Origin of the sequence: Luteimonas sp. YGD11-2, from assembly GCF_004118975.1 — a bacterium.
Classification (GTDB): Bacteria; Pseudomonadota; Gammaproteobacteria; order Xanthomonadales; family Xanthomonadaceae; genus Luteimonas; species Luteimonas muca.
In genome coordinates, this window is sequence record NZ_CP035376.1 from 394,950 (window position 1) to 451,646 (window position 56,697).

Annotated in this window: 51 protein-coding genes and 1 pseudogene (1 of these 52 cut by a window edge); 41 read left to right on the top strand and 11 right to left on the bottom strand. The window is 69.4% G+C overall.

All coding sequences use genetic code 11. From position 1 onward, the window contains the following. Positions 1 to 7: 7 nt before the first annotated feature. Positions 8 to 1,777, bottom strand: a complete 1,770-nt coding sequence (locus tag ERL55_RS01820; protein ID WP_129134906.1) for an SLC13 family permease — start codon at positions 1,775 to 1,777, stop codon at positions 8 to 10. Between the two features lie 115 nt (positions 1,778 to 1,892). Between ERL55_RS01820 and ERL55_RS01825 the strand changes: the two genes are divergently transcribed. Next, a complete protein-coding gene (locus ERL55_RS01825; protein WP_241685810.1) occupies positions 1,893 to 3,314 on the top strand; it encodes an FAD/NAD(P)-binding protein in 1,422 nt (473 codons plus the stop codon). On the opposite strand, the gene ERL55_RS01830 is transcribed toward ERL55_RS01825, so the two are convergent. Beyond that, the gene (locus ERL55_RS01830) at positions 3,285 to 3,890 is read right to left on the bottom strand and encodes a hypothetical protein (protein WP_129134907.1); all 606 of its coding nucleotides are present in this window, start codon (positions 3,888 to 3,890) and stop codon (positions 3,285 to 3,287) included. The genes ERL55_RS01825 and ERL55_RS01830 overlap by 30 nt on opposite strands. A gap of 100 nt (positions 3,891 to 3,990) precedes the next feature. Between ERL55_RS01830 and ERL55_RS01835 the strand changes: the two genes are divergently transcribed. From ERL55_RS01835 to ERL55_RS01905, 15 genes are all read left to right on the top strand, one after another. Then, on the top strand, positions 3,991 to 4,959 hold the full coding sequence (locus ERL55_RS01835) for a YafY family protein (RefSeq protein ID WP_129134908.1): 969 nt from the start codon (positions 3,991 to 3,993) through the stop codon (positions 4,957 to 4,959). A gap of 66 nt (positions 4,960 to 5,025) precedes the next feature. Further along, positions 5,026 to 5,340, top strand: a complete 315-nt coding sequence (locus tag ERL55_RS01840; RefSeq protein WP_129134909.1) for a hypothetical protein — start codon at positions 5,026 to 5,028, stop codon at positions 5,338 to 5,340. Positions 5,341 to 5,430: 90 nt separating this feature from the next. After that, entirely contained in the window at positions 5,431 to 7,530 is a 2,100-nt protein-coding gene (locus tag ERL55_RS01845) for a prolyl oligopeptidase family serine peptidase (RefSeq protein WP_129134910.1), read from the top strand. 69 nt (positions 7,531 to 7,599) lie between these two features. Beyond that, complete coding sequence (locus ERL55_RS01850) at positions 7,600 to 9,756, top strand: S9 family peptidase (RefSeq protein ID WP_164972092.1); 2,157 nt, start codon at positions 7,600 to 7,602, stop codon at positions 9,754 to 9,756. A 66-nt stretch (positions 9,757 to 9,822) separates the two neighbouring features. After that, on the top strand, positions 9,823 to 10,230 hold the full coding sequence (locus tag ERL55_RS01855; protein ID WP_129134911.1) for a YbaN family protein: 408 nt from the start codon (positions 9,823 to 9,825) through the stop codon (positions 10,228 to 10,230). 76 nt (positions 10,231 to 10,306) lie between these two features. After that, positions 10,307 to 10,627: a lipoprotein gene (locus ERL55_RS01860; protein WP_129134912.1), complete on the top strand. Its 321-nt coding sequence runs from the start codon at positions 10,307 to 10,309 to the stop codon at positions 10,625 to 10,627. A 17-nt stretch (positions 10,628 to 10,644) separates the two neighbouring features. Continuing rightward, the gene (gene dapF, locus ERL55_RS01865) at positions 10,645 to 11,481 is read left to right on the top strand and encodes a diaminopimelate epimerase (protein ID WP_241685811.1); all 837 of its coding nucleotides are present in this window, start codon (positions 10,645 to 10,647) and stop codon (positions 11,479 to 11,481) included. Beyond that, entirely contained in the window at positions 11,478 to 12,152 is a 675-nt protein-coding gene (locus tag ERL55_RS01870) for a DUF484 family protein (protein WP_129134913.1), read from the top strand. Before dapF ends, ERL55_RS01870 begins: the two co-directional genes overlap by 4 nt. Before the next feature lie 11 nt (positions 12,153 to 12,163). Beyond that, positions 12,164 to 13,075, top strand: a complete 912-nt coding sequence (xerC, locus tag ERL55_RS01875) for a tyrosine recombinase XerC (protein WP_129134914.1) — start codon at positions 12,164 to 12,166, stop codon at positions 13,073 to 13,075. A gap of 76 nt (positions 13,076 to 13,151) precedes the next feature. Continuing rightward, a complete protein-coding gene (locus tag ERL55_RS01880; protein ID WP_129134915.1) occupies positions 13,152 to 13,412 on the top strand; it encodes a hypothetical protein in 261 nt (86 codons plus the stop codon). An 84-nt stretch (positions 13,413 to 13,496) separates the two neighbouring features. Then, positions 13,497 to 14,048 carry an ATP-dependent protease subunit HslV gene (gene hslV, locus ERL55_RS01885; RefSeq protein ID WP_129134916.1) on the top strand — a complete coding sequence of 184 codons (552 nt, stop codon included), beginning with the start codon at positions 13,497 to 13,499 and terminating at the stop codon, positions 14,046 to 14,048. A 29-nt stretch (positions 14,049 to 14,077) separates the two neighbouring features. Beyond that, complete coding sequence (gene hslU / locus ERL55_RS01890) at positions 14,078 to 15,442, top strand: ATP-dependent protease ATPase subunit HslU (RefSeq protein ID WP_164972226.1); 1,365 nt, start codon at positions 14,078 to 14,080, stop codon at positions 15,440 to 15,442. Between the two features lie 66 nt (positions 15,443 to 15,508). Beyond that, a complete protein-coding gene (locus tag ERL55_RS01895; protein WP_129134918.1) occupies positions 15,509 to 15,856 on the top strand; it encodes a type II toxin-antitoxin system prevent-host-death family antitoxin in 348 nt (115 codons plus the stop codon). Between the two features lie 49 nt (positions 15,857 to 15,905). Next, positions 15,906 to 16,544: an AAA family ATPase gene (locus ERL55_RS01900; RefSeq protein ID WP_129134919.1), complete on the top strand. Its 639-nt coding sequence runs from the start codon at positions 15,906 to 15,908 to the stop codon at positions 16,542 to 16,544. Positions 16,545 to 16,578: 34 nt separating this feature from the next. Further along, positions 16,579 to 17,925 (top strand): acyltransferase family protein, encoded by a 1,347-nt coding sequence (locus tag ERL55_RS01905; protein WP_164972093.1) that lies wholly within the window; start codon positions 16,579 to 16,581, stop codon positions 17,923 to 17,925. A gap of 135 nt (positions 17,926 to 18,060) precedes the next feature. Here the strand turns inward: ERL55_RS01905 and ERL55_RS01910 are convergent, their stop codons facing one another. From ERL55_RS01910 to ERL55_RS01920, 3 genes are all read right to left on the bottom strand, one after another. Further along, positions 18,061 to 18,933 carry a universal stress protein gene (locus ERL55_RS01910; protein ID WP_129134921.1) on the bottom strand — a complete coding sequence of 291 codons (873 nt, stop codon included), beginning with the start codon at positions 18,931 to 18,933 and terminating at the stop codon, positions 18,061 to 18,063. Positions 18,934 to 18,944: 11 nt separating this feature from the next. Continuing rightward, positions 18,945 to 20,426: a SulP family inorganic anion transporter gene (locus tag ERL55_RS01915; RefSeq protein ID WP_129134922.1), complete on the bottom strand. Its 1,482-nt coding sequence runs from the start codon at positions 20,424 to 20,426 to the stop codon at positions 18,945 to 18,947. 167 nt (positions 20,427 to 20,593) lie between these two features. Beyond that, the gene (locus ERL55_RS01920; RefSeq protein ID WP_129134923.1) at positions 20,594 to 21,046 is read right to left on the bottom strand and encodes a nucleoside deaminase; all 453 of its coding nucleotides are present in this window, start codon (positions 21,044 to 21,046) and stop codon (positions 20,594 to 20,596) included. Between the two features lie 74 nt (positions 21,047 to 21,120). Between ERL55_RS01920 and ubiE the strand changes: the two genes are divergently transcribed. From ubiE to ERL55_RS01940, 4 genes are all read left to right on the top strand, one after another. Beyond that, complete coding sequence (gene ubiE, locus ERL55_RS01925; protein WP_129134924.1) at positions 21,121 to 21,879, top strand: bifunctional demethylmenaquinone methyltransferase/2-methoxy-6-polyprenyl-1,4-benzoquinol methylase UbiE; 759 nt, start codon at positions 21,121 to 21,123, stop codon at positions 21,877 to 21,879. Positions 21,880 to 21,945: 66 nt separating this feature from the next. Next, positions 21,946 to 23,940, top strand: coding sequence for a M1 family metallopeptidase (locus ERL55_RS01930; RefSeq protein WP_129134925.1), 1,995 nt, complete (start codon positions 21,946 to 21,948; stop codon positions 23,938 to 23,940). A 239-nt stretch (positions 23,941 to 24,179) separates the two neighbouring features. Continuing rightward, complete coding sequence (locus ERL55_RS01935) at positions 24,180 to 24,908, top strand: hypothetical protein (protein WP_129134926.1); 729 nt, start codon at positions 24,180 to 24,182, stop codon at positions 24,906 to 24,908. A 114-nt stretch (positions 24,909 to 25,022) separates the two neighbouring features. Further along, positions 25,023 to 25,637, top strand: a complete 615-nt coding sequence (locus ERL55_RS01940) for a DUF998 domain-containing protein (RefSeq protein WP_164972094.1) — start codon at positions 25,023 to 25,025, stop codon at positions 25,635 to 25,637. On the opposite strand, the gene ERL55_RS01945 is transcribed toward ERL55_RS01940, so the two are convergent. Further along, positions 25,622 to 26,557, bottom strand: coding sequence for a carbohydrate kinase family protein (locus ERL55_RS01945; RefSeq protein ID WP_129134928.1), 936 nt, complete (start codon positions 26,555 to 26,557; stop codon positions 25,622 to 25,624). The two genes, ERL55_RS01940 and ERL55_RS01945, sit on opposite strands and share 16 nt — an antisense overlap. Before the next feature lie 223 nt (positions 26,558 to 26,780). On the opposite strand from ERL55_RS01945, the gene ERL55_RS01950 reads away from it, so the two are divergent. From ERL55_RS01950 to rarD, 20 genes and pseudogenes are all read left to right on the top strand, one after another. Continuing rightward, a complete protein-coding gene (locus ERL55_RS01950; protein WP_100323310.1) occupies positions 26,781 to 27,824 on the top strand; it encodes a rod shape-determining protein in 1,044 nt (347 codons plus the stop codon). Positions 27,825 to 28,084: 260 nt separating this feature from the next. Next, a complete protein-coding gene (mreC, locus tag ERL55_RS01955; RefSeq protein ID WP_129134929.1) occupies positions 28,085 to 29,053 on the top strand; it encodes a rod shape-determining protein MreC in 969 nt (322 codons plus the stop codon). Then, positions 29,050 to 29,535 (top strand): rod shape-determining protein MreD, encoded by a 486-nt coding sequence (mreD, locus tag ERL55_RS01960; RefSeq protein ID WP_129134930.1) that lies wholly within the window; start codon positions 29,050 to 29,052, stop codon positions 29,533 to 29,535. The genes mreC and mreD overlap by 4 nt, the downstream gene beginning before the upstream one ends. Positions 29,536 to 29,539: 4 nt before the next feature. Continuing rightward, positions 29,540 to 31,369: pseudogene (gene mrdA / locus ERL55_RS01965) on the top strand (penicillin-binding protein 2); the annotation flags it as partial. Between the two features lie 62 nt (positions 31,370 to 31,431). Then, positions 31,432 to 32,544 (top strand): rod shape-determining protein RodA, encoded by a 1,113-nt coding sequence (gene rodA, locus ERL55_RS01970; RefSeq protein WP_129134931.1) that lies wholly within the window; start codon positions 31,432 to 31,434, stop codon positions 32,542 to 32,544. Between the two features lie 83 nt (positions 32,545 to 32,627). Then, positions 32,628 to 33,761: a lytic murein transglycosylase B gene (gene mltB / locus ERL55_RS01975; protein ID WP_129134932.1), complete on the top strand. Its 1,134-nt coding sequence runs from the start codon at positions 32,628 to 32,630 to the stop codon at positions 33,759 to 33,761. Further along, positions 33,758 to 35,026 (top strand): septal ring lytic transglycosylase RlpA family protein, encoded by a 1,269-nt coding sequence (locus tag ERL55_RS01980; protein WP_129134933.1) that lies wholly within the window; start codon positions 33,758 to 33,760, stop codon positions 35,024 to 35,026. The genes mltB and ERL55_RS01980 overlap by 4 nt, the downstream gene beginning before the upstream one ends. A gap of 91 nt (positions 35,027 to 35,117) precedes the next feature. After that, positions 35,118 to 36,338 carry a D-alanyl-D-alanine carboxypeptidase family protein gene (locus ERL55_RS01985; protein ID WP_129134934.1) on the top strand — a complete coding sequence of 407 codons (1,221 nt, stop codon included), beginning with the start codon at positions 35,118 to 35,120 and terminating at the stop codon, positions 36,336 to 36,338. Positions 36,339 to 36,472: 134 nt separating this feature from the next. Beyond that, positions 36,473 to 39,286 carry a type VI secretion system Vgr family protein gene (locus ERL55_RS01990; protein WP_129134935.1) on the top strand — a complete coding sequence of 938 codons (2,814 nt, stop codon included), beginning with the start codon at positions 36,473 to 36,475 and terminating at the stop codon, positions 39,284 to 39,286. Then, positions 39,283 to 40,191: a DUF4123 domain-containing protein gene (locus ERL55_RS01995; RefSeq protein ID WP_129134936.1), complete on the top strand. Its 909-nt coding sequence runs from the start codon at positions 39,283 to 39,285 to the stop codon at positions 40,189 to 40,191. The genes ERL55_RS01990 and ERL55_RS01995 overlap by 4 nt, the downstream gene beginning before the upstream one ends. 8 nt (positions 40,192 to 40,199) lie before the next feature. Continuing rightward, a complete protein-coding gene (locus ERL55_RS02000) occupies positions 40,200 to 40,745 on the top strand; it encodes a hypothetical protein (RefSeq protein ID WP_206733345.1) in 546 nt (181 codons plus the stop codon). Next, positions 40,745 to 41,335 (top strand): DUF3304 domain-containing protein, encoded by a 591-nt coding sequence (locus tag ERL55_RS02005; RefSeq protein ID WP_129134938.1) that lies wholly within the window; start codon positions 40,745 to 40,747, stop codon positions 41,333 to 41,335. Before ERL55_RS02000 ends, ERL55_RS02005 begins: the two co-directional genes overlap by 1 nt. 33 nt (positions 41,336 to 41,368) lie before the next feature. Then, the gene (locus ERL55_RS02010) at positions 41,369 to 43,294 is read left to right on the top strand and encodes a DUF2235 domain-containing protein (protein WP_129134939.1); all 1,926 of its coding nucleotides are present in this window, start codon (positions 41,369 to 41,371) and stop codon (positions 43,292 to 43,294) included. Between the two features lie 214 nt (positions 43,295 to 43,508). After that, positions 43,509 to 43,955: an inner membrane protein YiaA gene (gene yiaA, locus ERL55_RS02015; RefSeq protein ID WP_129134940.1), complete on the top strand. Its 447-nt coding sequence runs from the start codon at positions 43,509 to 43,511 to the stop codon at positions 43,953 to 43,955. Between the two features lie 51 nt (positions 43,956 to 44,006). Next, on the top strand, positions 44,007 to 44,285 hold the full coding sequence (locus ERL55_RS02020; protein WP_129134941.1) for a DUF493 family protein: 279 nt from the start codon (positions 44,007 to 44,009) through the stop codon (positions 44,283 to 44,285). Between the two features lie 237 nt (positions 44,286 to 44,522). Then, positions 44,523 to 45,182, top strand: a complete 660-nt coding sequence (lipB, locus tag ERL55_RS02025; protein WP_206733346.1) for a lipoyl(octanoyl) transferase LipB — start codon at positions 44,523 to 44,525, stop codon at positions 45,180 to 45,182. Positions 45,183 to 45,216: 34 nt separating this feature from the next. Further along, on the top strand, positions 45,217 to 46,224 hold the full coding sequence (lipA, locus tag ERL55_RS02030; protein WP_129134943.1) for a lipoyl synthase: 1,008 nt from the start codon (positions 45,217 to 45,219) through the stop codon (positions 46,222 to 46,224). Positions 46,225 to 46,409: 185 nt separating this feature from the next. Further along, positions 46,410 to 48,596, top strand: coding sequence for a carboxy terminal-processing peptidase (locus ERL55_RS02035; RefSeq protein ID WP_129134944.1), 2,187 nt, complete (start codon positions 46,410 to 46,412; stop codon positions 48,594 to 48,596). A 223-nt stretch (positions 48,597 to 48,819) separates the two neighbouring features. Further along, positions 48,820 to 49,725, top strand: a complete 906-nt coding sequence (gene yedA, locus ERL55_RS02040) for a drug/metabolite exporter YedA (protein ID WP_129134945.1) — start codon at positions 48,820 to 48,822, stop codon at positions 49,723 to 49,725. Then, complete coding sequence (gene rarD, locus ERL55_RS02045; RefSeq protein WP_129134946.1) at positions 49,722 to 50,630, top strand: EamA family transporter RarD; 909 nt, start codon at positions 49,722 to 49,724, stop codon at positions 50,628 to 50,630. Before yedA ends, rarD begins: the two co-directional genes overlap by 4 nt. A gap of 199 nt (positions 50,631 to 50,829) precedes the next feature. Here the strand turns inward: rarD and ERL55_RS02050 are convergent, their stop codons facing one another. The 5 genes from ERL55_RS02050 to ERL55_RS02070 form a co-directional block, all read right to left on the bottom strand. Beyond that, on the bottom strand, positions 50,830 to 51,156 hold the full coding sequence (locus tag ERL55_RS02050; RefSeq protein ID WP_129134947.1) for a hypothetical protein: 327 nt from the start codon (positions 51,154 to 51,156) through the stop codon (positions 50,830 to 50,832). Further along, a complete protein-coding gene (locus ERL55_RS02055) occupies positions 51,153 to 52,475 on the bottom strand; it encodes an ABC transporter permease (protein WP_206733347.1) in 1,323 nt (440 codons plus the stop codon). The genes ERL55_RS02050 and ERL55_RS02055 overlap by 4 nt, the downstream gene beginning before the upstream one ends. A 181-nt stretch (positions 52,476 to 52,656) precedes the next feature. Continuing rightward, positions 52,657 to 53,820 (bottom strand): ABC transporter permease, encoded by a 1,164-nt coding sequence (locus ERL55_RS02060; RefSeq protein WP_129134948.1) that lies wholly within the window; start codon positions 53,818 to 53,820, stop codon positions 52,657 to 52,659. A 13-nt stretch (positions 53,821 to 53,833) separates the two neighbouring features. Then, positions 53,834 to 54,523 carry an ABC transporter ATP-binding protein gene (locus ERL55_RS02065; RefSeq protein WP_129137160.1) on the bottom strand — a complete coding sequence of 230 codons (690 nt, stop codon included), beginning with the start codon at positions 54,521 to 54,523 and terminating at the stop codon, positions 53,834 to 53,836. A gap of 85 nt (positions 54,524 to 54,608) precedes the next feature. Then, positions 54,609 to 55,844, bottom strand: coding sequence for an efflux RND transporter periplasmic adaptor subunit (locus ERL55_RS02070; protein WP_129134949.1), 1,236 nt, complete (start codon positions 55,842 to 55,844; stop codon positions 54,609 to 54,611). Between the two features lie 216 nt (positions 55,845 to 56,060). Between ERL55_RS02070 and ERL55_RS02075 the strand changes: the two genes are divergently transcribed. Next, positions 56,061 to 56,697, top strand: the 5' portion of a protein-coding gene (locus tag ERL55_RS02075; RefSeq protein ID WP_129137161.1) for an ABC transporter ATP-binding protein. Its footprint extends 275 nt past the window's final position; only the first 637 of its 912 coding nucleotides appear in the window; it begins with the start codon at positions 56,061 to 56,063; the stop codon falls past the right edge of the window.

Here is a 56,697-nt window from a genome sequence, read left to right on the forward strand (position 1 = left end):
TGCCGCTTCAGGGGTGGAACGGGAAGAAGCGCGGGATCAGCAGGATCGCGGCGACCCAGAAGATCACGTTGAGCGGCATGCCCACGCGCACGAAATCCCCGAAGCGGTAGCCACCGGCGGTGTAGACCATGGTGTTGGTCTGGTAGCTGATCGGCGTGGCGAAGCTGGTGGATGCGGCGAACGCCACCGCGATCAGCAGCGGCTTGGGATCGATGCCCATCGATGCGGCGGTGGCCAGCGCGATCGGCACCACCAGCACCGCCGAGGCGTTGTTGCTCATGAACTCGGTGAGGATCGAGGTCATCAGGTAGATGGCCGCCAGCGTCGCCAACGGCCCGTAGGGGCCGAGCACGCCGAGGATCGCATCGGCGGCCATCGCCGCACCGCCGGTCTTCTGCAGCGCGATGCCCAGCGGAATGATGCCGGCCAGCAGCAGGATCACCCGCCAGTCGATCGCCGCATACGCCTCGTCGGGGTCGAGCAGGCGGAACACCACCAGCGCCAGGCAACCCAGCAGCGCCGAGGCCACGATCGGCAACCAGCCCAGCGCGGCGATGCCGATCGCCACCGCCATGATCGCCGCCGATGCCACCGCGCGCGGGACGTCCACCTTGGGCTGCTCGCGCTCGTCGAGCACGATCAGGCCGCGGTCCACGCGCAGTGCCTCCACCGCATTGGCAGGCGCGTCGATCAGCAGCACGTCGCCGACCGCGAGCTGCACCCGGTCGAGTGGCTGGCGGATCGTCAGCCGGCGCCGGTGGATGCCGTGCACGCGGGCGCGATAGGTATGGCCGAAGCGCATGCCGGCGAGGGTGTGGCCGACGAGATGGGACCCGGGCGAGACCATCGCCTCCATCAGCATGCGGCCATCGCGGGCGCCGTCGTCGATGTCGCGGGTATTGCGGTCGAAGGCCAGTTTCATCGCCTTGCGCGCGGCCTGGATGTGCTTCCACTCGCCGCGCAGCAGCAGCCGGTCGCCCGCTTCGATGGCGGCCTGCGGGTCGGCCACCGGCGTTCCGCGGCGCAGCACCTCCACCAGGTCGACGCTGTCGAACCCCTCGGGCACGGCGAGGTTGGCGCGCTTGCCCACCACCGTCGCCTCCTCGGGTACCACCAGTTCGGCCACGTAGCGTCCGATGTGGTGGCTTTCATCGCTGTCGGGGGTGCCGCGGTCGGGCAGCAGCCACCAGCCCACCGTCAGCAGGTACACCGCGGCGATCGCCACGAAGATGATCCCCAGCGGCGCGAATTCGAAGATGGTGAAGCCCACGCCCGCACTCTCCCGGGCCATCGAATCGACCAGCAGATTGGTCGAGGTGCCGATCAGCGTGCACACGCCGGCGGTCTGCGCCATGTACGACAGCGGGATCAGGAACTTGGAAGGCGCCCAGCGGTTGGCGGTGGTGGCGGCGATGATCAGCGGCAGGAACACCGCAACCGTCGCGGTGTTGTTGATGAACGCCGCGACCGAGACCGTGAGCCCCATCATCACCAGCAGGAACACCCAGCGGTAGCGGATGCGCGAGATCAGCTCGCCCACCGCCACCAGCGCGCCATTGCGCTGCAGCGCGCCGCTCAGCACGAACATCGCCGCCACCATCACCGTGGCCTGGTTGCTGAAGCCCGACAACGCCTCGGGCAGGGTGAGCACGCCGGCCACCAGCAACGCGGTCATCACCAGCAGCGCGACCACGTCGACGCGCAGTTTCTCGGTGATGAACAGCCAGATGGCGGCGGCCATCACGGCGAGGGTGATCCAGAGTTCCAGGCTGGGCATTGCGTCCGCGGATGGCCGAAGGAGTGCGAAGCATGCCCGATGCCGCGTGCAGGCCGCCGCCGCGGGCGTGGCGGATGGGATACTGCGCGGCCCGCAGCACCGCGCAGGTCACGCCTTGTCCAGTTCTTCCGTACGCCAGGTCGACGTCGCCATCCTCGGCGGTGGTGCCAGTGGTGCGCTGGTGGCCGCGCACCTGCTCGACCGCGTGGACGCAGCACCGTCGGTGGCGCTGGTGGAACCGCGCACGGCGCTGGCACGCGGCGCGGCGTACTCCACCGGCCGCGACGAACACCTGCTCAACGTGCGCGCGGCGGGGATGAGCGCGCTCAACGCCGACCCGGGCCATTTCGTCGCCTGGCTGCAGCGCCAGCCGGCGCACGCCGGCGTGGAACCGGCGGCGCTGGCACCGCGCTTCATGCCGCGCCGCGAGTACGGCGCCTACCTCGCCGCCTTGCTGGAGGCCACGCCGGCGGCGGATCGCCTGCAGCGCGTGGCCGCGATGGCCGACGGGATCACCCCGGCCGCTGCCGGCTACCGCATCAGCCTGGCCGACGGAGGGCGCCTCGATGCGCGATCGGTGGTGCTGGCGATCGGCAACCTCGCCGCGCCGCTGCCGCTGGCCGGTGCCGACGCGCTGGACCCGGAGCAGGTGGTCGAGGCCTGGGATTACGGGGCGGTCGCGGCGATCGATGGCGATGCCGACGTCTGCATCGTCGGTGCCGGCCTGAGCATGGTCGATGCCGTGGTCACCCTGCATGCCAACGGCCACCGCGGTCGGATCGTGGCGCTGTCGCGCAATGGCCTGCTGCCCCTGGCGCACACGGTGGCGGCGCCGGCGGCCGGCGACTGGGCGGCACTGCTGCCGCTCGGCGTACGTGCGCGGTTGCGTTCCCTGCGCGCCTGGGCGGCGCACGAAGCGGAAGCGGGCCGCCCGTGGCAGGGCGTGCTGGATGCGCTGCGTCCGCACGTGCAGGCGTTGTGGACCGCGTGGCCGGAGGTTGAGCAGCGGCGCTTTCTGCGCCACGCGGTGCGGCAGTGGGACATCCACCGCCATCGCATTGCCCCCGAGGTCGCGGCGGTGCTCGGGATGCTGGCCGCCGATGGCCGCTTCGTGCTGCATGCCGGCCGCGCCCGCGCGCTGGAGCCCGGCGCGCGTCCGCGGATCCGCTATCGGCGCCGGGGAGACGGTGCCGAAGCGGTGATCGATGCCGATGTGGTGGTCAACGCCACCGGCATGGAGAAGCGCGTCACCCGCGCGCGCAGCCCGCTGCTGCAGGACCTGCTGGCGCAGGGGCTGGTGCGGCCGGGGCCGCACGGGATCGGGCTCGACACCGCCGCCGATGGCGCGCTGCACGATCGCGATGGCCGCCCGCTGCCGGGCCTGTGGACGCTGGGCGCGCTGCGTGCCGGTAGCCTGTGGGAAAGCATCGCCATGCCGGAGCTGCGCGGCCAGGCCTTGCAGGTCGCCGAGGCGGTGCGCGCGCGGCTGGCAACTCCCGTGCCTGAGTCACAGGCACAGCTTGCGCAGGCGCCGTAATTCCTCGTCGAGCAGCTCGGAACGGCCGCCACTGCCGAGCGCGCCGATGTTCTGGCGCACCCGCGGGCAGGGGTCGGTGGTGTAGCCCGGACCACCCATCAGCTGGCCGATGGCATTGGCCACGTCGGCCACGGTGACCGGGTCGCGCATCGCAAAGGGCCCGTCGGTGGCGACGTCGCGGTGGCGCAGCGGATCGGGCAGGAACTCCGCCTGCAGCGGCTGTTGCCGGGACCAGGCCTGCGCCTCGCGCATGAGGTCATGGCCGCGCCCGGGTACCGGTGTGTCGCCGGCTTCTGCAGGCGCTGCGTCGGGCGTGTCCCTCGACGTGGTGGGGGCAATGCCGCTGCGGTTGCGCGCCTGCACGTGAACCGGAGGTGGCGACCTGCTGGTTTCGGGTGCGCCGTCGGTGGTCGGCGCTGCGACGGGCTCGATCCACGTCACCTGCAAGGCCGGCGCCGACACGGTGCGCGTTGTCACCCGTTGCGCCAGCAGCCACTGCATCACCACGACATGCAGGGCCGCCGCGATCAGCGCCGCCGCCACCCCGGTGCCACGCGTTCCCTGCGTTACGGCCATTCCCGATCCATGTGCATGTCCTCAGTGCGCGGCGAGGCTAGCGGGTGCCCGGTTAAACCTTCGTTGCACGGCGTCGACCCCGGCAACGCATAATCCGGCCATGGACCGATACGAACGCATCCTCGCCCTGCACCGCACGCTCAGGAACTCGCGCTACCCGGTGACGGTGGCGCGGCTGCAGGACGAACTCGGCTGTTCCCGCGCCACCGTCTACCGCGACCTCGCCTTCCTGCGCGACGCGCTGATGGCGCCGATCATCGGCGATGGCGAGGCCGGCTTCCGCTACGACGCCGCCGAGGCCGACCGCTTCGAGTTGCCCGGCCTGTGGCTGAGCTCCGACGAGCTGCACGCGCTGCTCGCCGCGCAGCAGCTGCTGTCGCGCAGCGGCGGCGGGATGCTCTCGAACGCGCTGGCACCGCTGCAGCAGCGCATCGAGAAGCTGCTCGACGAGCACTCCTCGGGCCGTCAGTGGCCGGTCGACCGGGTGAGGGTGATCCCGCACCGCTCGCGGCGCATGGACGAGCAGGCGTTCCGCTTCGTGTGTTCGGCGGTGCTCGAGCGCAAGCAGCTGAGCTTCGAATACCGCGCGCGTTCGACCGACGAGAAGACCCGGCGCACGGTGTCGCCGCAGCGCATCACCCATTACCGCGGCAACTGGTACCTGGATGCCTGGGACCATGGCCGCGAGGCGCTGCGCAGCTTCTCGGTGGACCGCGTCAGCGGCGCCCGGGTGCTCGACGGCGCCGCCAGCGACATCGACGAGGCCGAGCTGGACCGCCACCTCGCCGGCAGCTACGGCATCTTCTCCGGCGAACCCAAGGGCTGGGCGACGATCCGCTTCAACGCCCGCGCCGCGCGCTGGGTGGCCGACGAGCACTGGCACTCCCAGCAGCAGGGCCGCGCGCTGCCCGATGGTGGCTACGAACTGCGGGTGCCCTACAGCTCCCCGCGCGAACTGCTGATGGACGTGCTGCATTACGGCGCCGACGCCGAGATCGTCGAGCCCGCTTCGCTGCGTGAGCAGGCGCGCTCGCTGCTGGCCCTGGCGCTGTCGAACTACGAGAACTGAGCACGTCGCAGCCCGTGCGACCACCCCGGCGGACGATGGCCACGTCATCTTCCTCCGGAGCCCGCCATGCGCCCTGCAAGCCACCGTGACCCCGCATCCTCGCCGCTGCTGTACGCCGCGCTGCTGGGCCTGATGTTCCTGGCCGTGGTGGCCATGCTCTCGCTTCCCGCCGCCCGTGGCGGCTCGGCGATCGGCCTGCTGCCGCTCTGGTTGCTGGTGCTGCCCGCGGCCTCGCTGGTTGCGCTGCTGGTGCGTGACCGCCTGCTCGCGCCATCGCCGATCACAGCGACCGGAGCGGCCCGTCGCCGCCCGCTGCAGCAGGCCCAGCGGCGCCGGGCGACCCGCGCCACCCGTCCGCGCCCGCGCGTGCAGGCCGCCTGAGTACGCGCCACGCCACGGGACTTCCGGCACCCCGGCCGCCGCGACCGCTGTGATAGCGTGCGCGCTTTGACCGTTTCCGGGGTGTTGTACATGCCGAATCTCTCCCGACTCTGCCTGGCTGCCGGCCTGGCATTTGGACTCGCCGCGGGCGCGCACGCACAGGAGGGCGCCGACGTGGCCGATCCGCATCAATGGCTGGAAGAGGTCGAGGGCGACCGCGCCCTGGCCTGGGTGCGCGAGCAGAACGCAAAGGCCGAGGCCGAGCTGGCCGCGACGCCCGAGTTCAAGCGCCTGGAAGCCGACCTCCTGGCGATCTACGACTCCGACGACCGCATCCCCGGCGTCTACAAGCAGGGTGAGTACTACTACAACTTCTGGCGCGACCGGAACCACGAGCGCGGCATCTGGCGTCGCACCACGCTCGATGAGTACCGCAAGCCGCAGCCGCAGTGGGAGGTGCTGCTCGACCTCGACGCCCTCAACAGGGCGGAAGGCGAGAACTGGGTCTGGCATGGCGCCGACTGCCTGCGACCGGACTACAGCCGCTGCCTGATCGCGCTGTCGCGCGGAGGCGCCGATGCCGACGTCACCCGCGAGTTCGATCTGTCGACGAAACAGTGGGTGGACGGCGGCTTCTTCCGGCCGGAGGCCAAGGGCGGGCTGAACTGGATCGACCGCGACACCGTCTACGTCTACACCGATTTCGGCGACGGCTCGATGACCACGTCGGGCTATCCGCGCATCGTCAAGCAGTGGACGCGCGGCACCCCGATCGAGCAGGCCACCGTGGTGTACGAGGGTCGTCCCGACGACATGTACATCGCCGCCATGCGCGACCACACGCCGGGCTTCGAGCGTGATTTCGTCAGCCGCACGCTGGCCTTCTACAACGACGAGCTGTACCTGCGGAACGCGGACGGCACGCTGACGAAGATCGATGCGCCGAACTCCACCAACAAGCGCGTGCACCGCGAGTGGCTGACGCTGGAACTGCGCGAGCCGCTCGAGGCCGGTGCCCGCACCTATCCGGCGGGTTCGCTGCTGGCGGCGAAGTTCGACGACTACATGGCCGGCGGGCGCGCGTTCGAGGTGCTGTTCGAGCCGACCGACACCACCTCGCTGGCGGGTGCCACCTTCACCCGCAACCACGTCGTCCTCAACGTGCTCGACGACGTCAAGAACCGGCTGAGCGTGCTGACCGCCGGCCCCGACGGCTGGACCCGCAGCGAGTTCGAGGGTGCGCCGGAGTTCGGCACCGTGGCGGTCTCGGCGGTCGACAGCGACGAGTCCGACGCGTTGTGGATGACCGTCACCGACTACCTCACCCCGAGCACGCTGGCCCTGGTGGAGCCGGGCAGGGCGCCGGACACGCTCAAGACCATGCCGGCGTTCTTCGATGCCTCCACGCATGAGATCGAGCAGCACTTCGCCACCTCGAAGGACGGCACCCGCGTGCCCTACTTCCTGGTGCGGCCGAAGGACATGGCGCTCGATGGCAGCAACCCGACGCTGCTGTACGGCTACGGCGGTTTCGAGATCTCGCTGACGCCCGGCTATTCCGGCGGCGTCGGCAAGGGCTGGCTTGAGAAGGGCGGCGTGTACGCGGTCGCCAACATCCGCGGCGGTGGCGAGTACGGCCCGCGCTGGCACCAGGCGGCGCTGAAGGCCAACCGCCACAAGGCCTACGAGGACTTCGCCGCGGTCGCGCAGGACATGATCGACCGCAGGATCACCTCGCCGGCGCATCTGGGCATCCGCGGCGGCAGCAACGGCGGTCTGCTGACCGGCAACATGCTCACGCAGTATCCGGAGCTGTTCGGAGCGGTGGTGATCCAGGTGCCGCTGCTGGACATGCAGCGCTATCACCAGCTGCTGGCGGGTGCGTCGTGGATGGCCGAATACGGCAACCCGGACAAGCCGGAGGAGTGGGAATTCATCCGCACCTTCTCGCCGTACCACCTGTTCGACGCCGCGAAGGACTACCCGCCGACGCTGATCCTGACCTCGACCCGCGACGACCGCGTCCACCCGGGCCATGCGCGCAAGATGCATGCGCTGATGTCGGCGGCCGGCAAGGACGTGCGCTACTACGAGAACATCGAAGGCGGACACGGCGGCGCGGCCAACAACCGCCAGGCCGCGCATATGGACGCGCTGTACTACACCTTCCTCTGGCAGCACCTGAAGTAGGCGCTGCCACTCCCTGCGCGGCCGTCCTCCGGGGCGGCCGCGTTGCATTCCGCCGCCGGATCCCCATCCATGAAGCATCTCTCCCTGCTGGCCACCGCACTGCTCATGACCGCCAACCTCAATGCCGCCGACCTGCCCACGCCGCCCGACGCCGAGCGCCAGCCGCACGAAGTGCGTGCTCCCCACGGTGCGGTGCGCGCGGACGAGTACTACTGGCTGCGCGACGACAAGCGCGAGGCGAAGCCGGCCATCGACTACCTCCAGGCCGAGAACGCCTACGCCGATGCGGTGATGGCCCCGCTCAAGGGCCTGCAGGACCGCCTGTATGACGAGATCGTCGGCCGCATCAGGCAGGACGACAGCTCGGTGCCGTACCGCGAGCGCGGGTTCTGGTACTACTCGCGCTTCGAGACCGGCAAGGATTACCCGGTGTATGCGCGGCGGCCGGATGGCGAGGGCCTCGATGCCGCCGGCCTGCTGGCAGCCAACGATGCCGGCCGTTTCGACGGCGAACAGGTGCTGCTGGACGTCAACGTGCTTGCCGAAGGCAAGGACTACTACAACGTCGGCGATTACGTGGTCAGCCAGGACAACCGCCTGCTTGCCTATGCCGAGGACATCAACGGCCGCCGCCAGTACACCGTGCGCTTCCGCAACCTCGAGACCGGCGAGGACTACCCCGACACCATCACCGGGGTCTCGGCGAACCTGGTCTGGGCCGATGACAACCGCACGCTGTTCTATGTCGAGAACGACCCGGAAACGCTGCTCACCGTGCGGGTGAAGAAGCACGTGCTGGGCACGCCGGTGGCCGACGACGTGCTGGTGTACGAGGAGGAGGACGACAGCTTCTACATGGGCATCGACCGTACCCGCGACGACCGCTACATCGTCATCGGCGTGGGCAGCACGGTGTCCGACGAGCTGCGTTATGCACCGGCCGACAACCCGGAAAGCTTCACCGTGCTCGCGCCGCGCGAGCGCGATCTCGAATACAGCGCCGACCACCACGGCGGGCGCTGGGTGATCCGCACCAATGCCGACGGCGCGGCCAACTTCAAGCTGGTCACGGCGCCCAGCGGCGCCACCTCGCGCGGGCAGTGGGCCGACTGGGTCGCGCATCGCGATGACGTCTTCATCGAGGGTTTCGAACTGTTCGACGGCTTCACCGCGATCGGCGAGCGCTCCGACGCACTCGAGCGCGTGCGCGTGCTCAGGGACGATGGCAGCGAGCAGCACGTCGCCGCCGACGAGCCGGCGTACTCGATGGGCCTGGCGGTCAATGCCGAGCCCGATTCGGAATGGCTGCGCTACAGCTACACCTCGCTGACCACCCCGGCGACGACCTACGAGGTCAACGTCGCCACCGGCGAGCGCCGGATGCTCAAGCAGCAGCCGGTGATCGGCTACGACCCGTCGCAGTACGTCACCGAGCGGGTCTGGAGCGAGGCCCGCGACGGCACCCGCATCCCGGTGTCGCTGGTCTACCGCAAGGGCTTCGAGAAGAACGGCGAGGCGGCGATGCTGCAGTACGCCTATGGCAGCTACGGCATGTCGATGGACCCGGGCTTCAACCTGCCGGTGGTGAGCCTGCTCGACCGCGGCATGGTCTATGCCATCGCCCACATCCGTGGCGGCCAGGAGATGGGCCGCCGCTGGTACGACGACGGCAAGCTGTTCAACAAGGTCAACACCTTCACCGACTTCATCGACGTCACCCGCGACTTGGTCGCGCGTGGCTATGCGGCGAAGGATCGCGTGGCCGGCTACGGCGGCAGCGCCGGCGGCCTGCTGATGGGCGCGGTGGCGAACATGGCGCCGCAGGACTACCGGGTGATCCTGTCGCAGGTGCCGTTCGTGGACGTGGTCACCACGATGCTCGACCCGACCATCCCGCTGACCACCAACGAATACGACGAGTGGGGCAACCCGGAGCAGAAGGACTACTACGACTACATGCTGTCGTACTCGCCCTACGACAACCTCAGCGCGCAGGCCTATCCGTCGATGTTCATCGGCACCGGCCTGTGGGACTCGCAGGTGCAGTACTGGGAGCCGGCGAAGTACGTGGCACGGCTGCGCGACCTCGATACCGGCAACGGCCCGATCGTGTTCCGCACCAACATGGACGCCGGCCATGGCGGCAAGTCGGGCCGCTTCCGTCGCTACCGTGAGCTCGCCGAGATGTACGCCTTCCTGCTGGCGCAGCTGCACGTCGAGGACTGACCGCACGCGTCCGGCACGCCCGCGCCCACCACGTGGCCGTGCGCGGGCGCGGCCTATCATGCAGGCATGCAAGCGCGCACCCGATTCCGCTGGGCCTGGTGGCTGCTGGCCTATGTCAGCCTCGGGCTCGGACTGGTCGGCGTGTTCGTGCCGGGGCTGCCGACCACCGTCTTCATCCTGATCGCGGGCTGGGCCGCCGCGCGCGGCTCGGAGCGCCTGCGCCAACGCCTGCTCGCGCATCCGCATTTCGGCCCCGCCATCGTCGACTGGGAACTGCACGGCGCGGTTGCCCGCCGCGGCAAGTGGATGGCCACCGCGATGATGGCGGTGTGCGCGCTGGTGCTGCTGGTGGTGATGCCGCTGTTCGCCGCGCACCGCTGGTGGATGACCGCGCTGCCGATCGCCTGCATGGCCTGCGTGGCCGCCTGGCTGTGGGCGCGGCCGGAGCCGCCGGCGCCGCCTCCGCAGTCCTGACGATCGCCGGTGTCGCGCGTAGCCGCGCACGGTCGCATGCGTTCCTCGGCGTGCCGGGTGCCGCTACACTGCGGCCATGAATCGAAGCCTCCTGCCGCCGTCCGCGGCCTGCCTCGTGGCGCTGTGTCTGGCGCTGTCCGCCTGCGGCAACAAGGGCGACCTGTTCCTGCCACCGCCGGAGCCGGCGGTGGTCGACGATGCCGACACCCTGCCCAGCCCGCCGCCGGCAGACGACGCCGACGACCTGCCGCCCGTGGAAGCTGATGACGGAATGCCACCCGTCGACGGCGATGGCGCCACGCCGCCGGTCGATGGCAGCGGCACGGTGCCGGTGCCCACCGGCGCGGCCGAGGGCGATACCGCACCGCCGACCGGGGATGCCGCGCGCGGCGGGTGACCGCGCCGGCTGCAGCAATGACAGGCCTGCGTTTCAGCAAGATGCACGGGGCCGGCAATGACTTCGTGGTGCTGGACCTGCGCGATGGCGGCCCGCCGCCGGACGCCGCGCTGTGCCGCGCGCTGGCCGACCGCCACACCGGCGTCGGCTGCGACCAGATCCTGACCATCGAGCCACCGCGCACGCCCGACGCGGTCGCTGCCTACGGCATCTGGAACAGCGATGGGTCGCCGTCGCGCCAGTGCGGCAACGGCGCGCGCTGCGTGGCCGCCTGGCTGCGTCGCGATGGTGCGGCGTCGTCCACGCGCTTCCTGCTCGACAGCCCTGCCGGCAGCCACGTCGTCGACGACCTTGGCGAAGGCAGGTTCCGCGTCGCGCTCGGCGTGCCCGGCTTCGAGCCGGCGGAGGTTCCGCTGGCCGGCTTCGACACATGCGCGGACCGCTACCAGCTGGACGTCGATGGCACGCGCATCGAGTTCGGTGCGGTGTCGATGGGCAATCCGCATGCGGTGATCGAGGTGGAGGACCTCGACGTCGCCCCGGTGCGCACGCTGGGCCCGCGGCTGCAGCGCCAGCGGGCATTCCCGGATTCCGCCAACATCGGCTTTGCGCAGGTGCTCGACCGCAGCCACGTGCGCCTGCGCGTGTACGAGCGCGGTGCCGGCGAGACGCGCGCCTGCGGCAGTGGCGCCAGTGCAGCGGCCGCCGTGCTGATGCGTCGCGGACGCGTGGAGCGCGCCGTCGACGTGGCACTGCCCGGCGGCACGCTGCGGATCGAATGGCCGCGTGACGACGCCGAACTGACCATGGCCGGACCGGCCGCATTCGTATTCGAAGGGGAGTGGATCGCATGAGCGACACCGTCGAGAAGATCAGCGCGCACGAGGTGGCGGCCTGGCTGCGCCGCCATCCGAAGTTCCTGCAGCAGTTCCCGGACCTCGCCATGACCATGGTGGTGCCGCGCGAGGACGGCCCGGCGGCGTCGCTGGCGGGCTACCAGCTGGAAGTGCTGCGCGACAAGAACCGCGAGCTGTCGCGTCGCCTGCACGATCTGTTCGCGATCTCGCAGGAGAACGAGCGGCTGGCGGTGCGCACCCACCAGCTGACCCTGGCGCTGATGCGCCAGGCCACGCCGGCCGACACCGTGCGCGCATTGGCAGCATCGCTGGCGGAGGACTTCAACGGCGACCTCGTGCGGGTGGTGCTGTTCGAACCCGTCGCGGGGCTGGAAGGCAGCGACTGGGTGCAGGTCGTGCCGCGCGAGGACGCGCTGCTGCGCCCGTTCGTCGATGCCCTGCGCGAGGGCGAACCGCTGTGCGGCCGCCTGCATCCGGACAAGCAGTCGCTGCTGTACGGCGCGCGCGTCGAGGACGTGCAGTCCACCGCGCTGCTGCCGCTGGAAGGCGTCGGCCTGATCGCGGTCGGCAGCCGCGAGGCCAACCGCTTCTACCCTGGCATGGGCACGCTGTTCCTGCGCATGATGGGCGAGGCCTTCGCCGCCGCGATGCAGCGCTTCGCGGGCTGAGGCGCACGCGGATGCACGAGGACGCCGCCACACCGGCGCCGCTGCCGGCCGACGTGGCCGCGTTCCTCGACCACCTGCGCGTGGAGAAGCGCGTCTCCGCGCACACCCTCGATGCCTACCGCCGCGACCTGCAGGCGCTGGCCGCCTGGGCGCAGTCGCGGGACGTCGCGCCGGCGGCCGTCGACAACGCCGCCCTGCGCGCGTTCGTCGCGGCGGAGCATCGCCGCGGGCTGTCGCCGAAAAGCCTGCAGCGGCGGCTGTCGGCCTGCCGCAGTTTCTTCCGCTGGCTGCTGCGCCATGGCCGCATCGAAGCCGACCCCTGCACCGGCGTGCGCGCGCCGAAGGCCGCACGGCGGCTGCCGGAAGTGCTCGACCCCGACGAAGCCAAGGCGCTGGTCGAGGTGGACACCGACGCGCCGCTGGGCCTGCGCGACCGCGCGATGCTGGAACTGTTCTATTCCTCCGGCCTGCGCGTATCGGAACTGTGCGCCCTGCGCTGGCGTGATCTCGACCTGGTGGATGGGCTGGTGAGCGTGCTCGGCAAGGGCAGCCGCCAGCGGCTGGTGCCGGTGGGCTCGTACGCGGTGCGTGCGCTCACCGAGTGGGCTGCCGAGGGTGGTGCGAACGCGGACGCTCCTGTGTTTCCCGGACGTGGCGGCGGCGGCCTCACTCCGCGCGCGGTGCAGCTGCGGATGCGCCAGCTCGCCCAGCGCCAGGGCCTGTTCAAGCGCGTGCACCCGCACCTGCTGCGGCATTCGTTCGCCAGCCACGTGCTGGAATCCTCCGGCGACCTGCGCGGCGTGCAGGAACTGCTCGGCCACGCCGACATCGCCACCACCCAGATCTACACCCACCTCGACTTCGGCCACCTCTCGAAGGTGTACGACGCCGCGCACCCGCGCGCGAAGCGGCGCGGCCGCTGACCGGCCGGCGCGTTCGCACGTTGTGTCTTGATCCGCGTCAGGGCGTACGGCACCTGTCTGCGGCACGATGCATGGCATGGTCGAGACGATTGAAGGCTGGCGCTGCATCGGTTGCGGCAAGGTGGATGCGCCGGCGCCGTGCATCGGCATCTGCCAGGATCGCCGCGTGGAGCTGGTGCTGGCCCACGACTACGCCGAACTCGCGTGGCGGGTGGAACAGCTGGAGGCGGCGCTCGCGCTGATCGCGCGCGTCACCCCGAAACCGGACCAGCTCGACGCCTCGTGGGCTGCGCTGCAGCAACGCGCGCGTGCGCTGCTGGACCAGGCACGCAGCTGAACCCGTGGCGGGATGCCTGCGGCCGGTGGCGCTTGAAGCGCGCGCGAGCGGCCCCACTCAGGGGGTTCGACCCCGGAGCGCCGCATGGATCCCAGCCAGAACCCCAATGTCTTCCACGCCACCACCATCGTGTCGATCCGCAAGGGCGATCGCGTGGTCGTTGCCGGCGATGGCCAGGTCACGCTTGGCAACACGGTGATGAAGGGCAATGCGCGCAAGGTGCGCAGGCTGGGCGATGGCAAGGTGCTCGCGGGCTTCGCCGGTGCCGCTGCCGATGCCTTCACCCTGTTCGAACTGTTCGAGATCAAGCTGCAGCAGCACGGCGGCCAGCTGGTGCGCGCGGCGGTGGAACTGGTCAAGGACTGGCGCACCGATCGCCGCTACGGAAAGCTCGAAGCGCTGCTGGCGGTGGCCGACCGCGAGACCTCGCTGATCATCAGCGGCAACGGCGACATCATCGAGCCCGACGACGGCATCATCGCCATCGGTTCCGGCGGCTCGTTCGCACTGTCGGCTGCACGCGCGCTGCTGGCGCATACCGAACTGGACGCGCGCACGGTCGCCACCGAGGCACTCAACATCGCCGGCGACATCTGCATCTACACCAACCGCAACATCGTCGTCGAAGAACTCTGATGCCCCAGAACGCCACCACCTCGTCCACCATGACCCCGCGCGAGATCGTGCAGGAGCTCGACCGCCACATCGTCGGCCAGAATGCGGCCAAGCGCGCGGTGGCCATCGCGTTGCGCAACCGCTGGCGCCGCGCGCAGCTGCCGGAAGAGCTGCGCAACGAGGTCATGCCCAAGAACATCCTGATGATCGGCCCCACCGGCGTCGGCAAGACCGAGATCGCGCGGCGGCTGGCGACGCTCGCCAATGCGCCGTTCGTCAAGGTCGAGGCCACGCGCTTCACCGAGGTCGGCTATGTCGGCAAGGACGTCGAGCAGATCATCCGCGACCTCGCCGATACGGCGGTCAAGCTGTACCGCGAACAGGCCAAGCAGCGCGTGCGCACCCAGGCCGAGGACCGCGCCGAGGACCGCATCCTCGATGCACTGCTGCCGCGTCGCGAGCAACCGGCACCGGCGTTCGGTTTCGGCGCGCAGCCGAGCACTACCGTCGACATCGGCGCCGAGCCGTCGGCAAAGGAATCGGAGACCCGCCAGAAGCTGCGACGCCAGCTGCGCGCCGGCGACCTCGACGAACGCGAGATCGAGCTGGATCTTGCCGCGTCCGGCGCAGGCATGGACATCATGACCCCGCCGGGCATGGAGGAAATGGGCCAGCAGCTGCGGCAGATGTTCGCCAACCTCGGTGGCGGCAAGACGCACAAGCGCAAGCTGACGATCAAGGCGGCGCGCCCGCTGCTGGTCGAGGAGGAGGCCGGCAAGCTGGTCAACGAGGACGACGTGCGCGAGGCCGCGATCGAGGCCTGCGAGCAGCACGGCATCGTCTTCATCGACGAGATCGACAAGGTCGCGCGCCGCAGCGAGGCGGTGGGTGGTGGCGATGTCAGCCGCGAAGGCGTGCAGCGCGACCTGCTGCCGCTGGTGGAAGGCTCCACGGTGAGTACCAAGTACGGCTCGGTGAAGACCGACCACATCCTGTTCATCGCCTCGGGCGCGTTCCACATGGCCAAGCCCAGTGACCTGGTGCCGGAGCTGCAGGGCCGCTTCCCGATCCGCGTGGAACTCAGTGCGCTGACCAAGGAAGACTTCGTGCGCATCCTCACCGAGCCGAAGGCCGCGCTGACCACGCAGTACGTCGAACTGCTGCGCACTGAAGGCGTGGAACTGACGTTCGCCGAGGGCGCCGTCGACCGCCTCGCCGAGATCGCCGCGCAGGTCAACGAGACGCAGGAGAACATCGGTGCCCGCCGCCTGCACACCGTGCTCGAGCGGCTGCTCGACACCCTGAGCTTCGAGGCACCCGACAAGGGCGGCACCGTCACCATCGACCGCGACTACGTCGATGCCCACCTGGGCGAGCTGGTGAAGGACCAGGACCTGAGCCGCTACATCCTCTGACGGCATCCTGCGGAATTCCCCAAAAGGGAAATATGGGTATTATGGGTGCCTCCCCGGAGGTGCCCCATGTCCCTGCCCCTGAAACTCGACAGCCTCGACGACCTCCCGCGCGCGCCCGCGTCCGACGTCAAGAAGCTCGGCTGGCGCGGCGTGATGCGCACGGTCGCCCGCGAAGGGCGGCTGGCGGTGACCAACCACAACACGCCCGAAGCGGTGATCCTGTCGGCGCAGGAATACGACGCCATGCTGCGTGCACTGGCCGCCGCGGGCGCACCGCAACGTGGGGCGCTGGAAGAGCTGCGCGCGCGTTTCGATGAGCGCCTGGCCGCCCTGCAGGCCGACAATGCCGGCGCACGCCTGCGCGCGGTGATGGATGCCCCGGCGACGCTCCGCGGCAGGGTGCGCGCGCGTTGAACGCGCGCAACGGCGGGCTACCCGTCAACGACGCACGCCGCGGCTGACGATGCCGCGTCCCGTCCTCTACGTGCTGGCCGGCGTCAACGGCGCCGGCAAGAGTTCGATCGGCGGCCATCTGCTGCAGCGCGCCGGCCTGGACTGGTTCAACCCCGACGATTTCGCCGGCGAGCTCGCGCAACGCACCGGTTGCGCGATCACCGATGCCAACGCCGCCGCCTGGCATGAAGGCATGCGCCGCTTTGATGCCGCGCTCGCCGACGGACAACACCACGCGTTCGAAACCACCCTCGGCGGCACCACCGTCGCACTGCGCATCGCCGAGGCCGCGCGCAGCCACGACGTGCTGATGTGGTACTGCGGGCTCGCCTCGCCCGAACAGCACATCGCCCGCGTCCGGGCGCGGGTGGCCGCAGGCGGCCACGACATCCCCGAGGCGATGATCCACGCGCGCTGGATGCGCGCGCGCGAAAACCTCATCGCCCTGATGCCGCACCTGGCGCGATTGCAGGTCTACGACAACAGCACGGATGTCGCGCCGGGTGCGCGCGTGCCGGATCCCGTGCTGCTGCTGGAGATGTCCGCCGGCCGTGCCGTCTGGCCGTCGGCAGATGACCTGCGGGCGCTGACGGCCACGCCGGAGTGGGCGCGACCGCTGCTGGAGGCGGCGCTGCAGTCCGGCAGCTGAAAGCGGGTCGGGACGGGCGGCTATGCTCCCACGCATGCCGCTGTACACCCACGAACGTCCGACTCCCCATCCTGCTGCCGCGCCGCCGGGCAAGGACGTTCCGCATACAAGCCCCACCCGCGACATCTACGCCGATGCCCTGCGCGCCTGCGCGCTGCTGGTGGTGGTGTTCGGCCACTGGATGGCGACGCTGCCGCGCGTGGAGGGCGGGCGGCTGGTCGGCACCGACCACCTGCTGCGCAACTGGGAACTCGCCGGTGCGCTGACCTGGCTGGTGCAGGTGGTGCCGCTGTTCGTGTTCGTGTCGGCGGCGGTCAGTACCGGTGGCGTGCTGCGCCGGCTGGGGGAGGGTGATTCGCAGCGGCGCTGGTGGGCCGGACGCGCGCTGGGGCTGGCGCGGCCGACACTGACCTATCTGGTGGTGCTGGCGGCGATTGCGCTGTTCGCACGACTGGCCGATGGCCATCTGCTGAAGGCCTTCAACAGCTCGCTGACCATCCACCTGTGGTTCCTGGTGATGTTGCTGGCGGTGCAGGCGCTGCTGCCGCTGTGCGTGCGCGCCGACCGCCGCTTCGGCCTGAAGGCCGTCGTTGCGTTGCTCGTGGTTGCGGTGCTGGCCGATCTGCTGCGCGCGGGTGTGCGGCATCCCGCGGAGCTGCTGCAGCTGGGTGCACGTGTCGAGGCCAGCGCCGGTGGCATCGGCTGGATCAACCTGCTGGCGGTGTGGCTGCTGCCGCAGCAGTTGGGCATCGCCTGGCGCAGTGGCCGCCTTGTCGGCGCGCGTCACGGCGCGTGGCTGCTTGCGCTGGCGGCCGTGTGGCTGGCGGCGGCGATGGCCAGCGGCTATCCGGTGGCGATGGTCGGCGTGCAGCTGGCCGGCAACAACATGCTGCCGCCGACGCTGGCACTGGTCGGCGTGGTGTGGCTGCAGGTGGGTGCGGTGCTGCTGACGGAAGCGCCTGCGCGCCGGTTCCTCGAGCGGCATCCGCTGCCGCGGATGGTGGCGGTGCTGGGTGCACTCGGGATGCCGCTGTATCTCTGGCACAAGCTGGCGGAACTGCCGGCCGCGTGGATCGGCGAGCGCACCGGGCTGCCGATCGATGCAGGCGATCCCGGAACACCCGGCTTCTGGCTTGGCCGGCTGTGCTGGCTGCTGCTGTGTGCGGCATGCCTGGCGCCAGTGATGGTGGCGGTGGTGCGCTACGAGATGGGTCGCCGCCGGGATGTGGCCGCGACCGCGGCGACGGCAGCCATCGTGGCTGGCGGCGCCGCGCTGTTTGCCGGGCTTGGTGCCGCGCTGCTGCTGGGCGCGTGGCCGGGAGCGCTGGTGGCGCTGGCCTGCGTGGCGGTCGCATCGTGGCTGCTGCGTGCGCGGGCATGAACACGCGGCACTCTGCGTCCGCGGAACAGCGCTTGCACGCGACGCGCTGAACCGCACGTTCCCGCAATCAGCGCCTGCGCAGTTGACGGAACTCCGGCCGTCGCGGGCCCACGACCGGACCCGCCGCGCGTTGCGCTATCGCAGGACCAGCAGCGGCACCGGGCTGCGGCGCAGCACCTGGCCGGTGGTGCTGCCGAGGAACCATTCGCGCAGCCGTGAGTGGCCGTAGGCGCCCATCACCAGCAGGTCGATACCGAGGCTGTCGACGTGCGCCACGATCGCATCGTCGGCAGGCAGGCCGGCGCGATGCAGCTGCGGTGCGAAGCCGGCGCTGGCCAGGGTGCCCGCCATCTCCTCGAACCCGCGTTGCTGCGCGGCGTCGCCGCCGGCCAGTAACAGGTGGCATTCGAGGCCCCGCAGCAGTGGGCTGGCGGCCACGCGTTCCACCGCGCGGCGCGAGGTATCGCTGCCGTCGAGGGCGATCAGCACGCGTGTGATGGGCCGCTCCGGGGGCAGTGCCTGGGCGAGCAGCACCGGGCGCAGCACCGTGCGCAGCACCGGTTCCACCTGGCCGCCGATGTCCTGGCCGGAGCCGCCGCCGCGGGTGCCGCGCAGCCCGATCACGAACAGGCGGGTGTCGGGTTCGGCCTCCGCCAGCGCATCACGCAGGCGGCCATGGCGTTGCCGGGTGATGATCTCGACACCACTGTTGTCGGCGCTGGATGCCGCGGCTTCCAGCAGTTGCCGCCCGCGTGCCTGCGCGAGTTGTGCGCGGCGTGCGTCGAGTTCGACCAGTTCCTGCAGCAGCGCGTCCTGCGCACCGAGGCCGATGCTGCCGCTGGCATCGAGCGGCGCGGGCCCGCCATCGTCGGGCAGGTGCAGCAGTTCGAGCCGGGTGCCCAGGCGTCGTGCGGCCCAAGCGGCCAGCGCGACCACAGCGCCGGTGGCCGGTGAGCCGTCGACCGCGGCCAGCACGTGGCCCTCGGCGGGGATGGGCGATGTGGACATCGTGCAGCTCCTCAGTGCGGGCCGGTGGGGCGTGCGGCGGGCTTGTCGTGCACGCCGAGGCGGTCGACCAGCGTCGCGCTCGCGGCGTCCAGCCCGACCACCTCCACCACCGTACCCTCGCGGCGGAATTTCAGCACCACCTTGTCGAGCGCACCCACCGCGCTGAGGTCCCAGAACTGGGCGCGCGAGACGTCGATGACCACCTTTTCCGCCACCTCGCGGAAGTCGAAAGCGGACGCGAAGGCATTGGCGGAGGCGAAGAACACCTGGCCGGTCACCGTGTAGCGACGGGTGTGGCCGTCGTCGTCCAGTGCGGAGTCGACGTGCAGCACGCGCGCGACCTTGCGCGCGAAGAACAGCGCCGACAGCAGCACGCCCGTGAGCACGCCCTTCGCGAGGTCGTGGGTGGCGACGGTCACCGCCACCGTGCCCAGCATCACCACGCCCGAGCTGCGCGGGTTGCGCGGCAAGTCACGCACCGAGCGCCAGTCGAAGGTGCCGATCGACACCATGATCATCACCGCCACCAGCGCCGCCATCGGGATCAGCCCGACCCACGGCCCGGCGAACACCACCAGGATCAGCAGCACCGCGCCCGCCACCAGCGTCGACAGCCGCCCGCGGCCGCCGGATTTCACGTTGATCACCGACTGCCCGATCATCGCGCAGCCGGCCATGCCACCGAGGAAGCCGGTGGCGATGTTGGCCACGCCCTGGCCCACGCTTTCGCGGTGCTTGTTGCTGGGCGTGTCGGTGAGGTCGTCGACGATCTGCGCGGTCAGCAGCGACTCCAGCAGGCCGACCACCGCCAGCGTCGCCGACACCGGCAGGATGATCCACAACGTGTCGAGCGTCAGCGGAATGTCGGGCAGCAGGAACACCGGCAGGCTGTCGGGTAGCTGGCCCATGTCGGCGACGGTGCGCACCTCGATGCCGAAACCGACCGCGACCGCGGTCAGCAGCACGATCGCCACCAGCGGCGACGGCACTTTCCGGGTGATGTAGGGGAACAGGTAGATGATCGCCAGGCCGGCGGCGCACAGTGCGTAGACCGCCCACGGCACGTCGATCAGCTCCGGAAGCTGCGCCATGAAGATCAGGATTGCCAGCGCGTTGACGAAGCCGGTGACCACCGAGCGCGACACGAAACGCATCAGGCTGGCCAGGCCGGTGGCGCCGGCCACCACCTGCAGCACGCCGGCGAGGATCGTTGCCGCCAGCAGGTACTGCAGGCCGTGGTCACGCACCAGGCCGACCATCACCAGTGCCATTGCACCGGTGGCGGCGGAGATCATGCCGGGGCGCCCGCCGGCGAACGCGATCACCACCGCGATCGAGAACGAAGCGTACAGGCCGACCTGCGGATCGACGCCTGCGATGATCGAGAACGCGATGGCTTCGGGGATCAGCGCCAGCGCCACGACCAGGCCCGAGAGCAGGTCGCCACGCACGTTGCCGAACCACTGCTCGCGCAGCGGGGGATAGGGGGTCATGGGAATTTCCGGGAGAAGCGGACGGTGCGGCCCGCGGACGATGACAGGCGCAGATCACGCGGCCGCCGCGGGCGCTGCCGGGCAGAGCCTTCAGCGCGCGGTGGTCCTCATCGTCAGTGGTGCCGCTCGCGGTGGCGCAAGGCGCGGATTCTACAGCGGCGGCGCGCTCAGTCCTCGCCGATGTCCTCGTTCCACAGTGCCGGGTTGGCCGCGATCCAGTCGCCCATCATCGTGATGCAGCGCTCGTCGGCGAGGTCGACCACGTTGACGCCGGCCTCGCGCAGCCACTCGATGCCACCGCCGAAATTCACCGATTCACCCACCACCACCGTGCCGATGTTGAACTGCCGCACCAGCCCGCTGCAGTACCAGCACGGCGCCAGCGTGGTGACCATGATCGCGTGGCGGTAGCTCTTCTGGCGGCCGGCCTTGCGGAAGGCGTCGGTTTCGCCGTGGATGGACGGGTCGTCCTCCTGCACGCGGCGGTTGTGGCCGCAGCCCAGCACGCGGCCGTCGCCGGCAAACAGCGCCGCGCCGATCGGGATGCCGCCCTCGGCCAGGCCCTGGCGGGCTTCGGCGATGGCGGTGTCGAGCAGGGCGCGGTAGTCGGGCGTGGTCATGGCGGCGCAGGGCAGCAAGGGGCGGGCAGTGTCGCATGCACGGCGATCGCCGCCGGCGGTGCGATAATCCGCCCATGAACGAATCCGACAAGCCCGGCACCACCGATTTCGGCTTCCGCGACGTGCCCACCGGCGAGAAGCAGAAGCTGGTCGGCCAGGTGTTCTCCTCGGTCGCACGCAACTACGACCTGATGAACGACCTGATGAGCCTCGGCATCCACCGGGTGTGGAAGCGCTATTTCACCGCCACCGCGCAGGTCAAGCGCGGCGACCGCGTGCTCGACCTCGCTGGCGGCACCGGCGACATCGCCGCGCTATTGAAGGATCGCGTCGGCGAGGCCGGCAGCATCGTGCTGGGCGACATCAACGGCGAGATGCTGCGCGTGGGCCGCGACCGCATGACCGACCGCGGCCGCGTGCGCGGTTTCGACTACGTGCAGTGCAATGCCGAGACGCTGCCGTTCCCGGATGCCAGCTTCGACCTGGTCACCATTGCCTTCGGCCTGCGCAACGTGACCGACAAGAACGCCGCGCTGCGCGAGATGCATCGCGTGCTCAAGGTCGGCGGGCAGGCGCGGGTGCTGGAATTCTCCGAGGTGAAGCCGGAGTGGTTCCGCCCGATCTACGACTTCCATTCGTTCCAGGTGCTGCCGCGGCTGGGCAGGCTGTTCGCCAACGATGCCGACAGCTACCGCTACCTGGCCGAGTCGATCCGCAAGCATCCGCCGCAGGATGAACTCAAGGCGATGATGGACGGCGCCGGCTTCGCCCGCACGCGCTACCGCAACCTGTCGGCAGGCATCGTCGCGGTGCACGATGGCTGCAAGGCCTGAACAGGCCGGGCCGGCGTTGCGGGTCGGCGGGTAGAATCGTGCGGTCCCCCTGCACGGAAACCCCCGATGCGCCCACTCCGTTCCATCGCCTGCGCGCTGTCGCTGGCGGCGCTCGCACTTGCCGGCTGCAACCGCGCACCCACGCCTGACGCGTCCACGCCCGTCCCCGCGAAGGAGGCCCCGGTGGCCACCGCGGACCGTGACGAACATTCGTATGCCGAGCCCACCCGCGTGGTCATCGACGACCTCGCGCTCGACCTCGACCTGGATTTCGACAGCCGCACGCTGGCCGGCACCGCCACCTACACCCTGGAGTGGAAGGACGACGCGGCCACCGAGCTCGCGCTCGATACCCGTGAGCTGACCATCGAGCGCGTGGACGGCGAGGCGAACGGCCAGTGGCAGCCGCTGGAGTTCGCGCTTGACGACGCGCACGCCAGCCTCGGCAGCCGGCTGGTGGTGCAGGCGCCGGAGCGCAACGCGAAGATCCGCGTGACCTATCGCACCGCCCCCGGCGCGTCGGGCCTGCAGTGGCTGACCCCGGAGATGACCGAGGGCAAGCAGCTGCCCTTCATGTTCAGCCAGTCGCAGCAGATCCACGCGCGCAGCTGGGTGCCGCTGCAGGACACGCCGGCAGTGCGTTACACGTACTCCGCAACGATCCGCACCCGCCCCGACGTCATGGTGCTGATGAGCGCCGACAACGATCCGGGCGCGCAGCGCGATGGCGAATACAGCTTCCGCATGCCGCAGCGCATTCCCTCGTATCTGATGGCGATCGCTGCCGGCGACCTGGTGTTCCAGCCGATCTCCGCACGCGCCGGCGTGTGGGCGGAACCGGCGATGGTCGAGCGCGCGGTGGCGGAATTCGCCGACACCGAGAAGATGATCGAGGTGACCGAGGCGCTGTACGGCCCGTACCGCTGGGAGCGTTACGACCTGCTGGTGCTGCCGCCGTCGTTCCCGTTCGGCGGCATGGAGAATCCGCGACTCTCGTTCATCACCCCGACGGTGATCGTCGGCGACCGTTCGCTGGTGTCGCTGATCGCCCACGAACTCGCACACAGCTGGTCGGGCAACCTGGTGACGTTTGCCAGCGCCAAGCATGGCTGGCTCAACGAGGGCATGACGAGCTACGTCGAGAACCGCATCGTCGAGTCGCTGTACGGCAAGGAATTCAGCGACATGGAGTTCGTCATCGCCCGTGATGCGCTGAAGTCCGGCATCGGCGACATGCCCGAGGCCACCCAGGCGCTGGCGGTGAAGCCCGGCACCGAACTCGACGCCGACGACGCGCTGAGCGCGGTGTCCTACGACAAGGGCGCGTGGTTCCTGCAGTTTCTCGAACAGCGCTTCGGCCGCGAGGTGTTCGATGCGTTCCTGCGTGGTTACTTCGACCGCTTCGCCTTCCAGTCCATCACCACCGAGAAGTTCCTCGATTACGCGCGCGAACACCTGTTCAACGCCCATCCCGACGCGGTGACCGAGGCCGAGATCCAGGAGTGGCTGTACGCGCCGGGTATTCCTGCATCCGCACCGCAGGTGCTGTCGCCGAAGCTCGGCCTGGTCGATTCGGCGCGCCTGGCATGGCTGGGCAGCGCGCAACTGCCACCGCAGCAGCTCACCGCGGAATGGACCACCCAGGAATGGATCCATTTCCTCGAGGGCATGCCGCAGACCCTGACCCAGGAACAGATGGCGCAGCTCGACACCGCCTACCGCTTCACCGGCACGCCGAACGGCGAACTGGCGATGCGCTGGTATCCGCTGGCGGTGCGCAGCGGCTACATGCTCGCGTTCGAGCCGATGACCGAGTTCCTGCAGACGGTCGGCCGCCGCAAGCTGATCCTGCCGATCTACACCGCGCTGGTGCAGACCCCGGAAGGCCTGGCGCTTGCGAGGCAGGTGTTCGAGCGCGCGCGGCCGGGCAGCCATCCGATCACCGCGGCTTCGGTGCAGCGGATCATCGACGAGGCCAGGCCGAGGCAGGCGCCGGTCGATCCGGCGCAGGCCACGACCGGGCTGGGTAAGCAGCCCGCTTCCGGCGCCCCGGCACGTTAAGCCCCTCCAGCCGGATGGCGCGCCCTGATCCCTCTCCCCTGCGGGGGAGGGATTTCCAGGGATGAGGGCGACAGTCCGTGCGTATCCCGGAATCTCCGCCGCAGGAAATCCGTGCAGCCCGTCGCCCGACACTGCGGATTGTCGCGAGCGCCGCTGTTGCCGGCATCAGCGCCCACGGTGTCGCCGCCTGTCCGCCACAGCCGCTAAGCTTGCATCGTCTCCACGGCCGGATCCCTGCGATGCCCCGCTTCCGCCTTCTCGTTCCCGTGCTGCTCGGCGCATTCGCGCTGACCGCCTGCAGTGACCGCGAGGCCGCAGCGGCGGCACAGGCCGAGGCGCGCGCCGCGGCCGCGGAACAACAGGCACAGGAAGCCGAGCAGGGCTTCGGGAAGGCGGTCGCCGAGGAGAACTGGGCGCTGGCGAAGGCGCAGGGTGACGTGTTGTTCATGCGCTGGCCCGATACCGAAGCTGCCGCACGCGTGCGCGAACGCTTCGACGAGGTCGCGGCGAAAGCCCAGGCGGCCCGCGAAGCCACCCGCACCGCGGCGTTGTGGAGCTACCAGTCGATTGCGGTGAAGGGTGGCGAGCAGCGCTCGGCCGCGATCGATGCGCGCGAAGCGGTCGACACCGACGGCAGCGGCACCGGGCCGGTCCAGCTGATCTTCCGCGACCATCCGGAATGGGGGCGCAGCAGCTATCTCGTGCTCAAGGCCGGCGACTTCGACTGTTACCGCGGCTGCCGGGTCAACGTCGCCATCGATGGCGGCGAGCCGCGGCGGATGGCGGCAAGCCGCCCGGATACCGACGAGGCCATCGCGATGTTCATCGAGGACGAGCGCGCGCTGTGGCGGCTGCTCGATGGCGCGGAGACGCTGTCGATCGAATTCCCGGTCAAGGCCGGCGGCACCCGCACCGCCGAATTCGAGGTCGGCGGCCTCGACCGCACGCGCATGCCGGGCTGGGACTGAAATCCCGCCGGCGCCGCGTGCCCCAGACCGCTCCGTAGGATGCAGCCAGCCATGCGCAGGGATGTCGCAGCAACACCGGTCGAAACGAGGCCCGTCCGCAGTGCCCGGCGCGCAGTGATCGCAACCACTCTCCTGTGGCTGTGGACGGTCTGGGGGGTGGCGCTGTTCAAGCCGGGCTACTCGCACGCGTCGCAGTTCATCAGCGAACTCAATGCCAGCGGCACCGCATTCGCGTGGCAGGCCGGGTGGCTGGGCTTCGTACCGTTCGGGCTGTCGATCCTGCTGCTGGCGTGGCGTGCGACGCCGCTGTTGCCACTGCGGGGCATCGGCCGCGTGGGCGTGTGGCTGGTGGCGGCCATGGAAGCGGGCGCCTGGATCGGATCGGCGTTCGCGCCCTGCGATGTCGGCTGTCCGATCGACGGGAGCGGGTCGACGTCGCAGCAGCTGCACAACCTGCTGGGCGGCGGTACCTATCTGGGAACCACGCTCGGCGTAGTACTCATCGCCATCAGCCCCGGATTGCGCGCAGGCAGCCGGCTGCTGCTGGCAATGGCGGTTGCGCTCTGGTTCGTGCTGTTCGGCGCGATGGTCGACCCGGCATTCGCGAACGTGCGGGGCGTGCTGCAGCGTGCCGCCGAGGTGATCCTCTACGGCACGCTGCTGGCGACGGCCTGGCGTTCGCTGCCTCGCATGGGTGCCATGGGCGCCGCGACTCAGGCCAGCGAGTAGCCGAACTGCTGGCGGAACTGCTCGGCGAACTCGTCGTAGTCGAAGCGCTGGTTCTGGGTGCCGGGGTGCTCCACCTTCAGCGCACCCATCAGGTTGCCGATGCGGCCGATGGTTTCCCAGTCGTAGCCCTTCTGGATGCCGAACAGCAGGCCGGCGCGGAACGCATCGCCACAGCCGGTGGGGTCGGTCACGCGGCGTTCGTGCGCGGGCGGCACGTGGTAGCTCTTGCCGTCGGTATGGATCTCCGAACCCTTCGGGCCGCGGGTGGTGATGTAGGCCTTGACCCGCTTGACGATGTCGCCCTCGCTCCAGCCGGTGCGCTCCTGCAGCAGGTTGGACTCGTAGTCGTTGACGGTCACGTAGTCCGCCAGCTCGATGAAGTTGCGCAGTTCCTCGCCGTTGAACAGCGGCATCGCCTGGCCGGGGTCGAAGATGAAGGGCACGCCCATCGCGGCGAATTCGGCGGCGTTCTGCAGCATGCCCTCGCGGCCGTCGGGGCTGACGATGCCGAAGCTCACGCCCGCCACGTCCTTCACGTGGTTCTCGTAGCTGCGCATCATCGCGCCGGGATGGAAGGCGGTGATCTGGTTGTTGTCGAGGTCGGTGGTGATGAAGGCCTGCGGAGTGAACAGGTCGTCGAGCACCTTGACCTGGTCCAGGCGGATGCCGTTTTCCTCGAACCACTCGCGGTAGGGGCCGAAGTCCTGGCCGACCGTGGCCATCGGCACCGGGTCGCCACCGAGCAGCTTGAGGTTGTAGGCGATGTTGCCGGCGCAGCCGCCGAACTCGCGGCGCATCCTGGGCACCAGGAACGAGACGTTCAGGATGTGGACCTTGTCCGGCAGGATGTGGTTCTTGAACTGGTCCGGGAACACCATGATGGTGTCGTAGGCCAGGGATCCGCAGATCAGGACGGACATCGGCAAGCGCTCGGGCGACGTAAAGCCGCATAGGGTACACCGCAGTTGCGCCACGGGCCCCGTTGTGCCTTGCCGGAAAGCCCGCCCGTCGGCGCTAAACCATGGCAGCAGCACGGTTTTCCGGCCATCACCGGCCACTGCGGCAGGCCCTTTTTTGCTAGGCTTGACGCCCCCTTGACGCGCGCCTTCCCCGCCGCGCCACCCTCACGGACCCTCTTCCCAGATGTTCAAAAAGTTCCGCGGTCTGTTCTCCAACGACCTGTCCATCGACCTGGGCACCGCAAACACCCTCATCTTCGTGCGTGGCCAGGGCATCGTGCTCAACGAGCCGTCCGTGGTCGCAGTGCGCCAGGACCGTGCCGGCGGGCAGAAGGTGGTGGCGGCGGTCGGCAGCGAGGCCAAGCAGATGCTGGGCCGCACGCCGGGCAACATCACCACCCACCGGCCGATGAAGGACGGCGTCATCGCCGACTTCACCTACACCGAGGAAATGCTCAAGCACTTCATCCGCAAGGTGCACAAGTCGCGCCTGCTGCGGCCCAGCCCGCGCGTGCTGATCTGCGTGCCCGCCGGTTCCACCCAGGTGGAGAAGCGCGCGATCAAGGATTCCGCGCTCGAGGCCGGTGCACGCGACGTCTCGCTGATCGAGGAGCCGATGGCCGCCGCGATCGGCGCCGGCATGCCGGTCACCGAAGCGCGCGGCTCGATGGTGGTCGATGTCGGCGGTGGTACCACCGAGGTCGCGGTGATCGCGCTCAACGGCATCGTGTACTCGCAGTCGGCACGCATCGGCGGCGACCGTTTCGACGAGTCGATCATCAACTACGTGCGCCGCAACCACGGCATGCTGATCGGCGAGGCAACCGCCGAGCGGGTCAAGATCGAACTCGGCTGCGCCTACCCGCAGGAGAAGGTGGAAGAGACCGAGATCTCCGGCCGCCACCTCGCCGAGGGCGTGCCGAAGATGGTCAAGATCAACTCCAACGAAGTGCTCGAGGCGCTGCGCGAGCCGCTGATGGGCATCGTCGCCGCGGTGCGCCAGGCGCTCGAGCAGACCCCGCCGGAACTGAGCGCCGACGTCGCCGAGCGCGGCATCGTGCTCACCGGTGGTGGCGCGCTGCTGCGCGACCTCGACCGCCTGATCAGCGAGGAGACCGGCCTGCACGTGCAGGTGGCCGACGACCCGCTGACCTGCGTGGCCCGCGGCGGTGGCCGCGCACTGGAACTGCTCGACCTGCACGGCAACGAGTTCTTTACCGCGGATTGATGGCGGTGCGGCAGCATCGATCGGCGTTCATGGCGCGAGCGTCAGGTTCCGGAGGCGCTCTCCCGCGTCGTGCTCTGGAGCCCCTCTCCCGTTGACGGGAGAGGGGTTGGGGTGAGGGCGGAAGTTACGCGCGTTTCCCCTCACCCCATCCCTCTCCCGCGGGCGGGAGAGGGGGAGTTCGTGCCACGCGGGAGTCGCTTCGGATACCTTCGCAAGCGGCGTTCTGAAACCCTTTGTTGAACTGGTCAGGTAATTCTGGGGTGTCCTACAGTCCTGCTGCGCCCCGCTCCGGCGATGTTGCCGGCACGCTCCGTCTTCTCGCCTTCCTCGCCATTTCGGTCGGGCTGCTGGTGGCCGACCACCATGGCGAGTGGCTGTCGCGCGCGCGCGCGCAGGCCAACGTGGCGATGCAGCCGCTGTGGTGGCTGGCGGGCCTGCCGTCGCGGCTGGGCCGCAGCGTGCGCGAGGATGCGGTCACCCGCAGCCTGCTGGCCGAGGACAACCACCGCCTGCGCAACGAACTGCTGGTGGTCAATGCACGACTGGCACGGATGCAGGCCGCTGCGGCCGAAAACCAGCGACTACGCGCCATGCTCGAAGCCACCGACGACGGCCGCATGGATGTGCAGCTCGCGCCGATCCTCGAGATCGACCTCGATCCCACCCGCCAGCGCCTGACCCTGCGCGCCGGCAGCCGCGATGGCGTGCATGTGGGCCAGAGCGTCATCGATGCCGGCGGCGTGCTCGGCCAGATCATCGCCACCACCCCGACCACTGCCACCGTGCTGCTGCTGACCGACCCCGACCATGCGATTCCCGTGGAAGTGGTACGCACCGGCGTGCGCCTGATCGTCTACGGCCAGGGCCGCGCCGACCTGCTGCGGCTGCCGAACGTGCCGCTGTCGAGCGATGTCGAGCCCGGCGACGTGCTGGTGACCTCGGGCCTGGGCGGGCGCTTCCCGCCGGGGTTTCCGGTGGGCCGCATCGCCACGCTCGCGCCCGACGACAGCCGCGCGTTCCTGGTGGGCGAGGTGATGCCGACCGCGCAGATCGACCGCGGCCGCGACGTGCTGCTGCTGCGCGAAGGCCGCGGCCCGCTGCCGGCGGTGGCGCGTCGCGCGGCCGAGTGGACGGCCATCGGCGCCGGCGTCGTGCGTGGTCGCGATGTCAGCCCCGCCACCGCCGCCGCCGCGCTGCCCGCGAACGCACCGGCGGAGGCCACGCCATGAGGCGTGCGCGCAACAGCTGGGTGCTGCCGGTCAGCGTGCTGCTGGCGCTGCTGCTGGGCCTGCTGCCGCTGCCGGAGCTGCTGCAGCCGCTGCGCCCGTACTGGCTGGCGCTGGTGGTGGCGTACTGGGTGATCGAGGGCGAGGGCCGCCAGGGGCTGGGCTTCGCGTTCGGCGTCGGTCTGCTGGCCGATCTCGCCTTCGGCAGCCTGCTCGGCGAGCAGGCGATGCGGCTGGTGATCCTCGCCTTCATCCTGCAGCGCTTCCGCAACCAGCTGCGCTTCTTCCCGGTGCCGCAGCAGGCACTGGCGATCGGCGGGCTGCTGCTCAACGACCGCGTGGTGAATGCCGCGGTGCATCTGGCCATGGGCATCCCGCAGCTGCCGTGGAGCTATTGGCTGGCGCCGGTGATCGGCATGCTGTTGTGGCCGCCGCTGTTCGTGCTGCTGGATTCGTTGCGCCTGAGCCGCCGGAAGGCCGGCTGAGATGATGGACGTGCGCCGCCAGCGCCGTGTGCGCAACCCGGGCGCGGAAGCCGAGCAGTTCCGCCGCCGCGCGCTGGTCGGCTTCATCGGCGTGGTGCTGGCGATGGCCGGGCTCGCCGGCTGGTACTTCAAGCTGCAGGTGATCGACCACGGCGACTATGCGCGGCGTTCGGAGGCCAACCGCATCAAGCCGCGGCCGGTGGTGCCCGGGCGCGGGCTGATCTACGACCGCCAGGGCCGCATCCTCGCCGACAACGTGCCGGCCTACCGGCTCGAGGTCACCCCGGAGCAGGCCGGCGACATCGACCGCCTGCTCGACGGGCTGGCCGAGATCTTCGAGCTCGATCCGGCCGAGGTGGAGCGCTTCCGCGCCGAGCGCCGGGTCAACCGCGGGTTCCGTGCGCTGACGCTGAAGCTGCGCGTCACCGACGACGAGGCGGCGCGCTTCGCGGTCGACCGCTGGCGCTTCCCGGGCGTCGACGTGGTGCCCTATCTCAACCGCCGCTATCCGTACGGCGCGCTGTTCGCGCATGTCATCGGCTATGTCGGGCGCACCGACGAGGACGACGTCGGCCGCTACGGCGCCAACCAGGTGCTGTTCCCGCACACCGGGCGCACCGGGCTGGAGCGCTCCTACGAGGACGCGCTGCGCGGCGTGGTCGGCTACGAACAGGTGGAAACCAATGTCGAGGGCCGCGCGCTCGCCACGCTGGGTCGCGTGCCCGCCACTGCCGGTGCCGACCTGCGCCTGAGCATCGACCTCGACCTGCAGCAGGCGATGGTGGATGCCTTCGGCGAGATGCACGGCTCGGCGGTGGCGGTGGATCCCGCCAGCGGCCAGGTGCTGGGCATGGTCAGCCTGCCGAGCTTCGACCCCAACCTGTTCGTCAACGGGATCTCGCACACCGACTACCGCCAGCTGATGGACGACCCGGCGCGGCCGCTGTTCAACCGCAACGTGCTGGGTGGTGGCCCGCCGGGGTCGACGATCAAGCCGTTCGTGGCGCTGGCCGGCGTCGACAGCGGCCTGCGTACGCCCGGCGACGGCGTGTTCTCGACCGGCGAGTTCTTCATCCCGGGCCAGCGTCGCGGCTATCGCGACGCCTCGCGCGGCGCCGGCTGGACCGAGCTGCGCGATTCGATCTCGCGGTCGGTGAACTACTACTACTACAAGCTCGCCTACGAGATGGGCATCGAGCGGTTCGCCGACTACATGCACCGCTACGGCTTCGGCCAGTCGACCGGCATCGACCTGGTCGGCGAGAACACCGGCGTGGTGCCATCGTTGGCCTACAAGGCCAGTCGCAGCCGCGAGCCCTGGTATGCCGGCGAGACGGTGATCGCCGGCATCGGCCAGGGCTACTGGATCGCCACCGCACTGCAGCTTGCGCGCGGCACCGCGGCGATCGCCAACGGCGGCGTGCTGCATCCGCTGCGGCTGGTGGCCGAACGCAAGACCGCATACGACCAGCCGTGGCGCGCGGTACCGGCGGAGCCTGCGCCGCGCATCACCGACAACGTCGAACACCTGCGCGCGGTGCAGGAGGGGATGGAGGCGACCATCCACGGCCGCGGCACGGCGACGCGCATGGCGCAGGGCGCCAGCTACCGCATGGCCGGCAAGACCGGTACCGCGCAGCGCATCGGCCGCCGTGGCAGCGCCAACCTCGACCCGCGCGCGCTGCCGTACCACCTGCGCCACCAGGCGCTGTTCGTGGGCTATGCGCCCGCGGAGAACCCCACCATCGCGCTGGCGGTGGTGGTCGAACACGGCGGCTACGGCGGCGCCACCGCGGCGCCGATCGCCCGGCGCATCTTCGATGCCTGGGTCCTGCGCAACGCGACGGATGCGATCGGCGCGCCCGGTGCCACCGCGGGCGCGGAGGCGGGTGCACCATGAACGTCATCCTGCGCTGGCTGCTGGACCTGCTGCAGCGTTTCACCCGCACCCTCGACTGGCCGCTGCTGGGCGCGCTGCTGGCGTTGATGGGCATCGGCCTCGCGGTGCTCTACAGCGCCGGCGGCCACAGCCAGGCGATGCTGACCGCGCAGGCGCTACGCTACGGCGTCGGCCTGGGCGCGCTGTGGCTGCTGTCGCGGGTGCCGGTGCTGACCCTGCGCGCAATCACCCCGCTGGGTTACGGCCTGTCGCTGCTGCCGCTGGTGGCGGTGCTGTTCATGGGCACCGGCCGCCATGGCCAGCACTGGATCAACCTCGGCGTGTTCTACCTGCAGCCGTCGGAGCTGATGAAGCTCAGCCTGCCGATGATGACCGCGTGGTATCTCAACCGCGCGCCGCTGCCGCCGAGCATCACCGGGGTGCTGGTGGGGCTGGCCATCATCGGTCTGCCGACCGGGCTGATCATGCTGCAGCCCGACCTGGGCACCGCGGTGCTGGTGGCGGCCAGCGGCCTGTTCGTGCTGTATCTCGCGGGGATGTCGTGGTGGTGGTTCGTGGCCGCCTTCGGCGCACTGGCGGCCGCGGCGCCGGTGGCGTGGTTCTGGCTGCTGATGCCCTACCAGAAGGACCGCCTGCTGATGTTCCTCGATCCCGAGCAGGACCCGCTGGGCGCGGGCTGGAACATCATCCAGTCCAAGATCGCGATCGGCGCCGGCGGCCTGCGCGGCATGGGCTGGGGGCAGGGCAGCCAGTCGCATCTCAACTACGTGCCCGAACACACCACCGATTTCATCTTCGCGGTGCTGGCCGAGGAGTTCGGCTGGCTGGGGGTGATGGTCACGCTGGCGCTGTACCTGTTCGTGGTCGCACGCTGCCTGTGGATCGCGGCGCAGGCGCGCGACGGCTTCGGCCGTCTGGTGGCCGGTGCGCTCGGGCTGTCGCTGTTCGTCTACGTGCTGGTCAACGGCGGGATGATCTCCGGGCTGCTGCCGGTGGTCGGCGTGCCGATGCCGCTGCTGTCGTATGGCGGTACGGCGGCGGTCTCGTTGCTGGCGGGCATGGGCGTGGTGATGTCGGTGCGAGCGCACGCCGGCGCACGCCGGGCCTGACCGCGGCGCGATCGCGGGAGCAGCCTGAACATCGCGCGCATCCCCGGTTCGACGCCCGCGACGTGCGTGCTAACCTCGCGCCGATGACCCGACGCACCCCTGTTTTCCGCGGCTTTGCCGCGAGCCTGCTGCCCCTCGCCCTGGTCGCCTGTGCGACGCAGGCCAATCCACCGCCCGTCGACCAGGTGTCGGCCAGCGCGGCACCGGCGACCGCGAGTGCGGCCGTCCCGACCACGCTGCCGCCGGTACCGCAGCCACCGGAGCGCCCCGTGGCACCGGAGTCGGTCACCGATCCGGCGATCCCGCGCGAACAGCGCATCGCCAATTTCGTCGACTACACCGCCAGTACCTACGGTGTCGAGCCACGGCACATCCGCGAGGTGCTGGCCCAGGCACAGCTGCGCCAGCCGATCCTCGACGCGATGTCGCGCCCGGCCGAGGCGGTACGCCCGTGGCGTGACTACCGGCCGATCTTCATCAACGACCAGCGCATCAACGGCGGCATCCGCTTCTACCGCGAGAACCGCGCGGCGCTCGACCGGGTGGCGGCCGAAACCGGTGTGCCGGCGGAGATGATCGTCGCGATCATCGGCGTGGAGACCAGCTACGGGCGCGTCACCGGCAACTACCGGGTCGTCGATGCCCTCTACACGCTGGCCTTCGATTTCCCCAGGCGTGCACCGTTCTTCGCCGGCGAACTCGCGCAGCTGTTCGCGCTGCAGAAGGCGGAGCCGCAGCTCGACCTGCTTGCCCTCAAGGGCAGCTACGCCGGTGCGATGGGTATGGGCCAGTTCATGCCGTCGAGCTACCGCCTGTGGGCCAAGGATGGCGACGGCGATGGCCGTCGCGACCTGCTGACCCATCTGCCGGACGTGTTCGCGTCGATCGCCAACTACTTCGTCGTGCACGGATGGGAGCGCGGCGCACCGGTGGTGGCACGCGCCGACCGCGCCCCCGGTGCCGAGGATTTCCGCCCCGACACCATGGACCCGGTGCATCCGCTGGCCGCGCTGGCCGAGCGCGGCTACACCCCGCGTGCCGGCGAACCGGTGGCCGAAGGCGCGACGCTGATCAGTCTCGACGGCGACAGCGGCCCCGAGTACTGGCTGGGCTACCGCAACTTCTATGTGATCACCCGCTACAACCGCTCGCCGATGTACTCGCTGGCCGTGCACCAGCTTGCGCAGGCCATCCGCGCGGGAGCCGCCGGGCCATGAGGTGGCTGGCGGCTGCGGGCGCGGTGCTGCTGCTGGGCGCCTGCAGCGGCACGCCGCGCAAGGCCGCGGCCCCGGATGCCGGGGCCAGCACGGGCCCCGTGGCAGCGCCCTCCGGCAGCGCGCGCCGCTCGCCGTACGCACCGGCGCAGGAGGACCCCCGCAAGCGCGGCGATTACGTTGCCGGCGGCCTGTACGCGCCGCATATCCAGGACAGCGCGCCGGACTACATCCCCGACGTCGATGCAATCCCCGAGCCCGAAGTGGTCGACGAGCCGCGCTCGGCCTACGGCAACCGCAGCCCCTACCAGGTGCTGGGCAAGTCCTACCACGTGCTCGAAGACACCACCGGCTTCAGCGAACGCGGCCGGGCGTCGTATTACGGCAACAAGTTCCATGGCCGGCGCACCTCCAACCTCGAGGTGTACGACATGTACGCCTTCACCGCGGCGCACAAGTCGTTGCCGCTGCCGAGTTTCGCGCGGGTGACCAACCTGCAGAACGGGCGCTCGGTGGTGGTGCGCGTCAACGACCGTGGGCCGTTCCACGAGGGCCGGGTGGTCGACCTCAGCTGGGCGGCGGCGGTGAAGCTCGACATGCACCGCGCCGGCACCGCCGAGGTCGAGGTGGTCGCGCTGAGCCCGGGCGAGAACGCGCGCCACGAGGCCGGCCGTTACGCACAGGCACTGCCCCCGGCCGCGCCGGAGCTGGCCACCCCCGCCACCGCCGCACCGCCGGCTGCCAGTGCGATCGACCGCGTGGTCGCCGCGTTGCCGATGGCCAGCGCGCATGCGGGCGAACGGCCTGCACCCGTCGCCAGCGCCGGGGTCACCCCGGCACCGGCCGGCGAATGGCGCTTCGACATGCACCAGAACGGGCGTGCGATGACCGCCGACGAATTCGATGCGTGGATGAAGGAACGGCAGATCCGTGTCGCCACCGGCCGTCCAGCCACGCCGCCGTCGAGTGGCCAGGCCGCGCCAGCCACGCCCGCCACGCCAGACGCGTCGCCAGCCGTCATCCCCGTCTCCGGCGGTGCCGCGGTGACCCTGCAGGTCGCCGCCTTCGGCACCCGCGACAATGCGGAGCGCGCACTGTCGATGCTGCGCGGCGCCGGGGTCGGTGACGCGCAACTGGTCGATGGCGTGGCTGCCGGCAAGCCGGTCTGGCGCCTGCGCGTCGGCCCCGTCGCCTCGCACCAGGTCGCCGATGTGACCGCCCGCTGTGCCGGGCTCGGCTTCGGCCAGCCACAGATCGTTCGCGAGTAGACTCTCGCGCCATCCCACCGGGACGGCCGCAGGGGCCGTCTGTCAGGAGTCCCTGCAGTCCATGAGCCCGCTTTCCACGAGTCTGTTGTCCATGAAGTTCCTGTCGCCCTCTTTCCGCCCGACCCTCGTGCTTGCCGCCGCGTTCGTGGTGTCCACGCTGGGCTTCGCCGTCGCGCAGACGCCGGCCCCTGCGCCGGCACCGGCCGCACTCAGCGACGCCATGCCCGCACCGCCGCCGCCGGCGATCAACGCGTCGGCCTGGGTACTGATGGATTACGAAACCGGCCAGGTGCTGGCCGGCGAGAACGCCGACCAGCGCGTGGAGCCTGCCAGCATCACCAAGGTGATGACCAGTTACGTCGTAGCCGCGGAAATGGCGGCCGGCAAGGTCTCGGCGACCGACCAGGTGATGATGACCGAGAACGCCTGGCGCAAGGGCGGGGCACGCACGGACGGCAGCTACAGCGGTTTCCCGGTCAACCAGACCGCCTCGCTGCTGGAGATGGAGAAAGGCATGGCGGTGCAGTCGGGCAACGACGCCGCGATCGCACTGGCCGAACACGTGGCCGGCAGCGAGGACGCGTTCGCCGCGCTGATGAACGCCTATGCGCAGCGCATCGGCCTGAAGAACAGCCACTTCGTCAACTCGCATGGCCTGAGCGAGGAGAACCATTACTCCACCGCGCGTGACCTGGCCCTGTTGGGCCGCGCGATGATCCGCGACTACCCCGAGGAGTACGCGCACAACAGCATCAAGGAGATGACCGTCAACGGCATCACCCAGCGCAACCGCAACCTGCTGCTGTGGCGCGACGACAGTGTCGACGGCATCAAGACCGGCCACCACTCCGCCGCCGGCTACTGCCTGATGTCCTCGGCCAAGCGCGGCGACCAGCGCCTGATCGCGGTGGTGATGGGCTCCAGCAGCGAGGCGCAGCGCGCCACCGATTCGCTGGCGCTGCTCAACTGGGGCTTCCGCTTTTTCGAGACCCACACCATCTACGAGGCCGGCACCGCGATCAGCAGCCAGCGCATCTGGAAAGGCCGTGCCGACGAACTGCAGCTGGCGCTGGCGGAACCGCTGACGGTCAGCCTGCCGCGCGGCAAGTACCAGCAGCTGAAGCCGACCATGGACATCCCGGCCACGCTGGTGGCCCCGGTGGAGCAGGGCGCCGCGGTGGGCACGGTGAAGGTCAGCCTCGATGGCGAAGTGATCGCCGAACGGCCGCTGGTCGCGTTGCAGCCGGTCGAACAGGCCGGCTTCTTCAAGCGGCTGTGGCACGAATTCCTGATGTGGTGGAACGCCGACTGAAGTCCGCTGTGCCTTCCCGGTGGCCCGCGTGGCTGCCGGGCAGGTGCCGGCGCGTGACCGCGTCGGCTTGATCTGGCCGCCGCGGATGGCATGATGCGCGGCAGGGGGCAGGATGCCCGCCCGGAGTCACGCGCATGGATGCCATCGCCGCACGCACCGCCCTCGCCCGACTGGCCCGCATCGACGATGCGACGCGGCTGTACCGGCTCGATCTCGCTTCCGATGCCCCGCTGCTGGTCGAACGCTGGCAGGGCGAGGAACGTCTGTCCGACGGTTTCGAGTGGCAGATCGACGTGCTGTCCACCGATGCCGGCCTCGCGCTGGACGGGTGGCTGGGGCGCCCCGCACGCCTGCTGACGCGGCTGGCCAATGGCGGTGAGGCGGTGCGCAGCGGGCTTGTGCGCGAAGCGGTGCTGCTGGGCGCCGACGGTGGCCTCGCACGCTATCGCCTGCACCTGGTGCCCTGGACCTGGCTGCTGACCCAGGGCCGCCACAGCCGCGTGTTCGAGGACCGCAGCGTGGTCGAGATCGTCGAAAGCGTGTTCGCCGGCTATGCGCCGCTGGCGCGCTGGACGGTGGGCGACGAGGTCGCCGGCTTCCTCGCCGACGCGCGCCCGCGCAGCTACTGCGTGCAGTACCGCGAAAGCGACTACGCATTCGTCTCACGCCTGCTGGCGGAAGAGGGCCTCGGCTGGCGCATCGAGGAGGACGCCGAAGCGCCTGCCGGCCATGCGCTGGCGCTGTTCGCCGACAGTGCGCTGCTGCCCGAGGACGCCACGTCCGCGACCCACGGCGGCATCCGCTTCCACCGCAGCGACGCCACCGAGGCGCAGGACAGCATCCTCGCGATCGGCCGCCATCAGCGGATCGGCAGCGACCGCCTGACCCTGCTGACCGACGACTACAAGCGCAACCGCGCACTCGGCATCGGACTGCCCATGCAGGGCACCGGTGCGGACGTCGCGCTGGAGAGCTATGACCCCGTCGGCGCCTACGCCTTCGCCGATGCCGCGGAAGCGCAGCGCTACGCAGGCCTGATCGCACAGGCCGACGAGGCGCAGCGTGATCGCCGGATCGGCCAGGCGACCGCACGCACCCTGCGCGCCGGCACCTGGTTCCGCCTCACCCAGGCCGCCGCAGGCATCGCCGATGCGGACGAACTGGTGCTGACCGGCGTCCGCCAGCTCGGCATCAACAACCTGCCGGTCGACATGCGCGAGCAGCTGCGCGATGTACTCGGCGAGGCCGCCGCCAGTGCGGAGCTGCCCTCCGCACTGCGCGAACGTGCCGAGGCGGTGGGGTACGCGGCGCAGTTCGATGCGGTACCGCGCGCGCTCCCCTGGCGTCCTGTGCTTGCCGACGCCACCGGTGCGCGCCTGAATCCCAGCCCGACCGCGCCGGGCTACCAGACCGCGATCGTCGTCGACGGCGAGGGCAGCCACACACCTGCCAGTGCGCAGGAAGTGCATTGCGACCGTCTCGGCCGGATCCGCGTGCGCTTCCACTTCATGGGCGACGCCGGCGCCGATACCGCGCGCGCCTCGTGCTGGCTGCGGGTCGCGCAGCGCTACGCGGGCCCGGGCGTGGGCAGCCAGTTCCTGCCCCGCATTGGCCAGGAAGTGCTGGTGGCGTTCCTCGATGGCGACATCGACCGTCCGGTGGTGGTGGGCGCGCTCTACAACGGGCGCGGCGAGGCCGGCGTGCCGGCAACGCCGGGTGGCAGGCCCGCCGACGCCGACAGCAGCGCCTATGCGCAGGCCTCCGACCACCGCCCCAGCGCGCAGGCCAACCTCGCCGGCGGGCATGCGCCGCCCTGGCACGGCATGGGCGGTGGCGACGATGCGCATCGTCATGCGGGCGCGCTATGGGGCATCCAGTCGAAGGAGTGGGGCGGCAGCGGCCACAACCGCCTGCTGTTCGACGACAGCGATGGCCAGCTGCGCCTGCAGCTGTCGACCACGCACGCCTGCAGCCAGCTCAACCTGGGCCACCTGATCCACCAGGCCGACAACTTCCGCGGCAGCTTCCGTGGCGAAGGCTTCGAACTGCGCACCGATGCATGGGGCGTGATCCGCGCCGAGCGGGGGCTGTGGCTGAGCGCGTACGGCATCGATGGCGCCTCACCCGCGGGCACCGCCGTCGCACCGGCCGCGCTGCTCGACCAGCTCACCCGATTGGGCGAGACCTTCTCACGCGCTGCGACTACCCATCAGACGGTCAAGCTGGCCGCGCATGAAGGCGTGCAGCGCAGTAGTCAGTCGGACCTTATCGCCGACCAGGCCCCGCTCGCCGCCTTGCGGACCTCCGTGCGCACCACGGTGCCCGGCACAGCATGGGATGAGGCTGCAGCCGCCGCCGCCGAACGCAATCCGGCCGCAGGTGCCGATCGCGTGCCGCATACCGGCGATGCCATCGTCGGCCTCGCCGCTCCCGCCGGCATCGGCCTGATTGCCGGGCAGTCGCTGCACTGGAGCGCCGGCGAAACCATCACCCTCGCCAGTGGCGGTGCCAGCCACCTCGCGATCGCCGGCGACCTGCGCATCCACACCGGCCAGGCCATCGGCCTGCTTGCCGCGGCGGTCGAAGGCCAGACTGAGGCCAATACCCTCAGCCTCGTCAGCGGCGAAGGCGAACTCGACCTCCAGGCCCAGAACGACCAGATCCGCATCCGCAGCCGCGACCAGCTGAAAATCGTCAGCGCCAACGCCGAAGTCGACCTCGCCGCCGGCAAGACCGTCCACCTCGCCACGGCCGGCGGCGCCAGCCTCACGATCGAAGGCGGCAACATCGCCATCGCGTGTCCGGGCACGATCAGGGTGCATGCGGCGAAGAAGAGTTTCGTGGGGCCGGTGCAGCGGGGTTATCCGTTGCCGCAATTCCCCGAGACCGTCTGCGAAGAGTGCATCCTGCGCGCCGCCCAGTCGGCGCAGGCGTTCGTCCTGCGATGACGTTGAAATCGCATCTGGGGCTGCCCGAGCACGTCCGTCCCAAGGTGGACTCGCTGGCCGCATCACTGTTGGACGCGGCCCGGGCGGGGAACGGGCAACTGTACGCGATTGTGGATCTTGCGGCCGCAGAACATGCGTCCGCCTGGCTGACCTTGCTGAAACGCGAAGGAACTGCTCGGAACCTGTTTGTCTCCCAGCCGGAAGCGGCTGCGGAATCGCTTGCCGCGTGGCTGATCCCGCTTGGCTCAGGTGCGGCCTGCAATGAAGTCTTGTTGGGCTTCAGTGTGGCCCAGGCGCTCCTGTCCGACAGCGTGTCCTGGCTGGTGAGCGCACTGCCGACGTCGGAGATGACGCACCGCCTGTCCAGGCGCCTGACTGCGCGGCTGGATCAAGGTGATGCCCTGTTCCGCTACTACGACCCACGCCTGCTTCCTGTCATTCACAAGGAGTGGAGCGGGTCGGAAACGCATTACTACTTCGACCTGGGAAGCACATGGCACTATCTGGACAGCTCCTTCGATCTGCAGGCCCTGCCGCTCGTGCCACCTGGTGGATCGGACAGCTTCGCGCCACCACTGCGGGTGTCTCCCAGCCAGCACCAGGCGCTGCAATCGATCTCGGAGCTCCGTCAACTGGTAAGGCTGCTGGGCCTGCGCAAGCCTGACGCGTTCTACCGGATCGATCCGGCCCTCCGGCTGGACTTCGTCGCCTCTCAGCGCTTGAACGCCGCGGGCTGCGGCATCACGAAGTTCATCGATCTCCTCCACTACTGCGAGTTCGCGATGGACCATGCGGAAGACTTTCACCAACGAGTCGAATGGCAGGTCGTCTGGGAACGGATGCGGTCCTCCAAGGCAAGCCTCTCGACTGTCGTGCGGGAATCCGGAATTGGAGAAGAAACTTGAAGACAAAGATGCTGGCCACCCTCCTGCTGGCGTCCGGTCTGTGCAGCTCCCCAGGCGCGGTCCAGTCACAAAACCCGGAACATGACGAAGAACCCGCGATGACGGAACCGACCCTCCAGCCAGATCGTGAGCAGGCGCTGGTTGCCTATGTGCAGGGGCGATTCAATCGCATCCGGGAGTCAGTGGATCGAGACCGTGCCGAGGCGCGTCGCTATATGAGCCCCAAGCTCGCCGAGTGGTACGAGGCCCAGTTCAAACCGTCCGTTGCGCTGGCGGAGTTCAAAGCCTGCAACGAGTGCGAGGAGTTCAGCGTCACGATTACCCGAATGCGGCACGAACTCCGGGAGGACGACGATTTCGGCCGGAACGATTACGCCACGAACATCAGCTATATCGAGTTCGTAACTGTCCCATTGGCGCCGCAGGATGCCGAACCGCGATCAATGGCGGTGAAACTTCTCTGGAGACCCAAGTCGTTCATCGCGAAAGGAGACATACCTCTGGAGATCGATCTCGAGGAAATGCTGGTGCGACGGACAAGGGTGTCGATGTGATGGCCCGCTGGCTTGCTTCGCTCTTCGGGGCTTGGCTCCTGGCGGGATTAGTGGCTTGCCAGGGAGGATCGAATGCTCATGGCAGCGCTGACTCCCACACCTATCGCAGCAACGGACCGGTGCAATTGCCCATTCAGGGTTTCAACTACACCGACCGCACGATCAGCAGTTTCCATGTCGATGGCACATGGGGAGGCAATCTGTTCGTAAGTCGACGCGGAGCTGGCGGCGGCAAATCCGCCTGTTGCGTCGATTGGTACGACCTGTTGCACCGCGAGCTCCCAAAGCCCTACACAATCCGCTGGATCTCGGACATGTGCAGATACCAGGTCGAAGAAGGCGGAGGAGTATTCGACAGGTACCGCTCGTTATGGCAGGAAGAAATTGTACTGCTGACAGACCTCCCGGCGGAACAACCAGAAGCATTCCAGGTTCATTTTTTTCCCGACGGCCGCGTGGAGGTCGCGATGGCAAAGGCCTGGGAGAAGCCGAGACTCGATTTGCCCTACGACCCGACTACAGGTCGTCGTCCCGGTGTGCCTGATTGGCCGCAATGTACCGACGAGCAGATGAAGACCTACTCCGAATGAGCGGTACCAAGCGTCACTGACAAGGAAGTTCCCATGAGTGCGAATCCCGGCAGTCCGGATCATCTCGGCCCTTCGTTTCCGCCGAACGTGCGCGACATGCGCTATGTCTCCGATCCCGAGCAGGCCGCCGACTCGACGCGGCCCGCCCCGGCGCCGCGTGGGCGCCGGAACCCAGGGAATGTTCCGGCGGTGTGCGCGCAATGCAGGATTCCCTTGCATATCGCCTTCTTCTTCGACGGTACTGGCAATAACCGTGATGCGGACCAGCCCCTGCACCAGGACAGCAATGTGGCACGGTTGTTCCGCGCACATCCGTTGGACGATGAGGCAGCCGGAGTCTTCTCGTTCTACCTTCCAGGCATCGGCACCTATTTCCGCGAGATCGGCGATCCCGGCAACACCAGCACCGGACTGGCGATGGGAGCCTGGGGTGATGAGCGTCTGAAGTGGGCGATGCGGCAGCTGAAGCTCACGCTTTCCAGGTATCCGGTCCGGAATATCGAAGAGGTACGCGTCTCCCTGTTCGGCTTCTCGCGCGGCGCTGCACTGGCGCGGGCGTTCGCGCGCCGTCTGGCCGATCGAACCACGCGATCGAACCAGGGATGGGAGTGGGACAGCCCGAAGGTGCCGTTCCGACTCTATTTCATGGGTTTGTTCGATACCGTCGCATCGGTCGGAATGCCGGCGACAGCCTCGACCGCCCTGTCGCTCAGAATCGCGACCAATCGCCTCTCCTTGGAGCGGGGCCTGCGTACACGCGGCGACGATTCGATTTCGGGACCTTTGGGCCTGGCATTTGGCGAACCAGGCGCTGACCCGACGCCGGGTAATCCTGATGGTCACATGGACTGGGCCAGCAATCTGCGGATCCCCGACCTCGCCGAGCTGTGTGTGCACATGGTCGCGGCACATGAGCAGCGGAACTCGTTCCCGCTGGATTCGGTGCGCGAGCGCCAGAGCTATCCGCGTAATTGCGAGGAGATCCTCTATCCCGGCATGCACTCAAACCTGGGAGGCGGGTACCTGCCCGGCTTTCAAGCACGTAGCAAAGGGCGTGCCGAAATGCTGAGCAACATTCCGCTTCTGGAGATGCATCGGCGCGCAATCCAAGCACAGGTCCCCTTGGAAGCCGTCGGGAAATTCCACGACACCAGTCTTGAAGCTTCCTTCCAGATCGCACCCGAACTGCTTGGCCATTGGCGCCACTACATGGCCATGGCCGGTAACGGCGGGCGATCCCTGGGAAAGGGCGTGCTAGCGCACATGCGTCTGTACTTTGCCTGGCGATTCCAGCGCATTGCGCGCTTGCAGAGGGCGGAGGTGCCCAGTATCGACCGCGTTCGCAACGAGTCGGAGATACGCACGCGAGAGCGTGACTATGCGAGACGGAAGGCCGCCGCCGAGCGCGAGATGAACGCATTGCGCGACAGCCCGGAACGCGTGGCAGCGCATGAGGCGGCGGAGCAGGCCGAGCGCGCGTACCACCTTGCCATGCAACGTTCAGCGCGTTTTGGGGACCCCCGCGGAGAACTGGCCCGCGCGAGGTCGGAAAAGGAGGCGGCGCAGGCCGCCAAGGCTGCGGCGGATGACCCTTACTTGAGGGCACAGGCCAGATGGGCCGGTATTCCGGGCAGCAGCGTCGACAACATGCTGGTGTATGACAATCAGCTGGTGCGCGATGCGAAAATGATCCGGGATCGTTTGCAACAGGGCTGGACGAAGCTGCGACCCCACTATGCCGGTCTGGTTCAAGCCTACGAGGACGAGTTCATCCATGGTCGTGGATTGCGCGACGAGGAGATCATTGCGTTCTTCGACAACTACGTACATGACTCGCTTGCCGGATTCGCCAGTGATGTCACGCTTCCCTCCGATCCTCGTTGCATCTACGTGGGCGGCGACTTCGAGGCCAGGTATGCAAGGATCGATACGCGCAGCAGCGAGGAGAGAGCCGCATAGACTGGTCGCCCCCGCCAGGGAACGAAAAGTCCGATACGTGAGGGCTTCGAGGACAGACATTGAAAGCTGACGGCGGCACGGCGAGGACATTGGTTGCCTGCAGTAGGCCCCGGTAGCCAAGCGGCGCGGTCGCATGGCGGAGGCAAGCAAAGTGCGAGGGGCACAACGTGACTGATACCTGCAATTCAGAACGCAAACGTCAAAGGAGATGACCATGGAACACAGTAAGCCCTCTGCAGCTTTCGTCGGCGCTTCGTGGTTCGCACTGGTGCTGGGAGCGAGTGCATACCTCATCGGCTTATGGAACGCGCAGATGCAGCTCAACGAGAAGGGCTACTACTTCACCCTGTTGCTCTACGGCTTGTTCGCTGCCGTGTCCGTGCAGAAGAGCGTGCGCGACCGGATGGAGGGTATTCCGGTCACCAACATCTACTACGGCCTCTCATGGTTCGCGGTGATCTCGGCATTGTTGCTGCTGTTCATCGGGCTGTGGAACGCCACCTTGGCGCTGAGTGAGAAAGGCTTCTACGGGATGGCTTACGCGCTGAGCCTGTTTGCCGCCATTGCCGTACAGAAGAACACGCGCGACAGCCTCCGAGACGAGAGCGGGACATCCTCCGAGAGGCGCTTTTTTCTTCGACCGGCTGAAGCCGATCACTGACGGCAGAGCGCACTCCTTGGAAACCGCTCCCGCCGCACCCACAATTGGCCGATGGACATCAGGTCAGACAACCCCGAGCACGGCTTCCAGTTCCCCGGTGTGTTCGAGATCACTGCGATGGGACCCGCATCGGCGGGGCTGGAGACGGAGATGCCGCGGCTGCTGCAGGCGGCCGGGCTGGTGGTGCTGGAGGAATCGGTACGCAGCCGTGGATCGAGCGGCGGCCGGTTCGTCTCGGTGAAGCTGAGCTTCCGCGCCAACTCGCGGGAGGAATACGAGGCCGCGCATGCCGCCTTGCGTGAGCACCCCGAAGTGAAGTGGACGTTGTGACCGCGATACACCGGGTCCACGTTTCCGGCTGATCCGCGGTTTGCATTTGGTGCAAGTCCCATCGCCGCCTGTGCCGGTCCGGGCGCCGGCGATGGTCCTGCCGGATGACGCACCCCGGTGCGGCTGCAGCCACACTCCCGCACGCAGCGGTGCCGGGAAACGCTGTTCCGGAGTTGCCGTCCCGGGCTGCCGCGCGGTACCGGATAATGGCGGACCTTGCCGCCCGACCGTGCTGCCTTGACCGCCACCACCGCCCTTCTTCGCGACCTTGGCCGCCAGCCCTACGAGCCGGTGTGGCGGGCGATGCAGCGCTTCACCGACACCCGCAACGCCGACACCCGCGACGAGTTGTGGGTGGTCGAACACGAGCCGGTGTTCACCCTCGGCCAGGCCGGCAAGTCCGAACACGTGCTGATGCCCGGCGACATCCCGGTGGTCCACGTCGACCGCGGCGGCCAGGTGACCTACCACGGGCCGGGGCAGATCGTGATCTACCCGCTGCTCGACCTGAAGCGGCTGAAGGTCGGGGTGCGTGAGTACGTCGAACGCATCGAGCAGGCGGTCATCGATACCTTGGCCGAATGGAACATCGGCGCGGCGCGACGCGAGGGTGCGCCCGGTGTCTACGTGGCCGGGGCCAAGGTGGCGGCGCTGGGCATCCGCGTGCGCCGCGGCTGCACCTTCCATGGCCTGGCGTTCAACGTGGCCATGGACCTCGAGCCGTTTTCGCGCATCAACCCCTGTGGCTACGAAGGGCTGCAGGTGACCTCGGTGCTAGACTTGGGCGGACCTTCGGGCATGGACGCCGTGAAGCCCGTCCTGCTCGACGCACTGGCGTCGCAGTTCGGCCTGCGGCTGGAGCCCGCCGCGGGCCCGCTGGACCTCCAGGCGGCCTGACGCCGCCGACTCCCCCACGACTCACGAGACGGCCATGACCGAAACCGCCGACCGGACCATCCCCCTGCAGGTGCTCACGCCCGCGGACAGCGGTTTGCAGCCCGGCACCAAGCAACTGGCTGGCGACAAGATCAACCGCTCGCCGGTGCAGTTCGCCGATGTCCCCGTGCTGCGCAAGCCGTCGTGGATCCGCGTGCGCATCCCGTCCAACGGCGCGGTCGCGGCACTGAAATCCAAGCTGCGCGAGAACCGCCTGGTCACGGTGTGCGAGGAGGCCAGCTGCCCGAACATCCATGAATGCTTCGGCCACGGCACCGCCACGTTCATGATCCTGGGCGAGGTCTGCACCCGCCGCTGCTCGTTCTGCGACGTGGCCCACGGCCGGCCGAAGCCGCCGGATCCGACCGAGCCCTTCAGCCTTGCCAGCACCGTCGCCGACATGGGCCTGAAGTACGTGGTGGTCACCTCGGTCGACCGCGACGATCTGCGCGATGGCGGCGCCCAGCACTTCGTCGACTGCATCGCGGCGATCCGCGCACGCACGCCGTCAACGCGGATCGAGATCCTCACCCCGGATTTCCGCGGCAAGGGCCGCATGGAGCGGGCGCTGGAGATCCTCGCGCAGAACCCGCCGGACGTGTTCAACCACAACGTCGAGACCGTGCCCGAGCTGTACCGCAACGTGCGCCCGGGCGCCGACTACCACTGGTCGCTGACCCTGTTGCAGAAGTTCAAGGCGCAGCACCCGTCGGTACCGACCAAGTCCGGGATCATGCTCGGCCTCGGCGAGACCATGGAGCAGGTGCAGGGCACCCTGCGCGACCTGCGCGCGCACGACGTTGACATGGTCACCATAGGCCAGTACCTCCAGCCGTCGGCGCACCACCACCCGGTGCTGCGCTACTGGACGCCCGAGGAGTTCAAGGCACTCGAGGAATACGGCATGGGGATCGGCTTCAGCCATGTGGCCTCGGGCCCGCTGGTGCGGTCCTCGTACCACGCCGATCGCCAGGCGATGGAAGCAGGCGTCGCGGCCGCCTGATCGGCCCCGCGTGTCCCCTGCGGGGCGTAACCAGCGTTCACCTGCGGGCGACTGGCCGCGGTTAGAGTGAATCCGCGTCATGACGTGGGTCCGTGCCTGCAACTTTCGGCACTGGATCGCGTCTATCGAGCGTCCACACTGCAGTGACGGACCGCCCTCGCGGCCGGCCAGGAACGAGTCCATACATGAAAGCAAGTCGCCTGATCTCCGCCGCCCTGATCGCCGTCGCGCTGTCGGTGCCGCTTGCGCTGATGGCCCGGGCCGAGGGCGAGTCGGCGATCCCGGCATCGCCCAGCGTCGACCAGGTGCGCACCGCGCAGCTGGTGCACGGCCTGCTGTCCGACAGCCGCTATGCCTACCGCCCGCGCCCGCTCGATGCCGAGATGGAGCGCGACATCGTGCGCCGTTATCTCGAGGCGCTCGACTCCGGGAAGATGTTCTTCACCGCCGCCGACGTGGCCCGTTTCGAGCCGCTGGCGCCGGAACTGGGCATGGCGGTGCGCAAGGGGCAGCTCGAGCCGGCCTTCGCCATTTTCGCGCTCTACAAGGAGCGCGTGGCCGAGCGCGTCGAACATTCACGCGAGCTGCTCAAGCAGGACATCTTCGACTTCACCGGCGACGACCGCTGGGAGTACGACCGCAAGGATGCGCCGTGGCCGGCCGACAAGGCGGAGCTGGACGCTGTGTGGCGGCAATCGGTGCGCAACGACTGGCTGCGCCTGCAGCTGGCAGGCCGCGAGCCGGAGCAGATCCGCGAGACCCTCGACCGCCGCTATCGCAACCTCGCCAACAACGTCGCCCAGCTCAATGGCGAGGACGCGTTCCAGAGCTTCCTCAACGCCTATACGGCGTCGATCGATCCGCACACCGATTATTTCAATCCGCGCAGCACCCAGCTGTTCAACCAGAGCATGTCGCTGTCGCTGGAGGGTATCGGCGCGCAGCTGCAACGCCAGGACGACGTGATCGTGATCCGCGAACTGATCGCCGGTGGCCCGGCGGCATTGAGCGGCAAGTTCCGCGTCGGCGACCGCATTGTCGGTGTCGGCCAGGGCACCGATGGCCCGGTCGAGGATGTGGTCGGCTGGCGGATCGACGACGTGGTCGAAAAGATCAAGGGGCCGAAGGACACCCAGGTGCGGCTGGAGGTCATCCCCGCCGAGGCCGGCATGGACAGCGAGCCGGTGCAGATCGTGCTGACCCGCGCGCGCGTGCGCCTGGAGGAACAGGCCGCCAAGTCCGAGATCATCGAGATCCCGGGCAGTGGCGATGCCGCCGATACGCGCGTGGGCGTGATCAAGCTGCCGGCGTTCTACCAGGACTTCCAGGGCCGCCGGAACCGCGACGGCGACTACGCTTCGGCCACCCGCGACGTGGCCAGGCTGCTCGAACAGTTCAAGGCCGATGGCATCGACGGCGTGGTGCTGGACCTGCGCAACAACGGCGGCGGTTCGCTCAACGAGGCGGTTGAACTGACCGGCCTGTTCATCGACACCGGCCCGGTGGTGCAGGTGCGCGAGTCCGGCGGCCGGGTGAGTGTCGAGGCCGACCGCAACCCGGGCGTGGCCTGGGAAGGTCCGCTGGCGGTGCTGATCAACCGGGGCTCGGCCTCGGCGTCGGAAATCGTCGCCGGCGCGATCCAGGACTACGGGCGCGGGCTGGTGATCGGCGAGACCACCTTCGGCAAGGGCACCGTGCAGAACCTGGTCGATCTCGACCGCTGGCCCGGCAACGAGCAGCAGCGTTTCGGCTCGGTGAAGCTGACCGTGGCGCAGTTCTTCCTGCCCGGTGGCAGCAGCACCCAGAACCGCGGTGTGGTGCCGGACGTGATGTTCCCGGTGACCGTGGATGCCAGCGAGTTCGGCGAGAGCACGAACGACAACGCGCTGCCGTGGACGCGCATCGCCGCGGTGCCGCACACCCGTTACGGCGACTTCGCGCCGCTGCTGCCGCGCCTCAACGTGCTGCACGAGGCGCGCATTGCCGAGGACGCGGAATTCAGCTGGTGGGTGGAGGACGTCGAGGAGTTCCGTGCCGAGCGCGCGAAGAAGTACGTGGTGCTCAACGAGGCCGAGCGTCGCGCCGAGCGCGAACGCCAGGAGCAGAAGCGCCGCGACCGCCAGGCGCAGCGTCGTGAACTCGGCCTGCCGCTGGATCCGCTGGCCGAGGACACCGACGACGGCCTGTTCGCCAACGAGCGCGACATTGCGGTGGACACCGCTCGCGAGAAGGCCGCCGAGGAACGTCCGGATCCGCTGCTGCGCGAGTCGGCGGCGATCCTGGCCGACGCGATGCACCTGCTCAATACCGATCGCCACCTGCAGGCGAAGGTGCTGCCGGAATCCACGCGCCCCAACAGCTGGGCGCACTGACACCAGGCTGATGTGATGCCGGACGCCGCCGCAGGGCGGCGTCCGCGTCTGGTGGTCGGTGAGGCCGCTGCCCGGCGACGACGGGCATTCAACGGCCGCTCCCGGAAAAACTTGCGCGTCACGGTGTACGCAGTGTCCCGCCCTCGGCACGGGCAACGGCGTAACATGTCGCGCCGGCCACGCCGGTGCGGTATCTCCTTCCCCCAGCCAATCCGGATCTCCCATGAGTGCGCCGCCGCTCGTGTCCCGCGACGTATCCCCGCTCGCCGTCGTGTTCGCCCTGGCCCTGGTCTATGTGATCTGGGGTTCCACCTATCTCGGCATCAAGTTCGCGCTGGAGGGTGGTTATCCGCCGCTGCTGATGGCGGGCATCCGCTTCGCCATCGCCGGCAGCGTGCTGTATGCGTTCCTGCGCTGGCGCGGGGTGCCGGCACCCACCCGCACGCAATGGCGCAACGTGGCGCTCATGGGCGTGCTGCTGCTGGGCCTGGGCAACGGGCTGGTGTGCATCGCGGAACAGACGGTGTCGTCCGGGCTGGCCGCGGTCGCGGTGGCGTCGGCGCCGTTGTGGATCGGCCTGTTCTCGGCCATGCGCGGGCAGCGGCCGCGGCAGCTGGAATGGCTTGGCCTGGGCATCGGCTTCGTCGGCGTGCTGTGGCTCAACGCCGGCAGTTCGCTGACCGCCGAGCCCACGGGCCTCATCGCACTGCTGATCGCGCCGGTGGCCTGGGCCTACGGCTCGGTGTGGAGCCGCGGCCGCGACCTGCCGGCACCGTTCATGACCGCCGCGGCACAGATGCTGTGCGGTGGCGCGGCCATGCTGGTGGCCGGCCCGCTGCTGGGCGAGCGCTTCAGCGCGATGCCCACGCTGCAGGGCACGCTGTCGGTGGCCTACCTGTTGAGTTTCGGCTCGGTCGTCGCCTTCAGCGCCTACATCTGGCTGCTGCACCACGTGCGCGCGACGCTTGCCGGCAGCTACGCCTACGTCAATCCGGTGATCGCGGTGGTGCTGGGCGCGTGGCTGGCGGCGGAACGCTTCAGCGCGCACGACATCGGCGCGATGCTGGTGATCCTCGCCGGCGTGGTGGCGATCACCCTGGCGCGCACGCGCGCGGCGAAGCCGGCATGACCCCCGTCCACGACCGCCGCGCGTTGTGGATCGCGGTGGCGGCCTTCGTCATCTGGGGCCTGATGCCGCTGTACTGGCATCTGCTCCGGCACGTGCCCTCGCTGCAGATCGTGCTGCACCGTGCGGTGTGGTGCGCGATCCTCGTCGCCGCATGGCTCACCCTGAGCCGCGGACGCGGCTGGCTGCGCGAGGTGGTCGCCCAGCCGCGGCTGGTGGCGATGCTTGCGGCGTCGGGGCTTCTGATCGCCGCCAACTGGAGCCTCTACGTGTGGGCGGTCAACAGCGGGCACGTGGTCGAGGCCAGCCTCGGCTACTTCATCAATCCGCTGCTCAACGTGGTCATCGGCGTGCTGTTCCTGCGCGAGCGGCTGTCGTTGCCGCAGTGGGTGGCCGTGGCGCTGGCCGCCGGCGGTGTGTTGTGGCTGACCTTCAACTACGGCAGCTTCCCCTGGATCGCCCTGTGCCTGGCGGGCTCGTTCGCCATCTACGGGCTGATCCGCAAGTTTGCCGCGGTCGAGGCGGTGCAGGGGCTCGGCGTCGAGAACCTGTTCGTGTTCGGCCCCGCGGTACTGGTGCTGGCGTGGCTGGAGTGGTCGGGCAGCGGCGGGTTCTTCTCGCTGCGCTGGGGCGGCTGGACCGACGTGCTGCTGGTACTGGGCGGCGCGCTCACCGCCATCCCGCTGATCTGCTTCGCCTACGCGGTCAGACGGGTGCCGCTGACCGTGGTCGGCCTGCTGCAGTACATCGGCCCGACCCTGCAGCTGCTGCTGGGCGTGTTCTTCTTCGGCGAGGCCTTCGGCATCGACCGCGCGATCGGCTTCGCCTTCATCTGGGCGGGGCTGGCGGTGTTCGCGATCGATGGTTACCTGCAGGCGCGCCGGCGCATCGTCGCGCAGCAGCTGTAGCGGCAGCCCGGCAGGGCCGGACGCCGCATCCGGCAGCCGGGACGAGAGCCTGCCTGCGACCGTCCCGGATGCGCTGCGCTGGTCGGGCTACAGCGTGCGCAACCTTTCAGCCCGCAAAGCTGAGGCCGCATCCCGCGCGCGGTGGACGCCCTGGCGGTGTCGGGTCCCGGAAGCGCCCGGCTTGTCCGGGCGACGGCGTTCAGCCGCGGGCAATGAGCCAGAGCACCAGGGCGGTGCCGGTCACCGTGATTGCGCCGGTGGCCCACCACCAGCGCCGTGCACGCCGCCGCAGACGACGTACGCGTTCTTCGTGCAGCCGGCGCGCCTGTTCCACCAGCGGCTGCGCGCGTGCCTGTGCCTGGCGGTGGGCGGCGTCGGTTCCCTCGCGCGTGGTATCGGCACCGGCGCCGCCCTGCGCTGATTCATACAGCGCGAACACCTCGCGATGCAGCGCGGCATAGCGGCGTTCGAGTTCGCCGTTCGACAGGCCGCGCGGATCGTCCGACGCACCCGTTTGCGCGCTCATGCCGCGCGCAGTGCGTCGGTCACCGGCAGCCGCGCGGCGCGCACGGCCGGGAACAGTCCGCCGACGAAGCCGATCGCCAGCGCCCATTTCAGGCCGTTCCACAACAGCTCGGGGGTCACCCTGAACTCGAACGTGAGCTGCCCGACGCCACCGGCAAGTGTCGATGCGGTGTAGCCGTTGAACACCAGCCACGCGATCAGCCCGCCCAGCGCGCCGCCGAGTGCCGCCAGCAGCATCGTTTCCAGCATCACCGCCACCACCACCGGCAGGCCGCGGAAGCCGATCGCACGCAGGGTGGCGATCTCGCGCGCGCGTGCGGCGACGGTGGCGAACATCGTGTTGAGCGCACCGAACACCGCGCCCACCGCCATGATCGAGCCGACCACGATGCCGATGATGCGCAGCACCTTCGTCATGCCTTCCGACTGCCGCGAGAAGTACTCCGCGGTGGTGTCGGCTTCCACCTTCAGCCGCGGGTCGGCCTCGAGCGTCGCCTTGAACGCGCTGAAGGCATCCGGGCTGGTGAGCCGCGCGGTGATCGAGTTGCGGCTGCTGCCGCGGCGGTAGGTGGTGGCGACGATGCCGGCATCGGCCCAGATCTCCGATTCCAGCGCGTCGCCGGATGCGAACACGCCGACCACCGTCCACACGTCGCTGCCCAGCCGGATTTCGCCACCGGGATCGAGCCCGGCGAACTGACGCCGCGCGCCCTGGCCGACCACGAGCTCGCGGCGGCCGGACTCGAACGTACGCCCCTCGACGATGCGCATGCCCGGGCGCACTGCCCAGGCCACCGGATCGACGCCGCGCAGCTGCACGCTGCCGTCCTCGTCGGCCTGGCCCCGGCGCGGCAGGTTCGCCGCCACCACCAGTTCCGCCGAGGCCAGCGGGCGGTTGTCGGCGTCGCGGGCGATCTCCGGCGCCTGCGCAGCCGCCAGCAGTGCCTCGCGCTCCATCACCGACATCACCTCCGCCGCCGAGCCGCCGCGCAGCACGATCGCGGTGTCCTCGTTGCCGGTGGCGGCGACCGTCTGACGGTAGCCCTCGGCCATCGCCAGCAGCGCAACCAGCACGCCGACCACGCCGGCGATGCCGATCACCACCACCGATGACGCGCCGATCCGCTGCGGCAGGGTGCTGATGCCGACATGGGTGACCGAGCCGGCCTGACGGCCGCTGCGGGTGGCCACCATCCAGGCGATCAGCAGCACCGCGACCGCAAGCAGCGCCTGCCACGGCAGCAGGATCCACGCGGCGACACCGGCCACCACGACGATCGCCAGCAGCAGCCCGCTCAGAAGGGATTTGATCCTGGACATCTGCGTTACTCCACATTGAGCCTTCTCCGCCGGGCGGGAAGGCCTGCCTCGAAGGCGTCTGGTCGGGATAGGTCCGAAGGGCGGATGGGGGCATGCCGCCTTGCCCTCACCCCAGTCCCTCCCCCGCGTGCGGGAGAGGGGTTTCAACTGGCAGGCAAGGCAAGGGGGAATCCATCCCGGTTCAACGCCCGGCGAGTGCGTCGACGATGTTCAGCCGCATGCCGCGCAGCGCCGGCAGCGCGCCGACCAGCAGGCCGATGGCAACCATCAGCGCCAGTCCCAGCAGCCAGCTCTGGAGCCCCACCGGCGGCAGGTTGAGCACGCCGCCGCTGCCCTGGCCGAGCGCCGGACCGGCGATCGCCGCCAGACCCAGGCCCAGCACGCCACCCAGCACCACCAGCAGCACCGACTCCGCCAGCACCATCAACAGCACGCTGGTGCTGGAGAAGCCGATCGTCTTCAGCACCGCCAGTTCCGAGGTCCGTTCACGCACCGCCTGCGCCATGGTGTTGCCGGTCAGGAGCAGCAGGGTGAAGAACACCGCGCCCATGATCGAGCCGACGATCAGGCCGATGTCGGCCATCTGCTTGAGCTGCGAGGCGAACGCCGCCTGCTCGGTCATGGTCTTGGTTTCGTGCGGGGAATTCGCCGACAGCGCATCGATGGCTTTTGCCGCGGCGTCGGCCTGGCGCACGTCGCGTACGCGCGAGACATACCAGCCGACGTCACCATCCACGTACGGGGTGGATTCGGCGAAGTAGTCGTAGCGCAGCAGGAACAGGCCGTCGGTGAACCCGGACTCGCCATCGCGCGAGCGGAAGATGCCGACGATCTCGAACTCCCAGTTGAGCGTGCCGTCTGCATTGGGAAAGATCGTCGACTGCAGCGGCACGCGATCGCCGACCTTCCAGCCGAAGCGCGTGGCCAGCGCCTGGCCGACCAGTGCGCCGGTGCGGGTGCGCGTGAATGCCTCGCGTGCCTCTGGCGCGACCTCGATCTCCGGGTACAGGTCGAGGTAGTTGTCGGCCACCGCGAAACTGAAGATCTGGTTGCGCGGGTCCTGGTAGGCACCGCCGAACCAGTTGGCGTACGTGAGCGCCTCGATGTTGTCGACCTGTGCGATGCGTGCGCGCAGCGACAGCGGCAGGGTCTCGATGAACGACAGTTTCGAACCGGTCTGCAGCCGCTGCGCGCCGTCGGCGTTCTGGCCGAGCTGGCCGAACGTCGTGCGGATGCCGTCGAGCAGGCCGAACAGCAGGAACGCGGCCATGATCGAGGCAAGGGTGAGGAAGGTGCGGGTCTTGCGCCGGAACAGCGCCGCCCAGACCAGGTGCATGTATTTCATGCCGCGTCCTCCGTCAGGCGTAGGCGGGCTGGTTGACCAGCGAGCCCTTGTCGAGGTGCAGGGTGTGCGAGGCGTAGCCGGCGGCCTTCGGATCATGGGTGACCATCACGATGGTCTTGCCGTGCTCGCGGTTGAGTTCCTGCAGCAGGCCGAGGATGTCCTCCGCGGACTGGCGGTCGAGATCGCCGGTCGGCTCGTCGCAGATCAGCAGGTCCGGATCCGAGACGATGGCGCGCGCGATCGCCACGCGCTGCTGCTGGCCGCCGGAGAGTTCGTTGGGCTTGTGCTTCGCGCGGTCGGACAGACCCACCAGCTCCAGCGCGATGCCGGCATTGCGCTTGCGCTGGGCGCCGGAGAGTTTCGTCAGCAACAGCGGCAGTTCGACGTTGCGTTGCGCGGTCAGCGCCGGCATCAGGTTGTAGAACTGGAACACGTAGCCGACGTTGCGGCTGCGCCAGGTCGACAGCTGGCCGCCGCTCATGCGGTCGATGCGCTCGCCGTCGACGGTGATCTCGCCGGAACTGGGTGCGTCGAGGCCGCCGATGAGGTTGAGCAGTGTGGTCTTGCCGGAGCCCGACGGGCCCATCAGCGCGACGAAATCGCCGCGCTCGATGTCGAGGTCGATGTGGTGCAGCACCTCCACCTTCTCCGAGCCGCGCTGGTAGGTCTTGGTGAGGTTGTTGATCGAAACCAGGGTCGCCATGCCGGTACCTCGCTGCATGCCCGCGATGCGGGCGAACGGCGCGTATCGCGCCGGGGAGCCGTGGCGGTGGCCACGGCTGCGTGTGTTACTGGCGCACCACCAGGCTGCCGTCCTCGAGGTCGGTCGGCGGATCCACCACCACGTCCTCGCCGGCCACCAGGCCGGATGTCACTTCGCGCTGCGCACCCACGGTGGCGCCGGCACCGACGACGCGGCGTTCCACGCGATCACCGGCCAGCGCGAACGCGATGGTGGCGCCGTCGCGTTCCACGATCGCTCCGGCCGGCACCCGCAGGCTGCGTGGCGCGGCATCCGCCGCGTCCGCATCGGCCGCCGCCTGTTCGAGGAAGCTCACCGACACGCCCATGTCCGGGACGATGCGGCGGTCCTTTTCCCTGATGGCGATGCGCACCTTGACCGTGGCCTTGCCGCGATCGGCGGTGGGCACGATCGCGATCACCTCGGCGGGGATGCGCCAGTCGGGATAGGCGTTGAGGGTGGCGGTGACCGGCATCTGCGGCTGCACGCGACCGATATAGGCCTCGCCCACGTCGACCTCGATCTCCAGCGAATCCATGTCGACGATGGTGCCGATGCCGGTGCGGGTGAAGCCGCCGCCCGCCGACAGCGGCGAGACGATCTCGCCGGGTTGTGCGGCCTTGGCGATGACCACGCCGGCGAACGGCGCGCGCACCACGGTGTTGTCGACGCCGAGGTCGGCGATCGCCAGCTGGTCGGCGGCGACGCGCGCATTGCGCTGTGCGGTAGTGAGCTGGGCACGCAGCGCGTCGCGCTGGGCGATGGCCTGGTCGTACTGCGAGCGCGACACCAGTTGCTGGCCGACCAGCGAGTCCAGCCGTCGCGCCTCGGCTTCCGCCTGCGCCAGCTGCGCCTGCACGCTGCCGGCCTGGCTGCGCGCGGCGGCCAGCTGCGAGGACGAGAGTGCGCGCTGCGCGTCGGCATCGATCGGGTCGAGCGTGGCCAGCACCTGGCCTTCCTCCACCGCCATGCCTTCCTCGATCAGCACCTCGCGCACGCGGCCGGTGATCTTCGACGAGACCGTGGCCATGCGCCGGGCGACCACGTAGCCGCTGGCATCGAGCACCGATGCCGGCGCGCTGCCGGCGCCGCCGGTCGCCACCACCGGTGCGGTGTGCACCGGCACCGGCCGGTCACGGCCCAGCAGCCACCAGGCGCCAAGTGCGACGACGATGACCACTGCGGCAACGCCGAGCCCGATCCACAAGCCGCGACGCGACGGCGGCGGTTCCGGGCGGCGGTCGATGCGCAGTTCCTTCAGCAGATCGGCTTTGGTGTTCATGCGGGCCCAGACGCGGTGAGTCGCCACAGTGTGACCGGGGTGCGGCCGGTCGGGAGTGGCCGGAAGTCATTTCCGTTCCGCGCAGTGTCCACGTCCGCGGCACGCGGTGTCAGGTGACGGTTGTCATGTCGATCGCCTGACGGTGGCGACTGCCGGCAGCGGGTCGTCGCGCCCACGCTGTGGCCATCCCGATGGAGCGTTGCCATGCCAGTCACCATGTCTTCCGAGATTCCGGCCTCCGCGGCACGGCTGCACGCAGCACGCTTCCTGCATGGCGCGGTGTGTGCGCTCGATGGCCTCGACCTGGAACTGCAGGCCGGTGAAGTGCTGGCCCTGCTCGGCCCGAACGGTGCAGGCAAGTCCACCGCGGTGGACCTGCTGCTGGGGCTGAAGACACCGGCAGCCGGCAAGGCGCGGCTGTTCGGCATGGACCCGTGCATCCCGGCAGCGCGCCTGCAGGTGGGGGTGATGCTGCAGAGCGCGGTGCTGCCGGAACGGCTGACGGTGCGCGAGCTCATCGACTGGGCCGGTTGCCATTACCCGCAGCCGATGGCGGCGCAGGAAGCCGCGGCACTGGCAGGGGTCGAGGACCTGCTTGCCCGCCGCTACGGTCGGCTGTCCGGCGGGCAGCAGCGGCGGGTGCAGTTCGCGATCGCGCTGTGCGGGCGGCCGCGCCTGCTGTTTCTCGATGAACCCACCACCGGCCTCGACATCGGCGCCCGCAGCCAGGTGTGGGCGGCGGTGCGGGCGATGGCCGCCCAGGGTTGCGCGGTGCTGCTGACCACGCATTACCTCGAGGAGGCCGAGGCGCTGGCCGACCGCGTGGTGGTGATCGATCGCGGGCAGGTGCTGG

Coding starts and splice junctions, on each gene's coding strand:
- ERL55_RS01935 (WP_129134926.1), top strand. CDS start 24,180: ATGCCCCGCTTCCGCCTTCTCGTTCCCGTGCTGCTCGGCGCATTCGCG.
- rarD (WP_129134946.1), top strand. CDS start 49,722: ATGACCCCCGTCCACGACCGCCGCGCGTTGTGGATCGCGGTGGCGGCC.
- mltB (WP_129134932.1), top strand. CDS start 32,628: ATGACCCGACGCACCCCTGTTTTCCGCGGCTTTGCCGCGAGCCTGCTG.
- ERL55_RS01850 (WP_164972092.1), top strand. CDS start 7,600: ATGAAGCATCTCTCCCTGCTGGCCACCGCACTGCTCATGACCGCCAAC.
- ERL55_RS01980 (WP_129134933.1), top strand. CDS start 33,758: ATGAGGTGGCTGGCGGCTGCGGGCGCGGTGCTGCTGCTGGGCGCCTGC.
- ERL55_RS02035 (WP_129134944.1), top strand. CDS start 46,410: ATGAAAGCAAGTCGCCTGATCTCCGCCGCCCTGATCGCCGTCGCGCTG.
- dapF (WP_241685811.1), top strand. CDS start 10,645: ATGACAGGCCTGCGTTTCAGCAAGATGCACGGGGCCGGCAATGACTTC.
- yedA (WP_129134945.1), top strand. CDS start 48,820: ATGAGTGCGCCGCCGCTCGTGTCCCGCGACGTATCCCCGCTCGCCGTC.
- ERL55_RS02050 (WP_129134947.1), bottom strand. CDS start 51,156: ATGAGCGCGCAAACGGGTGCGTCGGACGATCCGCGCGGCCTGTCGAAC.
- ERL55_RS02000 (WP_206733345.1), top strand. CDS start 40,200: ATGCTGGCCACCCTCCTGCTGGCGTCCGGTCTGTGCAGCTCCCCAGGC.
- ERL55_RS01995 (WP_129134936.1), top strand. CDS start 39,283: ATGACGTTGAAATCGCATCTGGGGCTGCCCGAGCACGTCCGTCCCAAG.
- ERL55_RS02005 (WP_129134938.1), top strand. CDS start 40,745: ATGGCCCGCTGGCTTGCTTCGCTCTTCGGGGCTTGGCTCCTGGCGGGA.
- ERL55_RS01990 (WP_129134935.1), top strand. CDS start 36,473: ATGGATGCCATCGCCGCACGCACCGCCCTCGCCCGACTGGCCCGCATC.
- ERL55_RS01950 (WP_100323310.1), top strand. CDS start 26,781: ATGTTCAAAAAGTTCCGCGGTCTGTTCTCCAACGACCTGTCCATCGAC.
- ERL55_RS01880 (WP_129134915.1), top strand. CDS start 13,152: ATGGTCGAGACGATTGAAGGCTGGCGCTGCATCGGTTGCGGCAAGGTG.
- ERL55_RS01855 (WP_129134911.1), top strand. CDS start 9,823: ATGCAAGCGCGCACCCGATTCCGCTGGGCCTGGTGGCTGCTGGCCTAT.
- ERL55_RS01870 (WP_129134913.1), top strand. CDS start 11,478: ATGAGCGACACCGTCGAGAAGATCAGCGCGCACGAGGTGGCGGCCTGG.
- ERL55_RS01835 (WP_129134908.1), top strand. CDS start 3,991: ATGGACCGATACGAACGCATCCTCGCCCTGCACCGCACGCTCAGGAAC.
- ERL55_RS01845 (WP_129134910.1), top strand. CDS start 5,431: ATGCCGAATCTCTCCCGACTCTGCCTGGCTGCCGGCCTGGCATTTGGA.
- ERL55_RS01915 (WP_129134922.1), bottom strand. CDS start 20,426: ATGACCCCCTATCCCCCGCTGCGCGAGCAGTGGTTCGGCAACGTGCGT.
- yiaA (WP_129134940.1), top strand. CDS start 43,509: ATGGAACACAGTAAGCCCTCTGCAGCTTTCGTCGGCGCTTCGTGGTTC.
- ERL55_RS01860 (WP_129134912.1), top strand. CDS start 10,307: ATGAATCGAAGCCTCCTGCCGCCGTCCGCGGCCTGCCTCGTGGCGCTG.
- ubiE (WP_129134924.1), top strand. CDS start 21,121: ATGAACGAATCCGACAAGCCCGGCACCACCGATTTCGGCTTCCGCGAC.
- ERL55_RS01985 (WP_129134934.1), top strand. CDS start 35,118: ATGAAGTTCCTGTCGCCCTCTTTCCGCCCGACCCTCGTGCTTGCCGCC.
- ERL55_RS02070 (WP_129134949.1), bottom strand. CDS start 55,844: ATGAACACCAAAGCCGATCTGCTGAAGGAACTGCGCATCGACCGCCGC.
- rodA (WP_129134931.1), top strand. CDS start 31,432: ATGAACGTCATCCTGCGCTGGCTGCTGGACCTGCTGCAGCGTTTCACC.
- ERL55_RS02060 (WP_129134948.1), bottom strand. CDS start 53,820: ATGAAATACATGCACCTGGTCTGGGCGGCGCTGTTCCGGCGCAAGACC.
- ERL55_RS01830 (WP_129134907.1), bottom strand. CDS start 3,890: ATGGCCGTAACGCAGGGAACGCGTGGCACCGGGGTGGCGGCGGCGCTG.
- ERL55_RS01930 (WP_129134925.1), top strand. CDS start 21,946: ATGCGCCCACTCCGTTCCATCGCCTGCGCGCTGTCGCTGGCGGCGCTC.
- ERL55_RS01945 (WP_129134928.1), bottom strand. CDS start 26,557: ATGTCCGTCCTGATCTGCGGATCCCTGGCCTACGACACCATCATGGTG.
- hslU (WP_164972226.1), top strand. CDS start 14,078: ATGACCCCGCGCGAGATCGTGCAGGAGCTCGACCGCCACATCGTCGGC.
- ERL55_RS02055 (WP_206733347.1), bottom strand. CDS start 52,475: ATGTCCAGGATCAAATCCCTTCTGAGCGGGCTGCTGCTGGCGATCGTC.
- ERL55_RS01840 (WP_129134909.1), top strand. CDS start 5,026: ATGCGCCCTGCAAGCCACCGTGACCCCGCATCCTCGCCGCTGCTGTAC.
- ERL55_RS01920 (WP_129134923.1), bottom strand. CDS start 21,046: ATGACCACGCCCGACTACCGCGCCCTGCTCGACACCGCCATCGCCGAA.
- ERL55_RS01905 (WP_164972093.1), top strand. CDS start 16,579: ATGCCGCTGTACACCCACGAACGTCCGACTCCCCATCCTGCTGCCGCG.
- ERL55_RS02020 (WP_129134941.1), top strand. CDS start 44,007: ATGGACATCAGGTCAGACAACCCCGAGCACGGCTTCCAGTTCCCCGGT.
- ERL55_RS01895 (WP_129134918.1), top strand. CDS start 15,509: ATGTCCCTGCCCCTGAAACTCGACAGCCTCGACGACCTCCCGCGCGCG.
- hslV (WP_129134916.1), top strand. CDS start 13,497: ATGGATCCCAGCCAGAACCCCAATGTCTTCCACGCCACCACCATCGTG.
- lipA (WP_129134943.1), top strand. CDS start 45,217: ATGACCGAAACCGCCGACCGGACCATCCCCCTGCAGGTGCTCACGCCC.
- ERL55_RS01900 (WP_129134919.1), top strand. CDS start 15,906: ATGCCGCGTCCCGTCCTCTACGTGCTGGCCGGCGTCAACGGCGCCGGC.
- mreD (WP_129134930.1), top strand. CDS start 29,050: ATGAGGCGTGCGCGCAACAGCTGGGTGCTGCCGGTCAGCGTGCTGCTG.
- ERL55_RS02065 (WP_129137160.1), bottom strand. CDS start 54,523: ATGGCGACCCTGGTTTCGATCAACAACCTCACCAAGACCTACCAGCGC.
- xerC (WP_129134914.1), top strand. CDS start 12,164: ATGCACGAGGACGCCGCCACACCGGCGCCGCTGCCGGCCGACGTGGCC.
- ERL55_RS01820 (WP_129134906.1), bottom strand. CDS start 1,777: ATGCCCAGCCTGGAACTCTGGATCACCCTCGCCGTGATGGCCGCCGCC.
- ERL55_RS02010 (WP_129134939.1), top strand. CDS start 41,369: ATGAGTGCGAATCCCGGCAGTCCGGATCATCTCGGCCCTTCGTTTCCG.
- ERL55_RS01910 (WP_129134921.1), bottom strand. CDS start 18,933: ATGTCCACATCGCCCATCCCCGCCGAGGGCCACGTGCTGGCCGCGGTC.